This is a genomic window from Limosilactobacillus pontis DSM 8475 (genome assembly GCF_001435345.1).
Lineage (GTDB): Bacteria > Bacillota > Bacilli > Lactobacillales > Lactobacillaceae > Limosilactobacillus > Limosilactobacillus pontis.
Window position 1 is genome coordinate 1 of the sequence record NZ_AZGO01000003.1, and the last position, 57156, is coordinate 57156.

The 57156-nt window shown below is 53.9% G+C and carries 56 protein-coding genes, 3 pseudogenes, 1 riboswitch and 1 other annotated feature (1 of these 61 only partly in view); of the genes and pseudogenes, 29 read left to right on the forward strand and 30 right to left on the reverse strand.

The window, feature by feature from the left end; translation table 11 throughout:
- Positions 1-495: 495 nt before the first annotated feature.
- Complete coding sequence (locus tag FD34_RS00175; protein ID WP_057805577.1) at positions 496-1362, reverse strand: NAD(P)-dependent oxidoreductase; 867 nt, start codon at positions 1360-1362, stop codon at positions 496-498.
- 103 nt (positions 1363-1465) lie between these two features.
- On the opposite strand from FD34_RS00175, the gene FD34_RS00180 reads away from it, so the two are divergent.
- Positions 1466-1660: a hypothetical protein gene (locus FD34_RS00180; RefSeq protein ID WP_057805579.1), complete on the forward strand. Its 195-nt coding sequence runs from the start codon at positions 1466-1468 to the stop codon at positions 1658-1660.
- Positions 1661-1709: 49 nt separating this feature from the next.
- Here FD34_RS00180 and FD34_RS00185 read toward each other — a convergent pair whose 3' ends face one another.
- A complete protein-coding gene (locus FD34_RS00185; RefSeq protein ID WP_057805581.1) occupies positions 1710-2702 on the reverse strand; it encodes an asparaginase in 993 nt (330 codons plus the stop codon).
- A 155-nt stretch (positions 2703-2857) separates the two neighbouring features.
- Between FD34_RS00185 and FD34_RS00190 the strand changes: the two genes are divergently transcribed.
- A complete protein-coding gene (locus FD34_RS00190) occupies positions 2858-3352 on the forward strand; it encodes a prolyl-tRNA synthetase associated domain-containing protein (protein WP_083479742.1) in 495 nt (164 codons plus the stop codon).
- A gap of 47 nt (positions 3353-3399) precedes the next feature.
- Here the strand turns inward: FD34_RS00190 and FD34_RS00195 are convergent, their stop codons facing one another.
- From FD34_RS00195 to FD34_RS00215, 5 genes are all read right to left on the reverse strand, one after another.
- Positions 3400-3960, reverse strand: a complete 561-nt coding sequence (locus FD34_RS00195) for a PepSY domain-containing protein (protein ID WP_057805583.1) — start codon at positions 3958-3960, stop codon at positions 3400-3402.
- Between the two features lie 113 nt (positions 3961-4073).
- Complete coding sequence (locus FD34_RS00200) at positions 4074-5372, reverse strand: Fic family protein (protein WP_057805585.1); 1299 nt, start codon at positions 5370-5372, stop codon at positions 4074-4076.
- A gap of 272 nt (positions 5373-5644) precedes the next feature.
- Positions 5645-6943, reverse strand: coding sequence for an asparagine--tRNA ligase (gene asnS, locus FD34_RS00205; RefSeq protein WP_057805590.1), 1299 nt, complete (start codon positions 6941-6943; stop codon positions 5645-5647).
- A gap of 30 nt (positions 6944-6973) precedes the next feature.
- Positions 6974-7984: an aspartate--ammonia ligase gene (gene asnA, locus FD34_RS00210; protein ID WP_057805592.1), complete on the reverse strand. Its 1011-nt coding sequence runs from the start codon at positions 7982-7984 to the stop codon at positions 6974-6976.
- Between the two features lie 66 nt (positions 7985-8050).
- Positions 8051-8308: a binding site (T-box leader), on the reverse strand.
- A gap of 60 nt (positions 8309-8368) precedes the next feature.
- Entirely contained in the window at positions 8369-8920 is a 552-nt protein-coding gene (locus FD34_RS00215; RefSeq protein WP_057805594.1) for a folate family ECF transporter S component, read from the reverse strand.
- 54 nt (positions 8921-8974) lie between these two features.
- Positions 8975-9071, reverse strand: a riboswitch (THF riboswitch).
- A gap of 177 nt (positions 9072-9248) precedes the next feature.
- Here FD34_RS00215 and FD34_RS00220 point away from each other — a divergent pair.
- Positions 9249-10028, forward strand: coding sequence for an N-acetylmuramoyl-L-alanine amidase (locus FD34_RS00220; RefSeq protein ID WP_057805596.1), 780 nt, complete (start codon positions 9249-9251; stop codon positions 10026-10028).
- Between the two features lie 79 nt (positions 10029-10107).
- Here the strand turns inward: FD34_RS00220 and FD34_RS00225 are convergent, their stop codons facing one another.
- Together FD34_RS00225 and FD34_RS00230 are read right to left on the reverse strand one after the other, a co-directional pair.
- Entirely contained in the window at positions 10108-11214 is a 1107-nt protein-coding gene (locus tag FD34_RS00225; protein WP_057805597.1) for a glycerol dehydrogenase, read from the reverse strand.
- A gap of 93 nt (positions 11215-11307) precedes the next feature.
- Positions 11308-12237: a LacI family DNA-binding transcriptional regulator gene (locus tag FD34_RS00230; RefSeq protein ID WP_057805599.1), complete on the reverse strand. Its 930-nt coding sequence runs from the start codon at positions 12235-12237 to the stop codon at positions 11308-11310.
- An 89-nt stretch (positions 12238-12326) separates the two neighbouring features.
- Between FD34_RS00230 and FD34_RS00235 the strand changes: the two genes are divergently transcribed.
- Both FD34_RS00235 and FD34_RS00240 read left to right on the forward strand, forming a co-directional pair.
- On the forward strand, positions 12327-12932 hold the full coding sequence (locus FD34_RS00235; RefSeq protein WP_057805601.1) for an HAD family hydrolase: 606 nt from the start codon (positions 12327-12329) through the stop codon (positions 12930-12932).
- A 134-nt stretch (positions 12933-13066) separates the two neighbouring features.
- On the forward strand, positions 13067-14170 hold the full coding sequence (locus tag FD34_RS00240) for an ATP-binding protein (protein WP_057805604.1): 1104 nt from the start codon (positions 13067-13069) through the stop codon (positions 14168-14170).
- A gap of 58 nt (positions 14171-14228) precedes the next feature.
- On the opposite strand, the gene FD34_RS00245 is transcribed toward FD34_RS00240, so the two are convergent.
- A complete protein-coding gene (locus FD34_RS00245; protein ID WP_057805606.1) occupies positions 14229-16766 on the reverse strand; it encodes a M1 family metallopeptidase in 2538 nt (845 codons plus the stop codon).
- A gap of 137 nt (positions 16767-16903) precedes the next feature.
- On the opposite strand from FD34_RS00245, the pseudogene FD34_RS00250 reads away from it, so the two are divergent.
- Positions 16904-17829 (forward strand): annotated as a pseudogene (locus FD34_RS00250) (AEC family transporter).
- Between the two features lie 281 nt (positions 17830-18110).
- Here FD34_RS00250 and FD34_RS00255 read toward each other — a convergent pair.
- A pseudogene (locus FD34_RS00255) lies at positions 18111-20305 on the reverse strand (alpha-galactosidase).
- Between the two features lie 172 nt (positions 20306-20477).
- On the opposite strand from FD34_RS00255, the gene FD34_RS00260 reads away from it, so the two are divergent.
- From FD34_RS00260 to FD34_RS00270, 3 genes are all read left to right on the forward strand, one after another.
- Positions 20478-21506 (forward strand): LacI family DNA-binding transcriptional regulator, encoded by a 1029-nt coding sequence (locus FD34_RS00260; protein ID WP_057805608.1) that lies wholly within the window; start codon positions 20478-20480, stop codon positions 21504-21506.
- Between the two features lie 108 nt (positions 21507-21614).
- The gene (locus FD34_RS08690; protein WP_235805941.1) at positions 21615-21938 is read left to right on the forward strand and encodes a damage-inducible protein J; all 324 of its coding nucleotides are present in this window, start codon (positions 21615-21617) and stop codon (positions 21936-21938) included.
- Entirely contained in the window at positions 21928-22236 is a 309-nt protein-coding gene (locus FD34_RS00270) for a type II toxin-antitoxin system YafQ family toxin (protein ID WP_057805610.1), read from the forward strand. Before FD34_RS08690 ends, FD34_RS00270 begins: the two co-directional genes overlap by 11 nt.
- A gap of 124 nt (positions 22237-22360) precedes the next feature.
- On the opposite strand, the gene FD34_RS00275 is transcribed toward FD34_RS00270, so the two are convergent.
- The 3 genes from FD34_RS00275 to FD34_RS00285 form a co-directional block, all read right to left on the reverse strand.
- On the reverse strand, positions 22361-22975 hold the full coding sequence (locus FD34_RS00275) for a sugar O-acetyltransferase (RefSeq protein WP_057805612.1): 615 nt from the start codon (positions 22973-22975) through the stop codon (positions 22361-22363).
- A 115-nt stretch (positions 22976-23090) separates the two neighbouring features.
- Positions 23091-23732, reverse strand: a complete 642-nt coding sequence (locus FD34_RS00280; RefSeq protein WP_057805614.1) for an NAD(P)H-binding protein — start codon at positions 23730-23732, stop codon at positions 23091-23093.
- Between the two features lie 17 nt (positions 23733-23749).
- Positions 23750-24400 carry a nitroreductase gene (locus tag FD34_RS00285; RefSeq protein WP_057805616.1) on the reverse strand — a complete coding sequence of 217 codons (651 nt, stop codon included), beginning with the start codon at positions 24398-24400 and terminating at the stop codon, positions 23750-23752.
- Positions 24401-24554: 154 nt separating this feature from the next.
- Here FD34_RS00285 and FD34_RS00290 point away from each other — a divergent pair, with 154 nt between their 5' ends.
- From FD34_RS00290 to FD34_RS00315, 7 genes are all read left to right on the forward strand, one after another.
- Positions 24555-25877 (forward strand): C1 family peptidase, encoded by a 1323-nt coding sequence (locus FD34_RS00290; protein WP_057805618.1) that lies wholly within the window; start codon positions 24555-24557, stop codon positions 25875-25877.
- Positions 25878-25943: 66 nt separating this feature from the next.
- Positions 25944-27482, forward strand: coding sequence for a multicopper oxidase family protein (locus FD34_RS00295; RefSeq protein ID WP_057805620.1), 1539 nt, complete (start codon positions 25944-25946; stop codon positions 27480-27482).
- Positions 27483-27745: 263 nt separating this feature from the next.
- Positions 27746-27991 (forward strand): hypothetical protein, encoded by a 246-nt coding sequence (locus FD34_RS08695; protein ID WP_235805942.1) that lies wholly within the window; start codon positions 27746-27748, stop codon positions 27989-27991.
- A complete protein-coding gene (locus tag FD34_RS08700) occupies positions 27988-28392 on the forward strand; it encodes a hypothetical protein (RefSeq protein WP_235805943.1) in 405 nt (134 codons plus the stop codon). Before FD34_RS08695 ends, FD34_RS08700 begins: the two co-directional genes overlap by 4 nt.
- Before the next feature lies 1 nt (position 28393).
- Positions 28394-29371, forward strand: a complete 978-nt coding sequence (locus FD34_RS00305) for an SIR2 family NAD-dependent protein deacylase (protein WP_057805622.1) — start codon at positions 28394-28396, stop codon at positions 29369-29371.
- A gap of 247 nt (positions 29372-29618) precedes the next feature.
- Positions 29619-29801, forward strand: coding sequence for a hypothetical protein (locus FD34_RS00310; protein ID WP_057805626.1), 183 nt, complete (start codon positions 29619-29621; stop codon positions 29799-29801).
- 4 nt (positions 29802-29805) lie between these two features.
- Positions 29806-30054, forward strand: a complete 249-nt coding sequence (locus tag FD34_RS00315) for a GlsB/YeaQ/YmgE family stress response membrane protein (RefSeq protein ID WP_057805628.1) — start codon at positions 29806-29808, stop codon at positions 30052-30054.
- A gap of 48 nt (positions 30055-30102) precedes the next feature.
- Here the strand turns inward: FD34_RS00315 and FD34_RS00320 are convergent, their stop codons facing one another.
- Together FD34_RS00320 and FD34_RS00325 are read right to left on the reverse strand one after the other, a co-directional pair.
- Positions 30103-30531: an Rrf2 family transcriptional regulator gene (locus tag FD34_RS00320; protein WP_057805630.1), complete on the reverse strand. Its 429-nt coding sequence runs from the start codon at positions 30529-30531 to the stop codon at positions 30103-30105.
- Positions 30532-30678: 147 nt separating this feature from the next.
- Positions 30679-31110 (reverse strand): winged helix-turn-helix transcriptional regulator, encoded by a 432-nt coding sequence (locus FD34_RS00325; protein WP_057805631.1) that lies wholly within the window; start codon positions 31108-31110, stop codon positions 30679-30681.
- Between the two features lie 208 nt (positions 31111-31318).
- Between FD34_RS00325 and FD34_RS00330 the strand changes: the two genes are divergently transcribed.
- From FD34_RS00330 to FD34_RS00340, 4 genes are all read left to right on the forward strand, one after another.
- On the forward strand, positions 31319-31975 hold the full coding sequence (locus FD34_RS00330; RefSeq protein ID WP_057805633.1) for an NAD(P)H-binding protein: 657 nt from the start codon (positions 31319-31321) through the stop codon (positions 31973-31975).
- 158 nt (positions 31976-32133) lie between these two features.
- Positions 32134-33333 (forward strand): D-alanyl-D-alanine carboxypeptidase family protein, encoded by a 1200-nt coding sequence (locus tag FD34_RS00335; protein WP_235805944.1) that lies wholly within the window; start codon positions 32134-32136, stop codon positions 33331-33333.
- 175 nt (positions 33334-33508) lie between these two features.
- Positions 33509-33700, forward strand: coding sequence for a cysteine hydrolase family protein (locus FD34_RS08895; protein WP_338040391.1), 192 nt, complete (start codon positions 33509-33511; stop codon positions 33698-33700).
- A complete protein-coding gene (locus FD34_RS00340; protein WP_338040390.1) occupies positions 33646-33990 on the forward strand; it encodes an isochorismatase family protein in 345 nt (114 codons plus the stop codon). The genes FD34_RS08895 and FD34_RS00340 overlap by 55 nt, the downstream gene beginning before the upstream one ends.
- 251 nt (positions 33991-34241) lie before the next feature.
- Here the strand turns inward: FD34_RS00340 and FD34_RS00345 are convergent, their stop codons facing one another.
- The 3 genes from FD34_RS00345 to FD34_RS00355 are packed head-to-tail and all read right to left on the reverse strand — an operon-like array spanning position 34242 to position 36657.
- Positions 34242-35108 carry an alpha/beta hydrolase gene (locus FD34_RS00345; RefSeq protein WP_057805636.1) on the reverse strand — a complete coding sequence of 289 codons (867 nt, stop codon included), beginning with the start codon at positions 35106-35108 and terminating at the stop codon, positions 34242-34244.
- 37 nt (positions 35109-35145) lie between these two features.
- Positions 35146-36099 carry an alpha/beta hydrolase gene (locus FD34_RS00350; RefSeq protein ID WP_057805638.1) on the reverse strand — a complete coding sequence of 318 codons (954 nt, stop codon included), beginning with the start codon at positions 36097-36099 and terminating at the stop codon, positions 35146-35148.
- A 12-nt stretch (positions 36100-36111) separates the two neighbouring features.
- Positions 36112-36657 (reverse strand): DapH/DapD/GlmU-related protein, encoded by a 546-nt coding sequence (locus FD34_RS00355; protein WP_057805640.1) that lies wholly within the window; start codon positions 36655-36657, stop codon positions 36112-36114.
- A gap of 111 nt (positions 36658-36768) precedes the next feature.
- Here FD34_RS00355 and FD34_RS00360 point away from each other — a divergent pair, with 111 nt between their 5' ends.
- The 3 genes from FD34_RS00360 to FD34_RS00370 all read left to right on the forward strand — a co-directional run bounded on the left by FD34_RS00360 (position 36769) and on the right by FD34_RS00370 (position 38871).
- Entirely contained in the window at positions 36769-37650 is an 882-nt protein-coding gene (locus tag FD34_RS00360) for a LysR family transcriptional regulator (RefSeq protein ID WP_057805642.1), read from the forward strand.
- A 101-nt stretch (positions 37651-37751) separates the two neighbouring features.
- Positions 37752-38291, forward strand: a complete 540-nt coding sequence (locus FD34_RS00365) for a phenolic acid decarboxylase (protein WP_057805644.1) — start codon at positions 37752-37754, stop codon at positions 38289-38291.
- Between the two features lie 40 nt (positions 38292-38331).
- A complete protein-coding gene (locus FD34_RS00370; RefSeq protein WP_057805646.1) occupies positions 38332-38871 on the forward strand; it encodes a PadR family transcriptional regulator in 540 nt (179 codons plus the stop codon).
- 52 nt (positions 38872-38923) lie between these two features.
- Here the strand turns inward: FD34_RS00370 and FD34_RS00375 are convergent, their stop codons facing one another.
- Positions 38924-40252 carry a dihydrolipoyl dehydrogenase family protein gene (locus FD34_RS00375; protein ID WP_057805647.1) on the reverse strand — a complete coding sequence of 443 codons (1329 nt, stop codon included), beginning with the start codon at positions 40250-40252 and terminating at the stop codon, positions 38924-38926.
- A gap of 250 nt (positions 40253-40502) precedes the next feature.
- Between FD34_RS00375 and FD34_RS00380 the strand changes: the two genes are divergently transcribed.
- From FD34_RS00380 to FD34_RS00390, 3 genes are all read left to right on the forward strand, one after another.
- Positions 40503-40901, forward strand: a complete 399-nt coding sequence (locus FD34_RS00380; protein ID WP_057805649.1) for an iron-sulfur cluster biosynthesis family protein — start codon at positions 40503-40505, stop codon at positions 40899-40901.
- A gap of 80 nt (positions 40902-40981) precedes the next feature.
- Positions 40982-41683, forward strand: coding sequence for a dihydrofolate reductase family protein (locus FD34_RS00385; protein ID WP_057805655.1), 702 nt, complete (start codon positions 40982-40984; stop codon positions 41681-41683).
- Between the two features lie 89 nt (positions 41684-41772).
- Positions 41773-42012 carry a cytochrome b5 domain-containing protein gene (locus tag FD34_RS00390; RefSeq protein ID WP_057805663.1) on the forward strand — a complete coding sequence of 80 codons (240 nt, stop codon included), beginning with the start codon at positions 41773-41775 and terminating at the stop codon, positions 42010-42012.
- A 57-nt stretch (positions 42013-42069) separates the two neighbouring features.
- Here FD34_RS00390 and FD34_RS00395 read toward each other — a convergent pair whose 3' ends face one another.
- From FD34_RS00395 to FD34_RS00420, 6 genes are all read right to left on the reverse strand, one after another.
- On the reverse strand, positions 42070-43341 hold the full coding sequence (locus FD34_RS00395; protein ID WP_057805670.1) for an MFS transporter: 1272 nt from the start codon (positions 43339-43341) through the stop codon (positions 42070-42072).
- A gap of 5 nt (positions 43342-43346) precedes the next feature.
- Positions 43347-44777, reverse strand: a complete 1431-nt coding sequence (locus FD34_RS00400; RefSeq protein ID WP_057805681.1) for a glycoside hydrolase family 32 protein — start codon at positions 44775-44777, stop codon at positions 43347-43349.
- Between the two features lie 205 nt (positions 44778-44982).
- Positions 44983-46119, reverse strand: a complete 1137-nt coding sequence (locus tag FD34_RS00405) for a 5-methyltetrahydropteroyltriglutamate--homocysteine S-methyltransferase (RefSeq protein ID WP_057805682.1) — start codon at positions 46117-46119, stop codon at positions 44983-44985.
- 393 nt (positions 46120-46512) lie between these two features.
- Positions 46513-47178, reverse strand: coding sequence for an NAD(P)H-dependent oxidoreductase (locus FD34_RS00410; protein ID WP_057805683.1), 666 nt, complete (start codon positions 47176-47178; stop codon positions 46513-46515).
- An 82-nt stretch (positions 47179-47260) separates the two neighbouring features.
- Positions 47261-48691, reverse strand: coding sequence for a C69 family dipeptidase (locus tag FD34_RS00415; protein WP_057805685.1), 1431 nt, complete (start codon positions 48689-48691; stop codon positions 47261-47263).
- Positions 48692-48789: 98 nt separating this feature from the next.
- On the reverse strand, positions 48790-50151 hold the full coding sequence (locus tag FD34_RS00420; RefSeq protein ID WP_057805687.1) for an APC family permease: 1362 nt from the start codon (positions 50149-50151) through the stop codon (positions 48790-48792).
- A 264-nt stretch (positions 50152-50415) separates the two neighbouring features.
- On the opposite strand from FD34_RS00420, the gene FD34_RS00425 reads away from it, so the two are divergent.
- The 3 genes and pseudogenes from FD34_RS00425 to FD34_RS00435 all read left to right on the forward strand — a co-directional run bounded on the left by FD34_RS00425 (position 50416) and on the right by FD34_RS00435 (position 53263).
- A complete protein-coding gene (locus FD34_RS00425; protein ID WP_057805707.1) occupies positions 50416-51708 on the forward strand; it encodes an alkaline phosphatase family protein in 1293 nt (430 codons plus the stop codon).
- A gap of 9 nt (positions 51709-51717) precedes the next feature.
- Positions 51718-52968 (forward strand): annotated as a pseudogene (locus FD34_RS00430) (MFS transporter).
- The gene (locus FD34_RS00435) at positions 52955-53263 is read left to right on the forward strand and encodes an MGMT family protein (RefSeq protein ID WP_057805689.1); all 309 of its coding nucleotides are present in this window, start codon (positions 52955-52957) and stop codon (positions 53261-53263) included. The pseudogene FD34_RS00430 and the gene FD34_RS00435 overlap by 14 nt, the downstream one beginning before the upstream one ends.
- 51 nt (positions 53264-53314) lie before the next feature.
- Here FD34_RS00435 and FD34_RS00440 read toward each other — a convergent pair whose 3' ends face one another.
- The 4 genes from FD34_RS00440 to FD34_RS00455 all read right to left on the reverse strand — a co-directional run.
- Positions 53315-53671, reverse strand: coding sequence for a type II toxin-antitoxin system RelB/DinJ family antitoxin (locus FD34_RS00440; protein ID WP_057805691.1), 357 nt, complete (start codon positions 53669-53671; stop codon positions 53315-53317).
- 155 nt (positions 53672-53826) lie between these two features.
- A complete protein-coding gene (gene thrS, locus FD34_RS00445) occupies positions 53827-55632 on the reverse strand; it encodes a threonine--tRNA ligase (RefSeq protein WP_057805694.1) in 1806 nt (601 codons plus the stop codon).
- A gap of 329 nt (positions 55633-55961) precedes the next feature.
- Positions 55962-56624, reverse strand: a complete 663-nt coding sequence (locus tag FD34_RS00450) for a hypothetical protein (protein ID WP_057805696.1) — start codon at positions 56622-56624, stop codon at positions 55962-55964.
- A gap of 123 nt (positions 56625-56747) precedes the next feature.
- Positions 56748-57156: the 3' portion of an Nramp family divalent metal transporter gene (locus FD34_RS00455; protein ID WP_191980187.1), read on the reverse strand. 1199 nt of this gene lie beyond the right edge of the window; the window shows 409 of its 1608 coding nt (coding positions 1200-1608); the start codon falls outside the window, past its right edge; it ends in the stop codon at positions 56748-56750.

The following is a 57156-nucleotide window of genomic DNA, read 5'->3' on the forward strand; positions in this document are numbered from 1 at the left end:
TTGATGGGTTTTTCTGTCCACTTAAATGTTCAACTTAAATTTTACAATCTGCCATTATGATAGATGCTCCTTTTTATTAATCGTAATGATTACTATTTAGAAATCGACTAATATATTAAGCGTTTGGAGGAGAAAAGACAAGTCCTAATTTTAAAAAAACCGCGTTACCGAATGGCAAACGCGGAAAGAAGGTTAGTAACCTAGGTAGTAGGGGGAATCGGGACCCTGAACCTGCGTAATGTAGTGATCGAAGTAGGGGAGCGTATAGTCGACGTAATCGTAGTCACTAGGCAGGGCCAGGTGACATAAACTGATTAAGGAGTTTTCGGCTAGCAGAAGGGGACTGGTGCCGTCGGATGAAAACTCCTTTGCGGGCCCTAGCGCAGGCGTTAACCCGTGGTAAGAACAGTCCATTATAGCTGTTAGGGAGTTCCACGTGAAACTAAAATACCCCGTCACGCTAATGTGGCGCCACGGAAAAGTTTGAAGTTGTGTTTAGTGCCACCACAGCTTGATCAGGGCTTGAGTACCATCATTGCCGAGGCCCCGGTCGTCGACGAGTTCTCCGTAGAGCCGCTTGGCCTCGCTGGTGGCCGGGAGGTTAAGTCCCATTGCATCCGCCTCATCCAGGGCGATCCGGAGGCCCTTCAGAAAGTGCTTAGCAAAGAAGCCCGGGGTGTAGTCACCCTTAAGAATCCGTGGACCATAGGAGCCGAGACTGAAGTTTTCCGCGGCTCCGCCCTGCAGGGTTGCGATGACCTGCTTCAGGTCGAGGTGGGCGGCTTTAGCGTAAACCAGTGCTTCGGTCAGGCCGGTCATCATGCCAGCAATCATGATTTGGTTGGCCATCTTAGTGTGTTGGCCGCTGCCAGCGGGGCCGTAATAACTAACTGTCTTGCTGAACTGGTCAAAGAGGGAACGCAGGTGGTTGAGATCGGCAGCGTCACCGCCGACCATCACCGTCAGTGTCCCGTTTTTGGCGCCAATGTCATCCCCAGAGACCGGGGCGTCGAGGACGTGGACGCCGCGCTTGGCCCCAACGGCGTTGATCTGTTGGGCGAGGGACGGTTTACTGGTTGTCATGTCGACCAGGTACTGGCCAGTGGTGGCGTTAGCTAGGATGCCATCATAGCCAAAGTAGACCTGCTCGACGTCCTGCGGAAAACCAACCATTGTGAAGATGACGTCGGCCTGTTGGGTGAGCGCGGCCGGGGAGTCAGCCCACTGGGCCCCGTTGTCGAGGACTGCCTGGGCATGGGCCTTAGTCCGGTTGTAGACGACGACCGGGTTACCATGCTTTAGGAGGTTGTTAATGATTCCAGTTCCCATGACGCCGGTGCCGATAAAACCAATTTTGTTCATAATACATCGCTTCCTTTTCTTTCATTATAGCGGAAATTCCACGCTGGCGGTAAGGGCGGCTTGTGATATAATCAACCTTAAAACTGGGAAAGGAAGCAATCTTGTGAAGAGCTTTTTCAAAAACCAACGGCTGACGGCGGGGGTGGCCTTGGTAAGTCTCGTTTTGCTGGTCATCACCGCCCTGCCGAGTCTCCACACTCCCAAGTGGCTCCAGATCATCATCCTGGTGGTCTTTCTAGTCTGCGCGGTCGTGTTTACGGTCTCGTCCGGACTGGATCGGTACCGAAATCATCAATGAAAATAACGGCTCCTGGCCGCCTCATTGGCAGTCAGAAGCCGTTGTTTCGTTAATCGAGGGTGACCTCGCCCGCCACGTCGGTCGCAAAGAAATTGGCGATGGCCTGGACATTCATTCCTTGACCCAGCCCCCACATCAGTTTGGTGATCGCGCTTTCCGAGGTCATATCATGGGCACTGATTGCGCCCTCCACCAAGGCCTGACGTCCGACCTCGTACTTGGTCAAGTCACTGCGTTCGTAGAGACACTGGCTGGTGGCGACGACTGGGATGCCCTGCTTGATCAGCTCACCAACTGCGGCGGCAATGTTGCGGCGGATGTAGGTCATCCCGCCGAGTCCATAGGCTTCGATGACGATACCATGACAGTCGTGTTTGGCCAGGGCCCGGAGCAGGCGGGGGTCGAAACCAGGGAAGAGCTTAAACAGGAAGACATTGGTGTCAATCTTGGTGTTCAGGACACATTGCTCATCGGTCCGTGGGCGCTTTGTTTTGATGGTAAAACCGTCGGAGGTCACTTCGGCCACGGGTGGAACGTTGACGCTCTCAAAGGCATCGAAGGCGGTTGTCCGCACCTTGACGCTCCGGCAGCCCCGCATAATCTTCCGGTTGAAGGCCAGGTAGATGTTTGGCTGGAGGCTGGCGGCCGCCTCAAAGGCCAGCTGGAGGTTATCAGGGGCGTCACTCAGGATGACGTTCATCGGTACCTGACTCCCGGTGAAGACGACCGGGATATTGATGTGCTGGAGCATGAAGGTCATCATTGAGGCGGTGTAGGCCATCGTGTCTGTTCCATGTGAAACAACGATCCCGTCGTAGTCGTTCCGGTTCCGGTAGATGGCCTCGGCGATAATCTTCCATTCCTCGGGCTGGATGTTGGAGGAATCCAGCTGGAGGATGTCCTTAACAGTGACGTCATAGGGGACACTGCCGAGGGCCTGAATGAGCTGCTCACCACTCTCACCGGGGACGAGGCCCTGGTCGGAAACCACTGAGGCAATCGTGCCCCCAGTGGAGAGCAATAGTATTTTCTTTTGTGCCATGTTAAATCACCCGTTTTTGGTAAATATTGTAAGTGGCGGGCCGCCGAAAGGCAAGATCTCACTGGTGCGAATTTTGCCCGACGTGTTGTCAAAGGAAACCACAGCACCTAAAATAAATGTAAACGATTCATTGCATGAAATAAGGAGTGATCAGGATGCCAATGGGAACGTATCAACAGTTTAAGGACGAACTAAAGAAGCTGGAAATTGACGACTATGACGTGGTTGACCACCCGGCGGCCCACACCACTGAGGAGGCTGACAAGTACATCGCTGGTCGTGAGGGAGTTCGGACCAAGACGATGTTTCTGAAGGGGAAGAAAAAGAAGTTCTACATGGTGATCATGGATGACAAGAAGCGGATGGACTTCCACGAGTTCCAGGACTTGACTGGGGCTAAGCGAGTCTCGATGGCGCGGCCCGAAGACCTGGCGGAACAGCTGGGCCTGGCGCCCGGGATTGTTTCCCCGTTTGGCCTTCTAAATAATACTGACCATAACGTCCAGGTCTACTTTGATAAGGACATCGTCGACGAGCCAATTCAGACCTTCCACCCGAACGAAAATACTCACACGATCTTCATCAAGACACCGGACCTCTTCAAGTTCCTGAAGGAAGAGGGATACGAGCCGGAAATCATTGATCTGTAAATAGAAACTCGCTCAGCCAAAATGACTGAGCGAGTTTTTTTATCTAATTAGTGATCGACATTGCTGCTGATGATGTCTTGATTGAGGGCGTTAATCTTGACCTCGGTGGTCTGGCTGCTGTCAACCACTTCGACCTCCCAGATCTGCTTGCCTTCGTCATTCTCCAGGGTCCACTTCTGACCCTGACCCTGCTTAGCTTCCTTTTCCGCCAGCTTGTTAGCGGTCTTTCGGCTGATGGTCTTCTTCAGGTCCAGGGCGGAGTTGCCGTCGTCCTTATCGAGTTTGTTGGAATGGCTCCAGGTGATCTTCCCGGTCTTGGCATTGATTGCTGCGGTGTGCTCCTGCTCCTTATCGAACCCGTCGATCTGGTATTGGTAGCGGTTGCCCTTCGGTTCCAGGGTGATCTCTGAGATTTTAGCGTTCTTGAACTCCTTTTGGAACTTCTTGACGGCCTGCTTTTGGCTGATCTTGATGTCCTGGGTCTTGGCTTGGGCAGCGTTAACCGTTGGACTCGTGGCCAGGCTGACCCCACCGATGGCACTGGTGGTCAGAACGGTCACGGCCATCAGACGCACGAGGCGGGACTTCAGTGAATGTTGTTTTGTCATGTATAAACCTCCTGTGAGTTGTTCGTGTTCTTTAATACTAATTATAGCAGAAATATAACGAATTTAATGCAATCGGGTGGTTAAGAATCATGTAAGAAAAGGATAAGGAATAACTAAATAATAAGGATTTCATGCTGCTTCGGTTTCTTAGAAATGAGCTTAATGGCGCTAGCCTCCGTTAGAAAAGTGATGGCACGCCGTGTTTTGGCCATCGCAATTCCTTTCCTTTTATTTTTTTCAATTATTTCATTATCTTTGATTCCTAGTGAAGACTGGTATGAAAAGAGCTTAGACTGAGCCAAGTAGTATAAAACTTGGCCAACCAACTTGGCGGAGATATGTTTGGGAAAAGTCGTTTGATTTTGTGTGACCCAATCCTGAATCATCCCCTGGGCATCATCCAGCTCATCCTTTAACTGACGCAGGGTGATTAGGTTTTCCTGCTGCTGGCTAACGAGAATAGCGAGCAAGGACTGGATAAACAATGTCAGGTCGGCGTAGTTGTCGGCATTATCAGCTTCGATAAAATCCCGATAATACTGCTGAACGTGTGCATGGAAGGCGGTTGCGACCGAGAAACCAGTAAAGCGATCAAACTTACTAGAAAGATAGGACGAGAGGAGGTAACGTCCCATTCGCCCGTTACCATCGAGGAAGGGGTGAGTATTCTCAAAGAAAAAGTGGGTAATCAGGGCTTTAAACAATGCAGGCATGTGATCGTCGTTCATGAATTCAATCAAGGCGGTTAACGCATGCTGAATTTTATCTTCACTGGCGGGTGGACGGTGGACGCCCTTGGTTGCTGAGCCAATGGTTAGGACCTCACCATTAGGCAGCCGGTCACGGAAGATTTCTCCATTAGGTAGGCGATCTGGGGTAATCTCGCCCTTTAGAAGGGTATCATAAATCTTTCGAAAATCCTGCAGAGTGTTGATCTGGATTGGCTTACCATATTGAGTCTGTTGGTATAGTTTGATCGTTGATCCCAGGCGGCGTTTCGATACGCTATTCTTCCGATTGGCATTGAGGTTGTTTTCCTGAATTACCGTTCCAATTTCGATCTTACTAGTCTTAACCCCCTCGATTTCATTGGTGTAAAAGATTTCTGATACTAATAGTGAGTTTAGAAACTGACTAATGGCGATAGAGGGCAGGTGGCTTGCGATCTCCTCAATATGTTTAGAGTTCATTCGAAATTGCTCGGCAAGGCTTAAAATCTCCGGAAGGGGGAGGAAAAAGATCGGGTATTTGCTTGTTTGCTGCTCACTTCGGTAACTCAGCAGGGGGAAGAGGGGCGCTTTTTGGACGGTATAGGCGTTTAAGCGATGCTGATACTCATTTTCGGTGATAACTTTAGGGTCATCATTGCTCTGAACGATATATTTAAACTTTGATAGGGAAAAATACTTCATCTCTATTCCTCCAATTCTTACTATTTACCAAGTATTATATCATTGCTCAGAATGCATATTCTTTGAAAACGCGATTTTAAGCCGATAGGTATCATGAAAGTAACGCTAAAATCGCTAAAACCGTATTTTGGGGTAAATAGATAGCATTAAAATGATATGAAAATTGCGAAAATCGAGATTTTGCGAAATATTTAAAGATAAAATCCCTGCAAAACACTATTTTCAGCATTTTGCGGGGATTAGTTATTCAACGGATTTATTAAATTTAATCATTATGGGCGCAGGCGGTTGAGCATCCGTGGGAACGGAATGTTCTCCCGGATGTGGTCCTGCAGGGTGATCCAAGACAGGAACCGTTCCAGTCCCATTCCGAAACCGGAGTGCGGTACGGAACCGTACTTGCGCAGGTCGTCGTACCAGCCGTAGTCTTCCTTATTCAGGCCGTTCTCTTCCAGCTTGTTGGTGATGTATTCGTAGTCGTAGGAACGTTCGGAACCACCGATGATCTCACCATAACCCTCTGGTGCCAGAAGGTCGGCACAGATGACTTCGCGGTCATCCTCGGGGTTGGTTGGCATGTAGAAGGCCTTGATTGCCCGTGGGTAGTTCATGATGAAGACCGGCTTGTTGAATTGGTCGGCCAGGTAGGCTTCCTCTGGCGAACCGAAGTCGTCACCGTACTTGGAATCGAAGCCGCCTTCCTGGAGCATCTCGATGGCCTTCTTGTAGGTGATCCGTGGGTATGGCAGTTCGGTGAATGGCTTCAGGCTCTCCACGGAACGACCAACCATTTCCAGCTCGGTGGCACAGTGGTCAATCAGGTCTTGGACCAGGTAAGCAACGTATTGTTCCTGAATCTTCAGGCTTTCGTCCTGGTGCATCCAGGCCATTTCTGGCTCGATCATCCAGAATTCGGTCATGTGCCGGCGGGTCTTGGACTTTTCGGCCCGGAAGGTAGGGCCCATCGTGTAAACCCGACCGAGGGCCATGGCCCCGGCTTCGGCATAGAGCTGACCAGATTGGGACAGGTAGGCGTCGTCATCGAAGTACTTCACGTCGAAGAGTTCCGTCGTCCCTTCCGGTGCACTGGCCGTCAGTTCAGGGGCGTCGAACTGGGTGAAACCGTGCTTATCAAAGAATTCCATCGTGGCCAGCTTGACCCGGCTGCGGATCCGCATGAGTGCCCACGGTTTGCGGGAACGCAGCCAGAGATGACGGTGGTCGAGCAGGAAGCCGATCCCGTGTTCCTTGTTCCCAATCGGGTAGTCCTCACTGGCGCCGACGACTTCGATGTCCTTGATGTGGATTTCGTAGCCAAACTTGGACCGCTTGTCCTCGGCAATCTCACCGGTGACGTAGAAGCTGGTTTCCTGGTGCAGGTCGTGCTTGGCCAGGTCGAAGGTTGCTTCATCGACGTCGGCCTTTCGAATGATTCCCTGGAAGAAGCCGGTACCGTCCCGCAGTTGCAGGAAGGCGATCTTACCACTGGACCGCTTGTCCGTCAGCCAGACACCGATCTTGACGGTTTCGCCAACATGTTTAGGTGATTCACTAATCGTAATTGTTTCCACTGTTGAATACTCTCCCAACCTAATTTATTTTTACAGAATTTGAATGTGTGCTGTTTCGCACTTCTTCAGCATCTCTGCTGGCCAAACACTGGCCTGCACTTCGCCGACGTGGGCCTTACCCAAGAGGAGCATGCAGAGCCGGGATTGACCGATTCCTCCACCAATTGTATATGGTAATTCGCCGTTGAGCAACATTTTATGGAACGGCAGCTTGGCCCGGTCTTCAGCGCCGGCCTTCTTCAGCTGTTCACGCATTGATTCTTCGCTGACCCGGATCCCCATGCTGGAGATTTCCAGCTTGCACTGGAGTGGCTCGTACCAGAAGATGATATCACCGTTGAGTTGCCAGTCATCGTAGTCGGGTGCCCGGCCATCGTGCGGCTTACCAGAGCGCTTGAGCTTGTCCCCGATCTTCATGATGAAGACGGCGCCCATCTCCTTGGCGATCTTGTCCTCACGCTCCATCGGCGTCAGGTCTGGCCAGCGGTCTTCCAGCTCCTGGGTGGTGATGAAGTGAATATCGTCAGGCAACTGGTAAACAGCGTCCGGGTAGAGCTCCCAGAGTTCGCGTTCGATCCGCTTGATAACCTTGAAGATCTGACGAACGGTGGCCTTCAGCGTGGTTTCGGTCCGTTCCTCCTTGGCGATGATCTTCTCCCAGTCCCACTGGTCAACGTAGATGGAGTGGAAGTTGTCGACGTCCTCGTCCTTGCGAATGGCGTTCATGTTGGTGTAGAGGCCTTCGTGCATGCCGAAGCCGTACTTCTTAAGGGCCATCCGCTTCCACTTAGCGAGGGAGTGAACGACCTCAATCGTCTCGCCAGGTAGTGACTGCATGGTGAAGGAAACCGGTTTTTCGACCCCGTTCAGGTTATCGTTGAGCCCGGTACCCTTCTCAACAAACATTGGGGCCGACATCCGCTGGAGGTGCAGCTCATGACCGAATTCATCCTGGAAGTTCTCACGGATAAAGCGGATGGCTGCTTCGGTATCACGGATTGACAGCTTGGGATCGTAGTTCTTTGGAATAATTAAACTCATAAATAACACTCCTTTAATCAGAATCGGTATTTAGGAGCGAATAAAAAAGCCCTTCGTCCCCATCAACTAAGGGACGAAAGGCTTTATTCCGCGGTACCACCCAAGTTGTCCGAGTGAAAACTCAGACCACTCTTTTCGAACACGAACATGTTCTACCGGCGAGGTAACGTACCGGGGACGACTGAGCCTACTCTGGTCGGGACCATTTAGGTCAGCGGCATTGCGAGAAAGTGTTTTTCAATCGTCCAGGGTCGGCCGGCTTCCCACTACCGCTGGCTCACTTGACGAATGCGGCGATTTACTCTTCTTTCTCATCGCTTTTAAAATCTTTAATGATATTCTAACCTGGTTTTTAGAAATTGCAAGAACTTTTTACAAATTATTTTATCTGGTTGCGCCCAGGTTAATCCTGGCCACCTGCCGTAGGATGACAAAGACGATCAAAGCCTCGATTGGCCAGGTGATGACCTCCTTGGGCAGCCGGATCGTCAGCAGGGCCATGAACGTCCGGCCGGTACTCGATGAGCTGAGACTCATCAGGTAGATCCACAGGGTCGTGAAGAGGACGTTGGTCACGAGAATCTGGAAGAACTCGTAGACCAGGGCCCGCTGCCAGGTGACCTTCTGATTGTAGAGGAACATCCCGGCGATCACCCCGGAGACGAAGGCCGACAGGGTGAAGCCCGGGAAGAAGAGGGTGCCCGAGCTCAGGATGGTGTTGGAGATCAGGTCATTGATAACCATCGCCAGGCCACCGATCCAGGGCCCCAGAAAGTAGCCGATTAAAGTGGTGGCGATGAAGCCGAGACCAACCTTGACGACGGCCGGGTCACCGACCGAGAGCTTGCCGAGGACCACCTGTAGGGCGATCAGCATGGAAGCCAGGGTCATCTGCCGGGTAGTGAAACGGGGACCAGAAAAAGATAGAATTGACATTGTCAAAACCTCCCTAAGATTATTTTGTTAGGGACGACATTGACGCATGTCCAATGTGGTGAATGCGGAAAACCCAAGCGGCCAGTACGGCCTCCTTTCGACGTTCACATTCCGTTCCGTCGAACAATGACTCGGGAGTTCCTACCCCAACTGTCGGTAGTATACGATATAGCCGGATATTATTCAAGCTTTCTGCTCATTTTCACAGTAAAATCAGAACAATATACGTATAAGTACTAAAGAAAGTTCATGATATCACAAAGAATTTTGCTTTTGGGACCGACTTTCGTATGATAGGAGCAGTAGCTTTTTGAAAGGAGGGGGCGGCATGCAGAAGCGGCAACTAAGTCTGATCGGGGCCTGCGTGGCAGCGGCACTGGCAATTGTCCTGCTGGCAGTCCTGATGATCCCAGGTCGGGGAGTCCACTACGTCTCGGCGGCGACCCTCCAACGCCACTTCTTTCTCCACAACGGTTGGTACTACGATGGTCGTGACTGGGCCTTTGTCCAGGGCGGCCATAAGGTAACCGGGGTCCGGCAGATCAACGGGGTTACCTACCGTTTCGGGCGGGACGGCAAACAGGTCCTGCCCTACAAGATTAGCTACCAATACCAACTCAGCACGGAGCAGGGGACCAACCAGCCGGCCACCCCGAAATATATCATCCTTCATGACGTCGGTAGTCGGGCCGATGGGCAGCAGGCGGCCAGCTATATGCAACGCACGGCCAACAGCAGTCAGGCCTATACGAACTTCGTGGTCGGCAACGGTGGGGTAGTCTACCAAATGAAACGTCCGGGGACAGTGGCTTGGGGCGCCGGCACGACCGCTAACCAAAATGCCCCCGTCCAGATTGAACTCGGACACGCCACCAATGCGGCCGCGTTCCGGGCGGACTACCAGTCCTATGTGGCCCTGACCCGCGATATGGCCGGCAAGTACAACATCCCGCTGACCCTGGATCAGGGAAGCACGGGAACTAGCGGGGTTAAGAGCCACCGCTGGGTTAGTCAGCACATCTGGGGAGACCATCAGGACCCCTATGAGTATCTCACCCGATATGGTGTCAGCAAGGCCGACCTGGCCAATGATCTGGTCGGAAAATAACAACAAACGAAAGACCGTTAGTGTTCATGTTTGAGCACTAACGGTCTTTACTATTATGGTGAACTTGTTTGGTTATTAATTAACCCTTGTGAGCAGCCAGGTAGTCCTTGGTGTAGGCGTCAACGGCCCGGAAGGCTTGAGCAACGTCATCTGGTTCAACGGCGAACGGCAGTCGGCTGATGGTGTCATTCTCGGAGCAGGCCGCCTTAGCAGCGGACAACAGCTCTTCATCGGAAGCATCGGCCAGGTGGAGGTCGTCAAGGGTGGTTGGCAGACCGAGGGACAGGATCAGTTTGAAGTATTTGTCGTAACGTTCTTGGCTAGCACCTTCGAGCATCAGCTGTGTCAGGGTCCCGTAAGCAACCTTTTGACCATGAGTAAGGTCGTGGGTTTCCTCCAGGGTGGTCAGGCCATCGTGAATGGCGTGGGCACCGGACAGGCCACCACTTTCAAAGCCTAGCCCACTCATCAGGGTGTTGGCTTCGATGATTTTCTCCAGAGCGCTGGTAACGACGTGCTTCTTGACGTCGGCCACGGCCAGGTGAGCGTACTTGAAGAGGGTGTCCTCACACTTCTGGGCGATCGCGTTCCCCACCAGGGTCTGCTTCTCGTTCAGCATTGTGTCGGCACCAGCTTGGGCCACTGCCTGGGCTTCAACGTTGGTGGCCAAGGCGTCGGCGATCCCGGCGATCAGCAGTCCGGCTGGGGCACCAGCGATGACCTGGCTGTCGACCAGGACCAGGTCAGGGTTGTGGGAGTAGAAACGGTAGTGGTCGAAGCTGCCGTCATCGGTGTAGATCACCGACAGACGAGAACACGGAGCGTCCGTTGAGGCCAGGGTTGGCATGATAACCACTGGCAGGTTCAGGTTGTCGGCGACCGCCTTGGCGGAGTCACTGGTCTTACCGCCACCGAGGCCGTAGATGACCGTGACCTGGTCCCTTTTCCCGATCTCACTGATCCGGTCGATCTCGTTGGTGGAGGATTCACCGTTGAACTTGACTAGGTCGACGTCGTAACCATTGTCCTTCAGGTAGTTCTCCAGCTTTTCACCGACGATCTTGTAGACACTATCGTCCGTCAGCAGCAGTGGTTTCTTGCCAAATCCCTTCAGGTATGGGTCGCTCTTCAACAGTACACCCTTACCTTGAACATATGATGATGGTGAAGCAAATTCTTTAATCATAGCAACGAACCTCCAATATGTATATTTTGTAAGCGATAACCTTACAACTTTGATTATACTATCGGAAACCGTTGCCGTTCAAGTCCTTTTAACTTATTTTCGCCAAATTATGTCAAATTTAATTTTTTCTATGCTGGCCGGCTGGTCTGGTTGGGTCAACGATACCGCCTGCTGGCCGATCGTGTCGAGGTGTTGGTCGATGGAGGGGAAGCCCAGGAGCTGGCTGAGCAACTGATTCCCCTGGCCGATGACGACTACCTTTGGGCCAGCGACCTGACGCGCCCCGGCGGCACTGATGTCACTTTCCGTTAGGATTACCTGAAGATTAGGGGTCGTAGCTAAGAGTTCCGTGGTCAATCGTTGACTATCCGCAAATGAGCGGCAGTGATAGCGGACCAGGTCCGGGGACAGGGGGTGGCCAAAGACTTGCTGGTAGGCGGCGAGGGTTTCCGTGGTGGTCACGCTCTCCTTGGCGGGACGGATGAAGAGACAGCCGATACGGTTGAGGTGGCGGTGCCTCAGTGTTTGAAAGAGCTCAGTCAGGGCGGCCTGCCGATCAATGTGAACCGAGCGGGCAGTGGGATCGGGGATGGTCTCACAGAAGACGATCGGGTGCTTTTTCCCGTACGGGGTGATCTCCTGGTAGGGAAGAGTGTGGGAGGTAATGATCAGGCTGTCGATGAGTCGGTGTTCAAGTTCGTCGAGACAGCGGCGTTCCTTGACGGGCGAGTAAGCCGTGGGCAGGATGGTGACTTCCTGATCGGTGGTTGCGGCCATGGTGATGGCATTCACCAGGCTCTGAAAGTAGGGGTGGTCGAGGAAGGGGACCATTACCCCGATCCGGTTACTACTATTGGTGCTGAGGATGCGCGCAATGCCATTGTAGTGGTAGTCGAGGTCTCGCATGGCCGCGGCGATCTTTTCACCAAGGGCCTGACTGACATAGCCGTGCTTGGTAATGTACTTGGAAACGGTCGAGGGGGCGCACCCCACTAGTTTGGCAATATCGTAGATGGTGGTCATATTTTATCCTCCAATCCGCTTGACAGGAAACTGGTTTCCTAAATTATTCTAATTCTCAGCAATTATTTATACAAACGAGGAGAGTGTGGATGAAGAACTTTATCTTTGATATTGATGGCACCCTGATCGATACCTTCAACATGTACATGCCAGCATTAATGGAAATCCTCAAGGACCACGGTTACCGGTTTGCTGACCCGGCACGGTTGAAAAAGAACTTATACGGGATTGCGGCCGTTGATGCCTTGCAGCAGTTGAATATTCCAGCAGGTGAGATTGCCGTGATCAATCGAGAATGGCTTACGCGGGCCTATCAGCGGTTTGACCAGGTAAGGCTTCTTGCTGGGATCCCGGTAGTCATCGAGCAGTTGGCTGCGCGGCCGGATACCAAATTGGCGATTGTAACTTCTAAGACGCGAGCCGAATACCAGCAATATTTTCAAGACCAGTACCAGTTTGCCAAGAACTTCACGGTGGTGGTGACGGCTGATGACACTGCTGCCCATAAGCCGGCTCCAGAACCGCTTCTGCTGGCAATGCATCGTTTGGCTGTCGATCCGGCAACCACGGTCTACATCGGTGACATGCCGACTGACATGCAGGCGGCCCACGCAGCCGGAATTTGCTTTGCCGGGGCCATGTATGGGGCCGTGCATCCCGAACAGCTGGCGCCGGCCGACCTACTGATGATCTGATCGATTCAATTGAATATCCGTGCAATACCGCCCGGTCATGATAGATCGCCGGGCGATACTTTATTTGCGGGGAGTTATAAAAAGTTATAAAATAATTGAGAAGTTATAAAAAGTTATAAAAGAGGTGGACCATTATGGGAAATCCATTTAATCCCAGCTTTGGGACGGTACCCAGCATCTTCCTGGATCGGAACTCACTATCCAAGCGGGTTGTGACCGAGTTGAATAATGAAAACTCGCCATTTCAGACATCGCTGATTTACGGACAGCGTGGCGCTGGAAAGACCACCCTGATGACCGACGTTGCTAACGAACTCGGTAAGGAGCCACACTGGCAGGTAGTCAACCTGGTTCTGGATGATGACCTACTTGAATCACTGCTGGCTCAGCTTCGCGAAAAGCTAGTAGACCTGAAGCTTTTCAAGGACCTAGATCTTAAGATTGCCTTCAAGGGGATTCAGGTTGATACCAAGATGGGGCGGCCGGCCGTGTCGGCCAACTTTCAGACCGCTTTCCATCAGCTACTTGAAAAGTTCACCCAGAAGAAAATCAGGATCCTAATCACCATTGATGAGGTCAAGGCCACGCCGCAATTGCGAAAGTTGATCTCATGCTATCAGATTATGCTTCGTGACAACCTGGGTGTGTCCCTACTGATGGCGGGACTACCGGATAATGTCTCGGAGATTCAAAACGATGATGTGCTGACCTTCCTGCTGCGAGCTAATCGGATCACCCTTAATCCCCTTGATGCCGAGAGTATCAAGACCAGCTATGCGCGAATCTTCCGTGACGCTGGCTACGAGATTGCGATGCCAACCCTGCTTTACATGACTAAGCAGACGTTGGGCTTTGCCTACGCCTTTCAACTTCTTGGTTACCTAGTCTGGCAGGCGGCTAAAAGTCGGACTACCAAGCGGGTCACGTTGGAGACGGTTAAGGAGATTCAAGACCAATACGTCAGTGCCCTGTTCCGTAACGTCTACCGTAAGGTTTACCATGAGATGTCAATGCGGGAACGCGAATTTGTCCAAGCGATGGTTAAGACGGGTCAATCCCAGGTAAAGGCCCAGCAGATCGGCCAACTCATGGGAAAGCAGCCGGGCTATGTCTCCGTTTACCGGCGTAAGTTGATTGACGATCAGATCATCACGCCGGCGGGCTATGGTTACGTTCGCTTCATGCTGCCTTACTTTGACCAGTACGTTGAGGAACAATTATTAATGGATCAATTCTAACCAAAAATCACCCCCGGATTAGCACAGCTGCCGATCCGGGGGTGATTTCATTCACTTATTAATTAAGACTCTGGGCAATTTTAGCGTTGACGGCTGCCTGTTCCTTATCGACCAAGGCGACTTTGCTCTCGATGACCTTGATGTCCATCCTGATCTCCCGGGTCAGGCCAGGTGTGTTGATCTTCGGCGCGAAGAAGGCCCTGAATTCGGCCAGCCGAGCTGACGTGTGGAAGACACCGGCCGTGACGGTGATGAAGGTAGCAAACTCCATATCACCACCGACCGTGTCGTTGAGCCACTGCCAGTCGTCGCGCAGCCAATCCCAGGCCGCCCGCTGACCGGCATCGTTGGCGAGAACACCCCGGTACCAAGCCCGCAGATCCTGTGGCTTGATAACGCTGGTATCCTTGTAAAGGGCAACGAGCCGCTTGATCAGTGCCGGGTCGGTCGTGTTCGGCAGGGCACCACGGATGTCCTGCTTGAAGCTGGCGTCAGCGGTGTCCTGGTAGGCCTTGATCAGCTGGTCGAAGAGGGCCGGGCTGCCGTAGTTTTGGACCTCGTTCTTGAGGACCAGTCCCCGGATATCAGCCGTCAGTTCGTTTAACCAATCTTTACTATCACTGAAGATCTGGTGGGCTGCGGCCATTGCGTCGGCATTGTGGGCATACAGGGCGGCGTTCAGGACGTATGGCCGGGTCAGCTGGTCGTCGTTGCTCTCGCCGGACTTAGGCAGCCAGCCGAGCCGGGCCACCTGTTGCTTGCTCAACTGGTCGAAGAATGCCCTGAGCTGCTTTTCTTCTGAACTATTCGGTTGAACAAACATCTTCAGGCTGTTGGCAATACGGTAGAGCTCGGCGTTGACGATAGCCGATGGACTGTTGGCAAAGCGTTTCAGAAGTGGAATCAGGTCGGCATAGGAAACCTGCTGCCCCTCGGCGAGTAGGCGGAGGTCCTGGAGTAACTGCCGCTGGCTGATTGGATCCAGCTGGTCGGCATGATCGAGGATATCTTGGAGCAGGGTGTCGTCGTACTTGATGATGAAGTGGGAGTTATTGCCGACGTTGAGCCGGAATGGCTGGCCGTTTTGCTGGCGCAGGGCCTGGTAGTCACCGAGGACGACTTCCCGGTCGCTCATAATCTGTGGAGCCGCGGCGTAGTTACTGTTCAACGGGACTTGCCAGATCCGGCCCTTGTCCTCACCGGCCCCGATGAAGAACTGCTGTTGGCGCAGGACTAGTTGGCCCTGGTCATTGACCGTGGCCGAGACAACTGGGTAGCCCGGTTGCTCCAGCCACGAGTTCATGATCTTACCGATATCCAGTCCAGATGCTTCGCCGAGGGCCTGCCAGAGGTCGCTCCCCTTGGCATTGTGGTACTTGTGGGCGGCGAAGTAATTCTTCAGGCCCTTACGGAGAGCATCGTCGCCGAGCAGGGCCCGGACCATGACCAGCATCCGCGAACCCTTGGCATAGACGATGGCGCCGTCGAAGATTGAGTCGATCTCAGCCGGGTCGTTCACGTCCACGTGGACCGGTTGAACACCGTCTGTGGCGTCCCGCTGCAGGGCCATCGGTGCCTCAGAGGTCTGGAAGAGTTCCCAGATCTTCCAGTCGGGGTGGATAGCGTCGACGGAGACGTATTCCATCATGTTGGCGAAGCTCTCGTTGAGCCACAGGTCGTCCCACCAGTTCATCGTGACCAGGTCACCGAACCACTGGTGCGCCAGCTCGTGGGTGATGACGGTGGCGACTAGCTGTTTCATGTCCAGAGAGGTGTTGTCAGGGTCGAGCAGGAGGTAGGCTTCCCGGTAGGTGACCAGCCCCCAGTTCTCCATGGCTCCGGCTGAGAAGTCCGGCAGAGCCAACTGCCAGGAGTGTGGTAGCGGGTATGGCGTCTGATAGAAGTCTTCATAGAACTCGATGGCACGCTTAGCGATGTCGAGGGCGAAGTCGAGCTCCTTGGGCTGGTGAGCCTTGGTAGAGAAGACCCCGACCTTGACGCCGGACTTGGTCTCTGTCATCTTGTTCTGCAACTCTCCGAAGGCAAAGGCCACCAGGTAGGTCGACATCCGAACGGTTTCCTGGAAGTAGTGGACACCATCGGTCACGTGGTCCTCGGGCATGTTGGCGATGACGGTCTCACCGGGGTGTTCATCATATTTGATAGCCAGGGAGAAGGTCGCCTTGGCGGCCGGCTCGTCGACAGACGGAAAGGCCTGACGGGCCGCGGTGGTCTCGAACTGGGTACCGATGATCTGCTTCTGTTCACCGTTGACCTGGTAGTAGGACGGGTAGATCCCCATCATGGTGTCGGTCAGTGGGGCAGTGTAGTCGATCTTGATTGTGACATCACCAGCACTTGGCAGGGTGATCTCCACAGTCTCCGCATCGTCCTTGACGGTGTAAGGAAGCGGCTGGTTATCAGCTGAGATGGTGGTGAAGTGCAGGTACTTTTGGTTAAGCTGAATGACGGGTTGACTAGCGTGACCGGTGATGGTTGTGGTTCCCGAGATCAGCTTCTTGCCCCGGTCGATGTCGAGGTAGAGGTCGTAGTGGTTCGGTTGGAACGTGTCCAACAATCGTTTGTTTTCTGTCATTAAAATATTCACTTCTTATTGTTAGGATAGTTTAATTATACGGCGAAACTGGGGCGGGGCAAAGAAATTACGATTTGGCGGGCCGGCGTGTTGTAAAATGGGAGCATTGATAATTATTTGAAAGGAAGTGGGAACGGATGTCAATCAGTCAAATCTTTACCCAGGTGGTCGTGATCTTCTTACTAATGCTTCTTGGGGTGGTCATCCGAAAGCTGGGTTTCCTGCATTCCCAGTCGATTAATGACCTGACAAATATCATTCTTTATTTTTTGTCGCCAATCGTGATCATCAAGGCATTTGAACAGCCATTTTCGCGGGCCCGTTTTAACCAGTTCCTGGTCCTGGTGGTGGCGGTTTTCTTAACCTACTTCGTCTCGATCCTGCTCGCCAGTTTACTCTTTCGCCGGGTCCGCGACCAGAACATCCGGCGAATCGCGATCTACGGGAGTATTCTAACAATGGCTTCATGGGGATCCCCCTGGCTCAGGGGCTCTTCGGCAGTATCGGGGTCTTCTATGCCGTGGCCTCGATGATCGGATTTAACGTGATGTCGTGGACCCAGGGGATTGGGATCTTCCAGGACCGGACCCAACGGCGCTTCGGTGAGCAATTCAAGAAGATCATCTTAAACCCCAATATTATTGCCATCATCGTTGGCTTAATTATGTTTGTTACTTCATATCATTTGCCTAAACTACTATCCTCGTTTATTGACTACACCAGTCCAGCTTTCACCCCAATGGCAATGATTGTCATTGGCTGTAACCTGGCTAACCTGAGCCTCAAGGATGTCAAGCTACCTGGTTCACTGTGGGTCAGCCTGGTTGTCCGGAACCTGGTCTTCCCGATTCTGGGCGCCCTCATCCTGTTGGCAATGGGGGTTAGCGGGGTGCCAATGGTGACAACCGTGATTCTCAGTGCCTGCCCGGTGGCCGGGCTGGTGGTCCTCTTTACCCTACAGGCGGGTGGGTATGCTAAGCCGGCCACGATCCTGATGAGCATTTCGACCATTCTGAGTCTAGTGACGATCCCGATTGTCTACGGGATCGTCAGTCTGTGGTGATTGCCCGGGCGATTCAGTATATCCAAAATATCCTTAGATTTTATCGAGATGTACGCAGTTTTCCCCTTTAATTCATAGATTTGACTCAACTTTTCGACCATCGAGGTTGTTAGTCGTAGGTCGTTTAAGGTTTTGTAATTAAAAGTTTTCAGTGCAATCATCTCCTTATCGGTGCAATTTTAGCATTTTTTGCACCGATAAAAAACCGAATCGGTGCAAAAGAAAAGTTATCGGTGCAAAATTAGCTGATTTTGCACCGGTAACTGATTTAAAGCACTGATTTACTTGGCTTTGAAGTAATGGATTTCTGACAGGTAGTCACCCTTATCCGTCGGGTCGGATAACAGGCCGACATTCATCAGCTCGTCACCGCCATAAGTCGTCTTGGTAGTGTCATCCTGGTAGTTCTTGCTTGGATCGAGGGCCACCATCTTGGTGTTGTAGATCTCGAACCGGTTGGTGTGGTGGGTCCGGAAGGTGAAGAGCAGGGCCTCGGACTTGTCGGGGCTAACGAACTCCCAGGCCACCTTGCTGCCACCCTCAAACGGGCTCTCTAGCCGGTAGAAGTCGCCGTACTGAATCAGGTGGCGATGAGCCTTGTAGAACTTGATCTGTTGCTTGACCAGTTTCTTTTCATCAGCGGTCAGGTCGGCCAGGTCGAGCTCGTAACCGAAGACGCCGCTCATCGCTACAGCACCCCGGGTTTCAAAGCTGATGTCCCGCCCGGTCTGCTGATTTGGTGAGACGGAGACGTGGGCGGTCATTGCCGAGGTCGGGTAGACCAGGGAGGTCCCGTACTGGATCTTCATCCGGTCGGCCGCGTCAGTATCATCGGACTGCCAGCTCTGTGGCATGTAGTAGAGAATTCCGGCATCAAACCGGCCGCCACCACCGGAGCAGCCCTCAAAGAGGATCTGTGGGTAGCGCTTGGTTAGCCGATCGAGGAGGTCGTAGAGACCGAGGACGTAGCGGTGGCCGATCTCACCCTCGTGTTCCGGCGTGGTGGCGACGGAGAAGACCTCGGTCAGGTTCCGGTTGAAGTCCCACTTGATATAGTCGATGTCGACCTTGTCCAGGACCTGGCACATCTGGTCAAAGATGTTGTCGACGATTTCCTTGCGGCTGAAGTCGAGGACGAGCTGGTTGCGAGAGAGGGTCATCCCCCGGCCTGGTTCGTGAATTGCCCAGTCGGGGTGCTTCTTATAGAGCTCGGAGTCCATGGAGATCATCTCGGGCTCGAACCAGAGGCCAAACTTCATCCCGGCGGCGTGAGTCTGATCTGCAACCTGCTTGAGGTTGACCTTCTTGCTGTTGACGAACCAATCACCCAGCGAAGAGTTGTCGTCGTTCCGGTGACCAAACCAACCATCGTCAAGGACGAACATCTCGATCCCCAGCGGTTTAGCTTCCTTGACGACCTCGTCGAGCTTCTTGTCGTCGAAGTCGAAGAAGGTGGCCTCCCAGTTGTTAATGACGATTGGCCGGTCAGCGTACTGGTACTTGCCGCGGGCCACCCGGTTGGTCAGCAGGTGATGGAAGGCCTGGGACATCCCGTTGAGGCCCTTGGTGGAGAAGACGGTGATCGCCTCGGGGGTCTGGAATTTCTCCCCGGCCTCCAGGCGCCAGGAGAAGTTGAATTCGTTGATCCCGGCGAGTAGGCGAATCTGGTCGATCTGGTCCTTCTCAATTTGGAACTGGTGGTTGCCAGAGTAGACCAGCAGGACACCGAGTGCGTTGCCCTGGAACTCGTCGGTGGACTTGTCGACAATGGCGGCGAACGGATTCATGTGGTGGGAGCTGGAGTTACGCCGGCTGGACAGCTCGAAGATCCCCTGGTCGAGGCTGGTCCGCCGCATCTGCCGTTCGTGGGCGTACTGGCCGGGCAGGTAGACGAGGTCGTAGTCTTGGTCGTTCTTCGGCAGGTCGAGCTGGATGGAGGCGACCTTCTCGATGTCAATTGGGTAGTCACTCGTGTTGACGACGCGGACGTTGCGGGTGATGACGGGGTAGTCCCGGTAGATCGTGTAGGACATATCACCAGGGCGACGTCGAGTACCGTGTCCTTCAGCGTGACCTCCAGGGTTTCGGCCTCGTCGTCGGCCTTGACATAGGAAGCTGGCAGGCCAGCCAGGGCCGGCTTGCCGGCAATGATCTTGTAGGAATCATAGCGGAAGTCGGTCAGCCGCGCCCCGTCCTTGCTACGGATAGTGATGGCCGGGACCCGATAGTCCCCGGTGTTGTTGCCGGAATATTCCTGGAGGAGGTCATCCTTGGAGTAGGTCCGGTCCATTGACTTGGGTAAGTTGCCGGAGAAGCCCCGGTCGACCCGCGGGTAGTAGCGTTCGCCGTGGTATTCCCGGATGGCGGGACCGTAGTAGAGGTGGCTGAGCAGGCCGCCCTCCTCGATGGCGAAGAGGTAGGAGACCTGCTTATTCTTCAGGTGGAAGACTTTGGTTTTTTCATCGAAATTAATCATTGCACGAATGGCTCCCTTCTTTGTTCAGCTCAAATTATAAAGCGGTTTCATCTAGGACCGTAGATTTTATCGGGTAAAGTGGTCAGATAAGATTGAACGTACGGACTATGGTATCGGGATACTAAACGTTTACTATTTTCTGCTATAATCGAGAAAAAAGGAGGGATTAACAATGGCAAGCATCCGACAGATCGCCCGGCTGACCGGGTATTCTCTGGCCACGGTATCCCGGGTTCTCAACCACGATGACCGCCTGGCGGTGAAGGCCACGACCCGGGAGAAGATCATTCAGACGGCCGCCGCCTTGCACTATGAGACCCATGAGCATCATGGCGAGCGGGTCCGGGCGATGAACCTGCAGCGTAGCCGGATCCTGGTGCTCCTGACGCACCAGGACAGCGGGCCAACGTCCTATTTCACCGAGATCAACCGGGGGATCAAGATGGCGGCCCAGGAGCACGGCCTGCCGATCAGTGCCTGGCTGATGTTTCCCCAGCCGGACTTTGACTACCGTCGGGCCGCAGACTACCACGCGCTAATCCTCGTCGGCACCTTCAGTCAGCACTTTCTGACCCGGCTCTACCATTACAATCAGAACCTGATAATCATTGACGACTACCGCTACTCGGACCGCTACGACCTGGTGCGCAACAACTACGAGGCGGTGATGCACCAGGCACTTGATCAGCTCTATCGGCAGGGGCACCGTCATATCTTCTTCATCGGTGGAGCGATCAACCCGGTGGCGGCACGGGGGAGTGAACAGACCGGGATCGCCGACATCCGGACCCGGGTGTATGAGAACTGGATGCAGGTCCACCACCTAACCGCCCATACCTACGTGACGCGGTGGATCGAAGCGGACGGGCACCACGCGATGACCGCCATTCTTGACCGGCGGCTGCCAATCGATGCCCTGGTGATCGCCAGCGACCGGTTGGCGGTCGGGGTGTATCAGGCCCTGCACGAGCGCGGGGTGTCGGTGCCGGACAACCTGGCTGTGGTCAGCTTTGACGATTCTGCCCAGGCTGCCCAGCTGACCCCACCACTGTCGTCCATCCGCCCGCACAGCTACGAGATGGGCCGGGCCGCTGTTCGTCTGGCGATCGAGCGCTTGATCGACCGCCGGACTGTGGCGGAGCAGGTGATCCTGCCGTCCCGCCTCGTGGAGCGGGCCAGCAGCGCGCCGCAGTCAAAGTGAGGCTATTCAGTGAGTGATCATTGACGTTTGTTATAATGGATCCGACCTTTAATAAGTGATATCATATGAGTATCAATAAGATACCGATGTGAAAGAGGAGGCGTTAGCATGGCAACGATTAAACCAAAAGCTAAAACTAGTTCGACCATTCGTCTCGACCCAGAATTGCGTAAAGAACTTTCAGAAGGATTAGCTAATGTTGGTATGACCGTCAACGGCTATTTCACGATGGCTGCTAAACAATTCATTATTCAGGGGAAAGTACCATTTGAAATCAAGAATGTGCCCAAGGTCGAGCACGTAACCTTTAATGATGAAACCCGAAAAGCAATTGTTCGTGCGTATGCCGAAGAAGAGGGAATTATTTCAGATACCGCGAAGACCTTTGATGATGCCGATGATGCAATGAAGGAACTTTTCAATGATAAATAATAATTGGAGGGTTTGCTTTGACCGGCAATTCCAGCTTGACGTTAACAAATGGAAAAATCAGGTTGACGATTTACAGGGTGAATTACGAGATATTGATGACTATATTATAGAATATGGGGAAATCCCAAGCGAATATGATCCACACGAACTAGTGGATCCAACTCTCCCGTATACTGGTACGATGGATTTCCATCTTTTCGACAGTAAAGTTGATTTGCTGGTAATCTATACCGAAATCAATAAACACCGTGTTTTTCGCTTTATGCGCCTTGGTAGTCATAACGAACTTTTTCATTGATAGCTTTAGAAACTATTTGTGGGGAACCGATTCCGTAGTAGAAAATGATCTAATTGGTACCATAATATGACAAACAAAAAAGCCTTAGAATTATCGTTAACCGGTAGTCCTAAGGCTTTTGCAATTATTTTGAAATTTCCGACAGCAGTTTAGGATCGATCTTCATCCGGCCGTGGTAGTACTTGCGGTCGTGGTTGCTGATCGGCCGGACCACCTTGGCGGGGACCCCAACCGCGACCACGTTGGCCGGCAGGTCCTTGGTGACGACCGCCCCGGCGCCGACCACGGTGTTGTCACCGATCGTGACGCCCGGCACGACGGTCACGTTGGCACCCAGCCAGCAGTTCTTGCCGATGTGGATCGGCAGGTTGTACTGGTAACCGCGCTGGCGCAGCTCCGGCAGGACCGGGTGGCCGGCCGAGGCCAGGGTGACGTTGGGCCCGATCATCGTGTGGTCGCCGATGTAGATGTAGGTGTCGTCGACCGCGGTCAGGTTAAAATTGGCGTAGACATAGTCGCCGAGCATAACGTGCTGGCCGCCAAAGTTGGCACGGAAGGGTGGTTCAAGGTAGCAGCCCTTGCCGACCCTGCCGAGCATCTCTTTCAACAGGCGCTGACGCTTGTCGTCCTCGGTTGGCAGGGTCCGGTTGTACTCGTACATCTTCAGCTGAGCCTGCTTTTGGACCTTGAGGATGGCCGGGTCCTCTGGATTATAGATCTGTTGGTCATGAAGTCCCATGATAAATACCCCATTTCGTTATTATTTAGGTATCATTGTAAACGATTTCTTCGGGGGCGCTGTCAAGGGACGGCAATAAAAATGGTGGCCAGGAATTCCTGACCACCGCTTTTAGTTAGACGTTCTTAACAGCATCCGCAATCGGTGTTTCGCCACTGCGCATCATGATAACCTTGCCGATGGTGTTGTCGGCGTCAAGCACGTCGGCCAATACCTGGGCGACGTCCGGAATCGGGTTGGTGGTGTCGTTACCCGAACCGAAGCTAACCTTGCCGATGCCGGCCGCCTCGGTCAGGGATGCCGGCTGGACGATCGTGTAGCCCAAGTTGGTACTCTTGATCAGGTAGTTGTCGGCGAAGAACTTGGCGATGTTGTAGTCGGTGATCGCTGCTAGAGCCGGGTATTCAGCCCACTTTTCCGGCTGGAGGGCGTACATCGAGCTCAGCATGATGTAGCGCTTGATCCCGGCCCGTTCAGCGGCCTGCATGGTCTTGACCGCGCCCATGGCATCGGTCTGGAGGAGGTCCTTACCCCGGGAGCCGGCGACGAAGTAAACCGCGTCGCAACCCGCCATCAGGCTGGCAAGCTTGGCGACGTCACCGTGCAGGTCGAGGGCAACGGGGGTGACCCCGTTCAGCTGGACGATCTTCTCAGGGTGGCGAGATCCGGCCACGACCTCGTTACCCGCGGCAATCAGGTCCTTGATTAGTTCGGTGGCCACACGTCCGGAGCCACCGGCGATGAATACTTTACTCATAAAAATTCCTCCTTAGTTTAATCCTTAATGGTTAGAATTGAATTCTCCGGTGCCCGAGCGGAGCGGAAGTCGTTGATCCTCTTGGCCGGATCGCGGTAGCCAAGGGCGATTCCCATCACCAGTTGGGTATTGGCGGGGATGCCCATGATCTCCCGCACCGCGTCAGGGTAGCGGACGATCTCGTAGGCCGGCATGGAGTCGATTCGCTGGTCGGCTGCCGCCAGCATCAGGGTCTGACCAAACGCGCCGAGATCATAGATGGACCACCCCGTTGCACCCTTGGGCAGGGTGAGGTAGACCAGAGCCGCAGCGTCATAAAGCCGGGTCTGTGAATCGGTCATCTGCTGGATATCGGTTCCCAGGTATTGCTGGAGGGCAGTGCTCCAGTCGGCCATGTTTTCCTGTGCCTGCTGATTCCACTGCGTCCGGTGGGCGACGGGCAGATCACTGTTGCCCTTGACTCCCTGCTGGGTGGCGGCCAGGTGGTGGGCTTTAATCTTCTTCAGGCTATCGCCGGTCGCAACATAGACCTTCCAAGGCTGTGAGTTGGCCCAGGATGGGGTTCGTGCGGCGGTTCTTATCAGGTCCCGCAAAGTGGCCGCATCGATCTGCCGGTTGGTAAAGTAGCGGACCGATTGACGATAGTTGACAGCTTGCTTGAATTCCATGGTGAATTCCTCCCTCAGGTGATTTCATTTCCATTCTAGCTTACAAATGATAAGTAGGAAAAAAACACTTTGGCCGACGGTGAAGCGTAAAGTGAGTTATGATTGATAGTGTAATAGTCATGCCTACGTATTTTTATCAAGGAAGGGATATTCAATGACGGAAGAACGCCATCTAACAAGTAAAATGGTTGAAAAATACCAGGAAGAATTTCACACGCGCCGGGACGCTGACGTGATTGCCCGGGCCGTCCAGAAGAACGGGATCAAGAACGCCAGCGAGGATCCGGCGGCCAGCCAACGCCTCCACCGGGCCTTCTCCTACGAGATCAAGACCGGGAAGCCGTCCAACCAGCGTCACAGTGGCCGTTGCTGGTCATTTGCGACCCTGAACACGCTCCGTCACAAGTTCGCCACGAAGTACAACTTCAAGGACTTCGAGCTCTCCCAGAACTACCTCTTCTTCTGGGACCGGATCGAGCGGGCCAACATGTACTTCCAAAAGATCATCGCAACGGCCAAGAAGCCGCTTCATGACCGGACCGTCGACTTCTACCTCAGCTTTGCCTTAAATGACGGTGGTCAGTGGGCCAACGCTGCCTCGATCATCGAGAAGTACGGGGTCGTTCCGGAGTATGTGATGCCGGATACCCACAACACCAGGGACACCAGCGATGTGGCCGAGGTCATGAACTACCTGATGCGTAAGGATGCCCTCGAGTTGCGGCGGATGGTCAATGACGGTGCAGACAAGGCCGAGCTGGCCAAGGCCCAGGAGCGGATGATGGCCGATGTCTACAAGGTGGCCGCCTACTCCTTTGGTGAACCACCGACGAAGTTTGACCTGGAATACCGGGATGACGACAAGAAGTTCCACCAGGTGTTGGGCCTGACCCCGCTTAAGTTCTATCGGGAATACTTTGATACTAACCTGAATGACTACGTGGTGGTCACCAACGCCCCTGATCACGAGTACAACAAGGTCTATGCGATGCCGACCCAGGACAGCGTGGCCAATGGGATCCCGATCAAGTTTGTCAACGTGCCATTCAAGTACCTGCAGGAGGCTGCCATGAAGCAGCTGAAGGCCGGTGAGACTGTCTGGGTTGGTAACGACGTCCTCCAGCAGATGGACCGCAAGCGGGGCCTGATGGACGCCAAGCTCTTCCGGCGGGCCGAGTTGCTCGACGTCGACTTTGTGATGGACAAGAAAGACCGGCTGGAATCCAAGCAGGCAATGGTTTCCCACGCCATGACCTTGACCGGCTTCGACCTGGCCAAGGGCGAACCAACCCGGTGGAAGATCGAAAATAGCTGGGGCAAGGATAACGGGGCTAACGGTTACTTTGTCATGACCCAGGATTGGTTCAAGGAATACACCTACGAGGCGGTCATCAACAAGAAGTATCTCGATGACGACCTTAAGAAGCTAGCTGCGTCACCAGCAGTTGACCTGACGGCCTGGGACTCATTACAATAAGCGTGACGAAGGCGGTGCAGGGGACCTCTCCGGCATGGCCTTTATTTATTTGAAGGAGGAATCGTAATGGCAGAAGAAAAAGTTATCAATGACTACTTCTATGACGAAGCGGCTTACGATTACCATGATGGTGGTTATGTCCCACTGGAGGAACCGCAGACCCCTCAGCAGCCCCTGAACATCCCGGGCCTGCTGAAGCCGGATAAGGAGACGGCCACGGACATATACTACACGATCGTGGCGCAGACGGGGGAGGTCCAGCTCCTGCCAGGTAAGAAGACGAAGACCTGGGGCTACAATGGTCCGTTATTGGGCAAGACGGTGGTCTTCAAACGCGGGAAGACCATCCACGTTCACCTGGTCAACCACCTGCCCGAGGTGACGACCTTCCACTGGCACGGTCTCGCCATCCCCGGTCCGATCGAGGACGGGGGGTGTCACGCCCCAGTATATCCTGGTGAGAGTCGGGACGTCACCTTCAAGATCGACCAGCCAGCCGCCTTTGTCTGGCTCCACGCCCACCCGTGTCCGTCAACGGCGGAGCAGGTTTGGCATGGCCTGGCCGGGGGTGCCATCGTCCAGGACGACCATGAGGCCAGCCTGCCTCTGCCGCGTAACTACGGGGTCGATGATATTCCGATCATCCTCCAGGACCGGCGCTTCCACGAGGATAACCAGTGGGACTACCGGACCGACTATGATCCAGACGGGGTCGCGGGCCCGACACCGATGATCAACGGGACGATTAATCCCTACTTCGACGTCACCACCCAGAAGGTCCGGCTCCGTTTCCTCGACGGGGCCAACCGGCGTGAGTTCCGCCTCCACTTCAGCGACGACCTGGAGTTTACCCAGATCGCCGGTGACCTGAGTCTCCTGCCGCATCCGGTCAAGATGACGAAGCTGTTGATTACCTGTGCCGAGCGCCAGGAGATCATCGTTGACTTCGGCAAGTACAAGCCGGGTGATGTGGTTACTCTTTACTCCGACGATGTCCCGTTGGTTCGCTTCCGGATCCACGAGTTCAAGCCGGACCACACCGAAATTCCACAAGATCTTTTTGAAACCCCAGACCCGGCGGCCGATCCTGACCTGCCTGTCCACCATGTCACCCTGGATGGGATGGATGAGTCCGTGGCAATGAACGGCAAGAAGTTCAAGATGGACCGGATCGACTACAAGATGCCCCTGCACAAGGTTCAGATCTGGGACATCGAGAACACCAACCCGGCGCCCGGAATGATCCATCCTTACCACATGCACGGTACCGCCTTTGAGGTGATCTCCCGTGATGGTCACGCCCCATATCCGAACGAGCTTGGGCTGAAGGATACCGTGGCGGTCAACCCGGGTGAACACGTCCGGATCAAGGTCTGGTTCAACGTGGCCGGGGTCTTCATGTATCACTGCCACATCATCGAGCACGAGGACGGCGGAATGATGGCCCAATTGCAGGTTGTTGACCCGGCCGATCCCGACAAGCAGTACCACCTGATGAACCACATGACGCTGATGAAGGCCTTCGCTGAGGAACGGCACGTGCCGATGGACCAGCTCTGGCTCGGTGGGATGGAATCCTACAAGAAGATGGGGATGGAGATGTAGTTCATTTCTTGAGTGACTGGTAGCCACCCATGGTATACCGGTTGAGAAGGTGAACCTGGTAAAGCCATTCCGCATTCTTAGCTGACAAAAAATCACGACACTTTCTGAGATCTGTTGAGGAGTAGACAACTTTAATGGTTGTGTACTTCTCTTTTTTATGGCTTACATTACCCTAGGGTTACAAAGTTAACGACACGGTGTCTATGAATAAACACGTTGTTTGGGAGGTAAGCTAATTGACTAAAATTCAGGAAGCACAACGGATGTTACGAACAGCGGATGCAGTGCTGATCAGTGCCAGCAATGGGCTTTCCATCAGTGAGGGCTATAACATTTTTGCTAACAATGCTGCTTTTCAGCGTTACTTTGGTAAGTTTACCCAGCAGTATGGGATTACCAGTATCCTGCAGGGCGCCCAGGCCCTCCTGCCAGCGCCGGCTCACCGTGAATTTATCCACCAGCTGCATAAATATATGATTACGATGGCAGTCCGCAGTTCCAGCAGTTGAAACAGCTAGTTGCGGGGGAAGATTACTTTGTGGTTACGTCTAATGCTGATCAGCACTTTCAACAAAATGGCTTTGACCCCCACCGGATTTGGGAAGTAGAGGGTGACTTCTTTGACTTGAAGATGCGTAGTCCCGAGTGGGAAGCCCAACAGCGCGCCTGTCAAGACTTCCTTCAGCAGTATGCGGATCGCCGGCTTGTTCAGTTAGAACTGGGAATTGGCGCCGCTAATCAATTAATCAAGGCACCGCTGATGCAGATGGTAGCAGTCCACCCCAAGTGGCGCTACATTACGTTGAACCTTCCGGATGAAATCAACGTTTTGCCAGTAATTCAGTCCCAGGCGATTGAATTGCCAGGCGATCTCAAGCAGACATTGGCACAGTTAGTAAAGGAGAACTAAAATGACGCAATCATTATATGAGCAGCTAGTTATGCAGACGCAGATGAATTACTCACAATATTACGGTGTATACGCGAGTGGCAAGACGCCATTTAAGCTGACTGAGCGCCAGCCCTTACCGTATGACCAGCAGATTAAGGTCTTTGCTGAAAAGGTGAAGGAAGCCGACCACATCATTGTGGGTGGGGCCTCCGGATTGTCCGCCGCTGGTGGTGATGATTTTTACTATGCGGCAACCCCGTCCTACCAGCAGGCCTTTAAGCGTTTCTATGAAAAGTATCATTTCACCGGCGCCTTTGCCGGGATGCGGCATCGCTGGAGTAGCCGGGGAGAATTCTGGGGTTACCTGGCGACCTTCCTGCACACCACTCTCCATGCCCCAATTCGGGAGCCCTACAAGGACCTTCAGGCGATTCTCCGGGATAAGGACTACTTTATTCTGACCACCAATCAGGATACTCAAGCAATTAAGGCATTCCTAGAAGAAAAGGTTGCCCAGATTCAGGGTGATCATCGTTTCTTCCAGTGCAGTCAGCAGTGTACGGATGACGTCTGGGATGCTACTGAAAAGATTGATGAGATGTATGACTACCTTGAAGAGCATGACACAACAACTATCCCAGATGCGATGATTCCCCGCTGCCCGCATTGCGGTGCAGAGGCTTTCCCGTGGGTCCGTGGCTATGGTAATTTCCTGGAAGGGAGCCGGTACCAAGAGCAGTACCAGAAAATCTCTGACGACCTTGAACACCATCTTCATGACCAACATCTCTTATTCCTTGAGCTCGGCGTTGGTCAGATGACGCCAATGTTTATTCAGGAGCCATTCTGGGCCCTCACCAACAACCTTCCCGGGGCTTACGACGTGATGGTTAACCGGGACTATCAGTTTCTCCCACAACAAATTGAGGATAAGGGAGTTGCAATCAAGGGCGATATTGCAAAGGTCTTAAAGGATGTACGCCAACAATTGAATTAGTACTTTAAAGCGGAGTGACCACGTGGCCAGTCCGCTTTTGTCATTCACTTACCTTGTAATCGTCTCTTTTATTATTAAGATTAAATAACAAGGTTAAGTTAACTATAAGACAACGTTTGAAAGATTGTTATCCTGATGAAGCCTGCTAGAATTAAAGATAAGCAATATCACTAGTCAAGGATGAAGGGAGGATCGTTATCCGCAGTTGTCAGTTACTAAGCATTTAACGATAGAAAGGCTGATGCGCATGGTTAGCGATAAGCACGGATTAAAAGACCGCGTGGCCGGAACCTTCAGGGAACTGAAGGGTAAGGCGACGAACGACAAGACAGAGGAAATGGTCGGCAAACTTCGTAAGGCCAAGGGCAAGATCAAGGACAAGGCCCGGGACCTGAAGGACGACCTGGACAAGAAGGAAAAGGAGGCTTAGTACTATGCATTGGTTATGGGTATTAATCGTTGGTGGGATTATCGGTTTAATCGCCGGTGCCATTACCCACCGGGGCGGCTCCATGGGCGTTATTAGCAACGTGATTGCCGGTTTAGTCGGTTCATCAGTTGGTGAGGCAATTTTAGGATCCTGGGGCCCGCAAGTTGCCGGAATGGCGATTGTGCCATCGGCAATCGGGGCCGTAATCCTGGTACTGATCGTTTCGATGATCTTCGGGATTCGTCGGACCTGAACAGAATCAGTAAAAAATAACACCAGAAGGCAGCAACGCTTTCTGGTGTTATTTTGCTTGGTTATATTGTTTGATCTGTTGGACGACGTCGGCGAGGGTGATTGCTTGCATTCGCTTATAGGCCGCTACCTGGATCTCCTGGTAGAAGCCACCGAGGACCGGCTGGATCGCTCCGCCAACCGGGCACTGAAGATTGGTAGCCGGGTCGACGTGGAGGAGGTCGTGGTCCATCTGAAGGGCCCGGTAGATGTCCAGCAGGGTAATCGTCTTCGCTGCCTTGGCCAGAGTTGGCTGGGCCCGGCCAGCCTGAGTAACCAGTAGACCGGCCTGACGGAGGTCGGCCATCAGCTTCCGGACAGCGCTGGGGTTGGCCTCAATACTATTAGCAATCGCCTTGCTTGACCGGTCCCCGTCGTGATAGACGACCAGGTAGGCTAGCAGGTGAATGGCATCACTGAATTTGTAGGAATATCTCATAATGCCTTTATTTTAGTCATTTCCCTAGGGTGATACAAGCGTATTTTATCCATCTGGTGTTGGTTTCACGTGGAACAAACGCTTGACCAACACTAAAGTCGAAAAATACCACCCGATAAATCTGCAGATTTATCGGGTGGTATTTACTTACTTTCTGACGATCTCCTGGCACCAGTGGTGGAGGTGTTGCTTGGTGATGACGCAAAGGCCGTCGTCACCGGTCTGCTTCATCGCGTCAGTGCACATGATCGCGACACCGGGAGTCTTAGCGGCCTTCTCCTCGCCCCAGTAGTTAAGGTAGCGGAGGGCAGCGTAGAGATTTTCACCTTCGTCGGTTAGCCGGTATTCGACGTGCGGTGGAACGGTGTTGAAACTCTTTCGGGCGACGATCCCGGCATCGGTTAATTCCCTCAGCTGGTCACTGAGAACTTTATGGGAGGTACCCAGCTGCTTAACCAATTCTCCAGTTCGGCGGGGATGGCCCGCTAGCAGATAGAGAATGACCGACTTCCACTTGCCGCCAATGATTGAGAGGGCGTAGTCGGCACCGGTGTTAAACATTTTTTTATGTGGGTTCATCTTGCGACTCCTTTCCTGATCTTGCTACCACCATCATACCGCTTCCCGGCATTTCCGCAAAAAAGTTTAGTCGCCCACATCCGGTGGGGGCCAAGCAAACCTTACCTGCGGGTAACTAGCTTACCAGGAAGTGTTTACTTTTAATAAGTAACGAGCCCACCTATACTAGAAAACGTAAGGAAACAATCAATTATGAGGAGGAATCATCATGACAAAGCAAATCTTAATTCTCGGTGCCACCGGGCAGATTGCCGGGCACGCTATCAAGGCCCTACTACAGGATAGTGACGACCACCTCCTGCTTTTCACCCGGCACCCACAGCACCTCACCGTCGTTGATGAAGACCGGGAGACCGTGATCAAGGGTGACACGCTGAAGATGGACGAACTTGACGCGGCCGTGGCTCAGGCCGACGCGGTTTACGCCAACCTGCGAAACCCATCCATCGCGCAACAGGCTCAAAATATCGTTCGGGCGATGGATAAGCACGGGGTCAAGCAGCTGGTCTGGATTTCCTCGATCGGGATCTACGATGAGGTACCCGGCAAGTTCGGCGAGTGGAACAACGCCGAGCTCGGTGGGGGCCAGTCCGATAGCTACCTGGGTACCTACCGGCAGGCGGCCGACGTGGTCACCAATTCCGATCTCGATTACACGATCATCCGGCCGGCCTGGCTGACCGATAAGGACGAGGTTGACTACGAGACGACCGCGCGGGGCGAGGCCTTCAAGGGGACTGAGGTTTCCCGGAAGTCGATCGGGAACTTCGTGGCCAAGATCCTCGAGAACCCGGCTAAGTACGCACGTAAGGACTTCGGGGTTGATAAGCCGGGGACCGCTGGGGATAAGCCCGCCTGGTATTAATTTCAATGAATTTTTCGGCCATCTCGTTTCAATGCGGTGGCCTTTTTGTTTGATAACGTATTTACCAAAGGCAATTAACCGGCTAAAATAAGGGCACTGAAAATACTAAAGTACTGGTGATTTCATTGAGAAAAATATTCGTTATATTAATTAGCTGTTTGACAATATTTTCTTTGGGGGGGGTAATACCCCTGACTCATGCGGCAAGTGTAATTGATGCCCGGGCAGCCATGATGGTTGATGCTGATACCGGGCAGGTTATCTACGAACAAGGTGCAGATAAGCAACTACCGGTGGCCTCAGTTAGCAAGCTCCTGACTATCGCAGTTGTTCATGACGAGTTGCAGAAGAATATTATCACGGCTGACTCCCGAGTGTCGGTTACCCCAGCGATTGCCGCTATTTCTAATGATCCTGCCTATTCCAGTATTGATCTGGCGGCAGGGCGGTCCTATCCGGTGATTGAGCTGTTGAATGCAGCAATGGTCAAGTCCGCCGACGGAGCAACCCTTGCCCTGGCGACTGCTGCCGGTAATTCACCGGATGAATTCGTCCTCGCTATGGAGAAGAAAGCACGAGAAGTTGGTCTGAGAAAGACGAGTATTGTTAATCCGACTGGGTTGACCAACAGTGAGATGAAGAGTTTTCGTTCACCCAACATTGCGGATAATGTCGAAAATGCCATGAGTGCCCGAGATATTGCCATCCTGACCCGTTACTTACTCCGGACCTATCCTGCCCTTCTTCAGGTATCTGACCAGAAGAAGGCAAATTTCCTCATCACGAAAGGGAATGTCAAACGGATTGCCAACCTTAATGAGATGCTACCGGGAGGGCGATACACGGTCCCGGGAGTTACCATTACCGGATTGAAGACCGGGACGTCGGATAATGCAGGAGCTTGCTTTGTCAGTACTGGTAAATACCACGGTCACCAAATTATTACGGTGGTTCTTCATGCTGGCGGGCACAACCCCGATAATCGATTTATTCAGACGCAGCGGTTATATGCAATGCTAAAACATGACTATCGTCTGGAGCGTGTCCGACTACCTCAAGCCGTCCGACAGGCTGTGGTGACCAATGGTGCTAAACGGACCGTTGCTACCTGTCCGACAACGGTAACTATCTGGGGGACCGGGCGTTTAACCTCCTACACTGCCTCCCAGGAGCTCAATCCGCGGCTAATTGGCGACCAGGGGCGGTTGCGTGCCCCAATTCGGAATCACCAGCGCGTCGGGCAGCTTTATTTGACTAGTCCTCATCTGAAGACTGTTTCCGGGGTCCCGCTGATCTATCCGCTGCGCAGTACCGAGGTGGTACCACGGGGTAATTTTTTGCAGTGGTTGTTTAATTAGCGGACTGATGAAAATTAAATTGATTTTATTTTCATCCTGATTTTCAGAAAAGATTGAAATTAATTTTCAACTTTTCCCAATTTAACGATTTCATCGAAATGAATTTAATTTATGGCTGTTGAGATAACCCTAAAACCATCGCAGTTGTGACTATAAAATTAAGGGGGTGAATAAGATGACTAAGGCACTGATTATCATTGATATGCAGAATGGGGTGGTTAATCCAGCTGGTAAGGTGATTTATAACCAGACCGGGTTGGTACACTTGATTAACGAGCGGATTGACAGCTACCGATCATCTTTGTCCAGCATGTGGATGAAGACCTGGTACCGGATTCGTCGGCTTGGCAGCTGGTTCCCAGCTTAAGCGTTCTGCCAACGGATCTGCGCATTCAGAAGGAGCACCCTAACGCCTTTTATCGGACCAATCTGCAAGCCATCTTAACCCAGCGACGAGTCGACCAGCTGGAGATCTGTGGCGCCCAGACCGAGTACTGTGTTGATGCGACCATCAAGATGGCCCATGGCCTGGGCTACCAGGTAGTGATGAAGCATGGCGCTGCCAGCACGTTTGATAATTCGTTCATGACCGCCCAAGAGAAGAACGCCTTTTTTGCGAGAATCTGGCAGGACCGCTTCCTGAAATTGATTGACTAAAAAACGTGAGCATGACGGCCGTCACGGCTGCCTGCTCACGTTATTTTTAGATCTGGTACTTGTCGGCTGCCGGCTTGAACTGGATTGTCTGGTGCCTGGGCCTGCCCGCTGACCACGGTCCCAATGATTGTCGCCGCGAGAATCAATAGTAATTTAGGTAGGTGCTGCACTGGTGACCGCCTCCTTTTCAATTATATTTTAGTAAAAAATAACCGCCAGCCGGATGATCGGTTGACAGTTATCTTAGTTGTTTACTTGCGCCACAGGAAATTGATCAGCTCGCGGTTGACCTGGGCGTTATTGTGGAGCTTGCTGTGCTGGGCGTTGGCCCCCGTGATCTCGACTTCCCGGTAGGACTTGGCCCGGCCGTTGATGATGTACTTCAGCGACTTGGCGGAGTTGACGGGGACGTCCCCGTCGGAGTGCGATCCGTCCTCCTTGTCACCGTAGATGTTTAAGACCCGGGTATTGGTCGGAAAGGTCTGGCGTAGGGTCAGTAACGGCTTGATGGTTGCGTCCTGTCGCTCGGGGTCCCCGGTCTGCTGGTTGACTGGGCTCTTGGCAGTCTTCTGACCGACCAGACCGTTGTAGTGGCCGGCAATGGCGACGAGGTGGTCGACCCGGGGCAGCTTGCGGTTACCGGTGTTGTCATTGATATAGTTGATGATCTCCAGGTTCCCCATCGAGTGGCCAACCAGGTTGATCGCCCGGTAGTGATGCTGGCGTTCGAGGGCCAGGACGACGTTTTTGACGTAGGTGGCACCATGCTTGTAGCCAGTTGGGTAGTCGTTTTCGTAGCCACTAAGCTTGTTGTCGGCCAGGTTGACCTCGACGATCGGGTTGATCGCGTGGGCGGGGATGGTCTTGTTGAAGGTGACCTTCCCCTGGCGGCTGACGTTGGCCCGGACGATGGTGTTGGTGACCCCGGCGCGCTTGGCGGCGTTGGCCATCTTCTCCTCGGCGTGGGCGCTGCTGCCCCAGCCGTGGACGAAGATGGTTGGGATATTGGAATGAACGAACTGCTTGGCGGCCTGGGCCCGGTGCCAGGCGTTGAATGAAATGATCGCGATGACGGCGATGATCAGGGCGCCCACGATCGAAACGGTACGACGGTGCATGCTGTCACTTCCTTTTTCCTAGTATTCTAACCCCAAATTACAGGTTCTGCTTGAAGAAACCTTCCAGCTTGTCAAATGTGATCTTGTCGACCCGGTCGTAGAGGTCGATGTGCTCACAGTCCTTGACGATGAACTTCTCCTTGGGTTCCTTAGCCAGATCATAGGCCCGCTCGGAGAAGGCGCGGGAGTGGGCCCGGTCACCGTAGATGAAGAGGATCGGTCGTGGGGTGATCTCGTCAATGTAGTCCAGGGCGGAGAATTGCATCATGGCCATGTTCGAGGTAGTTGTGAAGTTTCCGCGGGCGTTTGGGTGGAAGCCCCGGGGTACGGCATAGAAGCGCAGCCATTCCTTGCTGATCGGGTCGACATCCGGCAGGGCGTCGACGTCCGGATACGGCTTAGTGGGGAAGGATGGCTTATATTCCGGCTGACCGTTGGCGTAGTCGTTCCACCGTTGTTCGGCCAGCTGCTTTTTCATCTTGTCAATCTGTTCCTTGGACAGGTTCATCATCCCCCGAACGTCGGTGATGTCGTACATCGAGGCCGTGGCGATGGCCTTGATCCGCGGGTCGACAGCTGCGGCGGCCAGGGAGAAACCACCGGAACCGCAGATCCCGATGACGCCGATCTTCTCCCGGTCAACGAAGGGTACTTGGATGCCGAGGTAGTCGACCGCGGCGCTGAACGATTCCGCGAATAGACCTGGTGACGAAACGTGGCGGGGTTCCCCGGCAGATTCACCCATATTAGCCTGGTCGAAGGTAAGAACCACGATGCCGCGCTGGGCGAGCTCGTTAGCGTAGACGACCGGGCCCTGTTCCTTTACCCCGCCGTATGGGGCACCGACGATCAGGGCTGGCAGCTGCTGGTGTTTGTCGATGTCCTTGGCGTAGTACAGGTCACCAGCGAGGGTGGTGTTGTAACGGTTGTGGAACTTAATGTGGTCGCGGTGGACCTGCTTACTTAATTCTGTGATGTATCCGTATGCCATAGTTGATTCCTCCTAATGATTGTTGTGCTTAATGGTCTTGATAACCCGGGCGGGGACCCCGGCCACGACGGTGTTGGCGGGGACGTTTCTGGTGACGACCGCACCGGCTGCGACGACGGCATTTTCACCGACTGTGACCCCGGGCAGGATGGTGGTGTTGGCCCCAATCCATGCGTTGTGCCGGATATAGACTGGCTTAAGCTCGTTTCCCCGACGCTGAGCGGGGTCGAGCGGGTGGTTGACGGTGATCAGGGTAGCGTTGGGTCCGATCAGGACGTCATCGGCCAGGTGAATTCCACCGAGGTCGGTGAATGTTGCCCCGTTATTAATGAAGACCCGTTTGCCGAAGTGAATGTTCCGGCCGTAGTCGGTATAGAAGGGCAGGCGGACCTCTACCGATGGATCTACGGCCCGCTGAGTCAGTTGGGCGAGCGTCGTCCGGACATCGGCTGCTGAGTGGACACCAGTGTTGAGCTCCTGGACCAGCTGTTGGTTATGGGCAATGATCTCCGCCAGCTCAGCGATGTGCTGGGGATCAAGGTATTTGCTTGCTGTCATGTTGGACCTCCTAATTGAGTTGTTGATTTTATTGTAATGGGTTAGAATTAAAATGTGAAATACTTATGATAAATGCTTAGCCATAATAAAAAGTTATATTAGGAGGAAAATATGGACGTCCGAGTACTACGTTACTTTATTGAAATTGTGCGTGAGGGAAATATATCAAGTGCTGCCCACCGCCTTCATATCTCCCAGCCAGCGCTATCACGGCAGATCATGGACCTCGAGACCACCCTCGGTGTAACCCTGTTTGAACGGGGGCACCGCCAGATCAAGCTGACCCAGGAGGGCTATTACCTCTATGAGCGGGCCCAGGAGATCACGGCTCTGGTCGATAAGACCACCTACCACTTGCAGGCCAATGAGGTGGTTAGCGGTACCCTTGATATCGGGGCCGGGGAGAGCCGCGCGCTGTCTCCACTGATGGATGTCGTTGCCCAGATCCTTCGCGACTACCCAGAGGTAAAGGTCAACTTGGTGAGCGGGGATGCAACGATGATCCGTCGTCAGGTCGACCAGGGAAGTCTTGAGTTTGGGGTGGTGATGGGCCACGAGAACCTGTTGAACTATGATTCGTTGACCCTACCAGCCGTCAATCGGTGGGGGATCCTGTTATGTGCCGATGCACCCCTGGCGGCCAAGGAAGCGATTGAACCGCAAGACTTGCTGGGGCACCCCTTGTTGGCGTCGGCCCAGTCCCGGCTCCAGGATACCTTCCGCGATTGGGCCGGGGACCTGATCAACCAGTATAACTTTGTTGGCAACTACAACCTTATTTATAATGCTGAGCTCCTGGTTAAGACCGGCGCCTGCCTGGCCCTGGCCTACGACGGGATTGCCAACCTCTATGACCAGGACTTGGTCTTTCGGCCCCTGACCCCGGCGGTGACGGATACCAACATCCTAATCTGGAATAAGGACCGCCACCTCCCCAACGTCGGTCAGCTCTTCCTTCAGCTACTCCGAGAGCGGATCAGCACGGATAAATAAGGAATTTCTCACCGTCTACAATATACCGGTGGGAATTTTTCTTGACTTTTATGTCGATAACGACATAAAATGGAAACATCGACGAAAGGAATGATTAAACTATGACCGAAAAACAATTCGAGACCCTCGACGACTTCTTAGGGACCCACTTCATTTACACCTATGACAACGGCTGGGAGTATGAATGGTACGCCAAGAATGACCACACCGTTGACTACCGGATTCACGGCGGGATGGTTGCCGGCCGCTGGGTCAAGGATCAGGAGGCTAACATTGTGATGTTGACGCCGGGCATCTACAAGGTGGCCTGGACGGAACCAACGGGTACTGACGTGGCGCTGGACTTCGTGCCGAACGAGAAGAAACTCAACGGGACGATCTTCTTCCCAGCTTGGGTCAAGCAACACCCCGAGATCACCGTCACCTTTCAGAATGAGCACATCGACCGGATGCACGAAGCGCGGGAGAAGTACGATACCTACCCGAAGATGGTTGTGCCAGAATTTGCCCACATCACCTACATTGGAGATGCCGGTCAAAACAATGAGGATGTCATCGCCGAGGCCCCATATGATGGCATCACTGATGATATCCGGGCCGGCAAGTACTTTGATGAGAATTACCGGCGGATCAAGAAGTAATCAACTATAATAGGGGTAGCAAACGAGTTGGAGGAACACCATGCCAAAACGACGAATACTACCCTTTATCATCCTCGGGATCGTCAGTAACCGTCCCCAAATTACGGGACGCGAGATCACGGCCGAGTTTAGCACCGAAATTGGGGACTTCTGGAAGGCCTCGCACAGTCAGATTTATCCGGAACTACGGCGGATGGTTGATGACCAGTGGTTGACGACCACCACGAGTCCGCAGAACGCCAAGGAGAAGTATTACCTGATCACCGCGACCGGACAGGAGATTCTGGATGAGTGGTTGGGCCGGGCGGTCGATGAGTTGCCCATCCACCAGGACCTCTTCTCGCTGAAACTATTCTTCATCAAAGACCCATTCGATCCGCGGATCCGTCAGCTGATTGCTACGCAGACGGCCCTCTTGCAGCAGAGTCTGACCCACTTACGTCAGCGCCAGCGAACGGTCTTTCCTGATGACCAGGCGATCACCCGCCACTACAGTCACTATCTGATTCTGGCTCGGGCCATCTCTCGGACCGCGGGCCAGCTTGCCTGGCTGAAGAATGTTGGGGATAATTTAAAATAAATGAATCGGCTCACTCTCGTACTGACGGGGATGAGCCGATTTGTTGTTTAAATTACTTCTTAAGGAGGCCAGCTACCTTGTCGGCAAGGGCCGGATAGATTGGCAGGACATGGCGTTCCCAGTCGGTCCGGCTAATCTTCAGGCCGATGACGGGAACTAGGTTATTGATATCATTGGCAGCACTGGCCCCAATCTCACTGGCCCCTACTAGGTGGTCAGTCGAATCATAGACCAGGGTCAGCTTGGCCTCCTGCTCGTTCAGACCGGCGTAGAGGCTGCCGCCACTGAGGTTGCGTTCCTCAATATGGTATTCACCGCCGGCCTGGTCGGGGCTGATCCCCACCTGAGCGATCTCCGGAAAGGCGAAGACGGCGGTGCCGATGGTTGGGTAGTGGACCGGTGCGGTTGCTCCCTTTTCAAACTGGTGGTAGAGGTAGTTGGCCTCTAGCTCTGCTACCGGGGTCAGCTTTGGCAACTTTTGACTGGTGATGTCACCGATCGCATAGACCCCAGGGACGTTGGTCTGGAGGTGGTCGTCAACGTCGACGCCGTGCTTAGAGAAGGTGATTCCCGCGGCCGGCAGGTCGAGCTTTTCGGTATTTGGCACCCGGCCGCTAGCGTCGACCACGTAATCGGTGGCCAGCTGGGTGCCCTGGTTGGTGGTGACGAGGTACTTGCCCTCGTGGGGTTCGATCTTGGTGGCACTGGTGTGGAAATGGAACTTAACTCCTTGTTGTTCCATAGCGTCGACCATCGCCTGAGCATACTTAGCATAGAAGCCACGGAGAATCCGGTCGGAACGGATCAGAATCTCGACCTTAGTACCCGCCGCGGCGAGGAAAGTGGCCAGCTCAATGCCAACGTAGCCCCCGCCGATGAAGACGGCCTGGTCCGGCCGGTGGGCGAGGAAAAGGACGTCACTGCTGTCGTGCCCGTACTGGCTGCCGGGAATGGCGAGCCGGTGGGGCCGGTGACCGGTAGCGATGATGATCTTGTCACCGTGATAACGGTGGCCGGCCACCTCGATCGTGTGGCTGTCGACGAATTGACCATAACCAACTGCTACGTCACACATCTTCTCGTAGATTGCCTTTGTCTCTGCTGGCCAGGAATCAAACCGCGCCTTCTTGGTGACCATCAACTGGTCCCAGTCGAGTTGGGCTGGTTGGGCGATGCCGCGGCCGACCAACTGCTGGCTGGCCCGGGCTGTGTGGACAGCGCCGGAGAGGAAGATCTTGGGTTCACAGCCCACGTTCGGGCAGGTGCCGCCGAACAGACCGCCCTCGACTGCCAGTAGGGACTTACCGGTATTGGCGAGTAGTTGGGCAAGCCGGTAGCCGGCGGGGCCGGTCCCAAGGATGATGTAATCGTAGTTCTTCATTGCTATGACCTCCGTTTCACGTATCGGTTTTGTTGCTACCCCCATCATAACGTGGTTGGGACGGTGAGGGAACAAAAGTGCCTGTGTTGTGAAAAGTATAAACGGGAAAACAAAAGTATAAAATGAGTGAAAACAGTAATATCAACAATGGACAATTATTTCCATGCTGCTTCTGTCTGAGCAGATCAATTGGTTTTCTTCAAAAAGCGTGTAGACTGAGGATATTAAGAGCTAACGAGGGGGTACCACCATGAAACACCTAACCTTTACTGATGACGCCAAGAAGCGAATCGCCAAGTACCTGAGTCCTGACAAGACGATCGTGCTGGACTTCGACGATGGGGTCGGTCCGTTCTCGGCAGTCGGCAACTGCAGCCTCGACGCCAACTACCGGCTGATCTTTGTTAAGAAGGGGATGGACCTACACGACTTCGATGAAAAGATTGAATCCAATATCGGTGACATCTACATCAAGAGTGAGATGTACGCCAACATCCAGTTTGAGGACCAGATGGAGGTGCGCTTCAACCCGAAGTATTTCACCCTGCCGCTGATGAGTCCGACTAAGGGTGTCCTGACTGAAAACCTGGAAGTGGTCGACCTCACCGACCCCGTTTCAACTGAATACACCGGCACCCATGACTGCTAACGAAACTGCCCGATGATGAACGACGATTGGTTCATCGCCGGGCAGTTGGTTTAAAATAAGGAAAAAGGAGTGATCGAACAATGGAACGCGCACAGGTAATCATCCACATGTATGAGTCCATCGACGGCAAGATCGATGGTGACTGGGACGGTCTGCCGGGGGACAAGGCCTCCGGGGACTACTATGACGACATCCTCTTCAAGATCAGCAACACCAACGCTAATGGTACCAACACAATCGTGATGTATGCGGCGCCGGGAGATCCCGACCTCAGTCAGTATGATCCGGCGGGGATCGACTACCAGGACTGGATACCGGCCGGGATTTCAGCGGCTACCTGGGACGTCAGCTTTGACCGCCGCGGCCGGGCTGGTTGGGAGAAGAACTACTTCGACTATGCCGGTAAAAAGAGTCGGGCGATCGAGGTGGTCACCAAGCTGGCCGATCGGCGTTACCTGGCCTTCCTGCGGGCCATGGAGATTCCGTACCTGATCTGTGGGGATGACCAGATCGACTTTGCCAGTGCCCTGGTCAAGCTCAGGCAATATTTCGGTATCAAGAAGGTTGCCCTGGGCGGTGGCGCCCTGATAAACGGTGCCTTCCTGAAGGCCGGCCTGGTTGACGAGATTTCCCTGGTGATGGCCCCCTACATCAGCGGTGACACGAGCAAGAAGGGGACCTTTGACACCCGCCAGGTCTTCGTCAACCAGCGCTTCAAGGTTGTCCAGACCAAGCTACTGGGCGACGGCGGGATCCACCTGCTTTTCGCCAAGGACAATTGATAATTTTCGCTTAACGCCGGTTGACGAACGCTTCTAGGTTCGTGCAACTGTGCTATACTGCAAGTAGTAAACTTGAGGAGGTCATGATGATGGCAGAGAAGACATTTACGAAGGATGAATTGGCAAAGTACAACGGTCAAGACGGTCAGCCAGCCTACGTGGCCATCAAAGGCGTGGTCTACGACGTCTCCGGTAAGGCAGCCTGGCAGGGTGGCAAGCACCACGGCAACCTGGCCGGCCAGGATCTGACCGACGTGCTGTACAACAAGTCGCCCCATGGTGACCGGGTTTTGCAGGGCCTGCCGGTGGTCGGTAAGCTTACCGATTAGGGTATCAAGGAATAAAAAAGCCAGTTACGGAGAAATTCGCAACTGGCTTTTTGCATCTTAATCCCGACTTAGCGGCTGACCGTTGACGTCCACGTTATCCTTCTTCAGGATGAAGGTAGCGTAGATCCCGGCGATCAGTGTGATCCCAGAGATGACCAGGAAGGTGTGGCTGTAACCGATGTGGTCCCGCAGGTCACCGAGCGGCGTGGAGAAGATGATCTGCCCGACCTGGGCGGCAATCTGGTAGCCGACCATGTAAAGGGTGGCAGAGACCTTGGTATCAAAGTGCAGGGTGAAGTAACGGAAGAGGCCGAGGGCGAAGCAGGCCGTTTCCGGGGCGTGCAGCAGCTTGATGCAGGAGACGCCGAGCGGGTTAGTGACCAGGCCACAGCCCCCGATCCGGATAACCATGATCGTGATCCCGACCAAGAGGGTCTTGCGGACCCCGATCTTCTTCATCAGCCATGGGACACAGGCCATCATGATGGCTTCCAAGAAGACCTCGACGGAGTTCAGCACCCCGTACATCTGCTGGCCAAGGGTCTTGGTGGCAAAGAATTGGGTGAAGAACTGCGGGAACATCTGCTGGTCGAAGACGGTGTAGAAGGTCCAGGAGAAGATGATGTAGATGATGATCTGCCAGAGAGCCTTCATCTTGAATACCCCGAAGATTTCCTTGAGGGAGGCGGTGGAGCTTTCCTTGGCGTTTTCGAGTTTGTTTTCGTAGAGGTCGATCATCTCTTGGTTCTTCTCGGGGTGGACGAATACCAGCAGCAAGAAGAGCAGGAGGGCGATGGCCGATGAGAGCCAGAAGACCAGGTTTGGACTGATCGTGAAGAGAAAACCGGCGAGTAAGGCGGAAACCGCGTACCCGAAGGACCCCCATGACCGGGCCTGGCCGTATTCAAAGCGGTAGCGCCGGCTGATTCGTTCCGTGACCGCTTCGAAGGTTGGTGAGGCGGCCAGGAAGGCAAAGGACAGGTAGAGGGAACCGAGGAAGGTCCCAAGGTAGAAGTTACTGTGGAGGAGTGGGGCGTAGAGCCAGGTGAAGAATGGGCCGAGCAGCATTTCCATTACGGCACAGAAGATCAGGAGGTGCCGCTTGAGGCCGAGCCGGTCCTGGATAGCTCCGTAGACGAACATCAGGACCAGGGTGATAGCGGAGTTAAAGGAGTAGATTGTCCCAACCTGTTCACCGGAGAAGTGCAGGGTGTTAGTCAGCCAGATCTGGAAGAATGACCACCAGATTCCCCAGGCGGTGAAGAAGAGGAGGATGTTTAACGAATCGAACCGGTAGAAGGGGTTCTTGAATAAGCTTTTCTTTTCCATGTCGATTATCCTTTCATGTCAAGAGTGTAAGCTTTGATGGCGGTAGCGGTTGGTCGGCTGGCGGCCAGGGTGGTCGTGACCGGCTGATCGTCAGTGTAATAGCGTTCGGTGAAGGTAGCCGCCCCGTCGTTGATGAAGATCTCAACCGAGCTGGTGTCAACAAAGATCCGGGCCCGCAGCTGGCCGACGTGGCCGATCGTGGCGTAGCGGTCACTGGCCTGGCCGTGCTGGTGGACTGTGATCTCACCAGATCCTTGGTCATAGCTGAGGCTGATCAGGACCTGGTCGGTATTGGCCAGCTGCCAACTGACCTGACCATCATAACCAGTCAGGTCGAAGGTCAGGTCCCATTCGGTGTGCTGGGGGTCAGTCACGGTGAACCGGTGTGGTGAATGAATAATTGCTGAAGTATTAAGGACCTCACCAGTCCGTAACTGGGTTGTCTCCTGAGCGGGGATGGCACCAAGCCGGTCACCGTGCATTACCAGTTCACGTGGCAGAGTCAGGGCCCCAGCCCAACCATCTGCCTGTTCCGGCATCGGGTTGTCAAAGGAACTGAACCAACCGAACTGAATCCGGCGGCCATCCGGGGTCAAAAAGGATTGGGGTGCGTAGAAGTTATGCCCGTAGTCCAGTAAGTGGAGGTCGTAATGGCTGAAGTGGGCCTGATTATAGTCTAGTTGACCGATGAAGTACGCTGCCTGGCTCAGGTTGAGGAAGCGATGCCGCTGGGGCTGGATCCCCATCGGCAAGCAGGCGATGATGTCTTGACCGTTGAGACGGAAGAGATCGGGGCACTCCCACATTGAACCCTCCAACTCGATGCTTCGCGATTCGGTGATCGGCCCGCGGTACTGCCAGTTCAGCAGGTCGTCAGATTGGTAGAGGAGGATCCGGGCACGGTTATTGGCCTGCTCCCGACTGCCGAGGACCAGGTAGTACTGACCGTCGTGTTCCCAGACCTTGGGATCTCGGAAGTCCTGACTGTTGTCCTTCGGCGCTTCGATCACGGGGTTACCCGTGTACTTGGTAAAGTGGATTCCGTCATCACTGTAGGCCACGTTCTGGTTCTCCCAGAAGTGGTCCTGATTATCATCGTCGTAGTAGTGGTGGCCGGTGTAGATTAGGTAGAGCCGGTTTCCCCGGACGATTGCTGACCCGGAGAAACAGCCGCCGGAGTCTTCGGGGTCACCAGGAACCAGGGCAACTGGTAAATTTTCCCAATGGACTAAATCTTTACTACGGACGTGACCCCAGTGCATCGGGCCCCATTCGGCGGAATAGGGGTGAAACTGGTAAAAAACGTGGTAGTAGCCCTTGAAGAAGCAGAGACCGTTGGGATCGTTTAACCAACCCGCCGGTGTCTGGATATGGTAGTGTTCGCGGTAACGAGTGTTAGTGACTTTTACCACCCGTGATTCGTTGACTTGACGCAATGCAACCGACTCCCTTCGTTTCTTGAAAACGTTTACGGTGAAGATTGTAAGCGCCTTTAGTAAAAATGTCAATCGTTTATCAAAATTAATGTTAAACGATTAGCAAAAGCATCGGACAGATGCACGCAAAAGGGCCGTGACGCGGGATTCCTCCCGGTCACGGCCCGATTCATTAATAGCCTTTGATCCTAGAATGTTGGTTGGCTTAGCCCCAGACCTCGTGGGCGATCTCCTTCACCAGGGCAACCTTGGCCCACTGTTGGTCTTCTGTCAGAATGTTTCCTTCCTCAGTAGAAGCAAAACCACACTGGGGGCTCAGGCAGAGGTGATCGAGCGGGTGATACTTGGCCGCCTCGTGGATCCGGTCGATGATCGTTTGTTTATCCTCCAGTTCACCGGTCTTGGAGGTTACCAGACCGAGAACCACGTACTTTTCGTCCGGTACCTTGGCCAGCGGTTCGAAGCCCCCGGCACGGTCGGAATCATATTCCAGGTAGAAGGCCTTGACGTTCTCCTGAGCGAAGAGGGTGTCGGCGACGGAACCGTAGCCACCCGCCGCGGCCCAGGTAGAGTGGTAGTTCCCCCGGCAAACGTGGGTGTTGACGGTGAGGTCATCCGGCAGATCCGCGATGGCGGCATTGTTGACCTTGAGGAAGCGCTCCTGGAGGGCGACCAACTGGGAGGTGTCGGCGTGGGGGTCCTTCTTCTTGAGGTTGGCGAAGTTGTTCACCGAAATCCCCCAAGTACAGTCGTCGAACTGAAGGGTTCGACAACCGGCGGCGTAGAGGTCCTCGATGACCTGGTGGTAGGCGGCCGCGACGTCATGGTCGAAGTCGGCCACGTCCGGATAGAATTTCTTGAGGTTGACTTGGTTTTCTGGACGGAGAAACTCCTCTAGAAACTGGGCTGGGGCAGGAATCGTCTGCTTGACCTGGGTGCCGGTGCTGACGTGGTCCCGGACAAACTTGAAGGCGTTGACGAAGGGGTGGTTCTCACCGCTGAGCTTGCCGGTCAGCTGGACAGAGTCGTTGCGAGTCTCCTCATCGTGGAAGAAGTAGCCGTGTTCGAGGTTAACGTGTTCGGTCCCCTGCAGGCCCCAGAAGAAGTCGAGGTGCCAGTAGCTACGCCGGAATTCACCGTCAGTCACCGCCTTAAGCCCCGCAGCCTCCTCCTTATGAATCAGGTCGACGATCAGGCGATCTTCAACGGCGGTGAGGTCGTCCTTGCTGCTCTGTCCCGCGGCAAATCGCTGGCGGGCCGTCTTCAATTCCTGGGGACGGAGAAATGAGCCAACAACGTCATAGCGAAACGGGGAAACGGTCCGTGGTGTGAATGTAGTCATAAAACATCGATCCTTTCTTTTCGGTGGTGAGTTCAAGCATCGGGGCAAATAAAAAATCCCGGGAAGAGACATTACTGCTTCTTCTCGGGACGTCATTTCAAAGGCTGAAAATTAACGTGTTACCACCCTAATTCGACCGGGCCTCACAGCCCAGTCCTCAATGGGTACACCCGTAGGTAAACCCAGGCGTTTTATCGGTCGCCACTCGTGACCGGCTTGCCAGGGGCTCACCGATCTACTTTGCTCCAAGACCATCTTCGCAGGTTTAGGGGACACCGGTTCTCATCCACCCGGCTCTCTGTAGGGCCCTCCGTCTGTTACTCATCTTTTCTTAGCAATCTTTAATTTATTGTTGAAATAATATTAGAGCTTTCTAATCTAAAAGTCAAGCCTCTAATTCAATTCCTCATAAATTTGATCGAGGGGTTGACGAACCTTAGGCTTAATCGGTTGGTCGCGGTAGCCGAAACTGACCATAACCGAGGCCCGCCAATGCTTTGGATCGATGATGCCGTGAGTAGTTAGGTAGTCGTCCATCTTCTGGTAGTTGAAGCCCTCCAGTGGGCAGGAGTCGATGTCAAGTTCTGCCGCGGCGGTCATCATGTTGGCCATGGCGATGTAGGTCTGCTTGCTGGCCCAGTCGAAGCGTTCGCGGTCGTTATTGATCGCCATGTCACGCTCCTGAAAGTGTTTGAAACTCTGGGAAGCCTTAGAATCTGGTGAGAATTGGTGGTGGTGGAGACCCTCGACCAGGCCGCGCACGTAGTCACTGTCGTAGGTCACGTCGGTCCGGGCCAGGATCAAGAGGAGCTTGTCGGCTCCGTTCAGGCTGTTGGCCACGCCCCAGGCAAAGGGGCGGATGTCTTCCTTGACTTGCGGCGAGTTGATCAGGATGAACTTCCAGGGTTCGTAGCCAAACGAACTCGGCGACAGGCGGCCGGCCTCCAGAATCGTCTGCCAGTCGGCGGGGTCAATATGCTTATGCGGATCATACTTTTTGGTGGCGTAGCGCCGGTTGGCGGTGTCTACGATCTGCTGACGAATTGCTTCCTTGTTCATATTAAATCACTCACTTTCTGTAAGAATGATACCACTTTGATAATAAAAAGGGCCGTCCCGGCTTGGGCGGTCCCTGAATATTTTAGAGGTTGGGATCCATTTTGAAGGTCAGCTTGGAGAACTCCGCTCCCTGGGTCATCAGATCGAAGAGGAGCCGCTTGGCCTTCTTATTGTAGTGCTTAGCGATCTTGTGGTTCTGGCCGGTCAGGTAGGTGGTCAGCTGGGCACCATCCAGCTGGCTGGCCTTGGCATCAACCGCCGCAATCTTGCGCCGGGCCCACTCGTTGAGGTCCTTTTGGAAGGCCTCGTCCTGGTCGTAGAACTCACGGTAGTGGCTCTCCACAACCATAGCGAGGGCCTCGTTCAGCCAGTATGCGTTCGTAAGTTTCATATTAGCCGGGAACTTCCGGTATGAGACGTCGGTATCGTCGACATTGGCGAAGAACGGTGTGTAGGCACAGAAACTCGGTAGGCCGAATTCGATCCACTGGATGGCCGCCTGCTCCGGCTTGACGTTGTTGCGCACCTGCAGAATGTGGGACTGAGCCGTCCGCGACAGGGCGATCGGCCGGTAGACCTTCTTGTCGTGTTCACTGCTGTCGCCCAGCGGGTCAAACTTGGTCTCGTTGAAGTGGGACTTGAGCAGGTACTGGATGTCCTCGACTGCAATCTTGCGTTCCGGCTGGCGGATGAATGGCATGTCGGGGGACTCTGGTGTCTGATCAGCGGCCGCAACTGGGCTCAGGTAGCGCTGGGCGAACCAGACCCGCGGGGTATTGTAGTGGTGGTCCAGCTTGGTGTTGGTACCGAAGATGTGGCGGAAGTTCCACTGGTCATCGTCCGGGTTGAGCTGGTGGTCGTTGACAAATTCACGGATGCCGTCGGACCACATGTAGTTATCTGGATCGTTGAAGTCGATCTGCTCGATGGCAATCTGGTTGGCAGCCACCGCGTAGCAATCGTCGGGGATCCGGACTGCCACCCAGTGGTGACCGGTGGCGATCTCCATGTACCAGACCTCGTCTTGATCATTGAACTGGACCCCGTTCCCCTCGGCAGAACCGTACTCGGCGACCAGTTGTCCCAGGCGTTCAACGCCTTCCCGGGCGGAGTGGATGTAGGGGAGGACTAGGGTGGTCATCGAATCCTCGGCCAGGCCGTTCTTAATGTAGGGGTCGTAGGCGAGAACCCGGTCGTTAGCGTAAACACTCTCGGTGGCACTCTCACCAACGTTGGCCGCGTTGAAGCCGTCTTCTTCGTTGGGACCGGCGCTCTGGTCAATAGATGGGGTAGCGGTATAGCGCATCCCACTCTCCGGCAGGGGAACGGTTAGCTTATTGTAGGCGGAGACGTAGGTTTCGTGTCGGTCGTGGACGGCGGGCTGGACTAAGAAGCGCTTGGGCTCGATGGCGATGACCCGGTCTTCGTTTCGGGAGATGAAGGTGGAACCATCTAGCGAGGCCTTCTTACCGACCATGATTGACGTGCATGCAGAGTTTCTGAATCGTGACATTTAACCAGTTCCTTTCAAAATGTAAATTAGTATGCTGACTCCATTCTACACCCGGAGACAAATTAAAAGGGACCGCACGTGGCGATCCCAGACAATCCTTATTCTTCTGTAAAATTAAATTCGTCGGCGTGGCGGAGGGAGTAGGAAAAGTAGATGAGTAGTCCCACCCCGATCCAGGCCAGGTAGGTCAGCCAAGCCGTCAGGGAGATACTGACCAGGAGAACGATGCAAATGACGATCGATAGGACGGGGATTGTCTTACCAAACGGCACCTTGAATGGCCGTTTCAGCTCCGGATAACGGTAACGGAGGATGATTACGATCAGTGAGATCAGGGCAAAGACCATTAGGGACCCGATGTTGGCGATCAGGGCCAGGTAGTGAAGATCAAACTCGCCGGCGAGGATGGCCGCGAGGATTCCAACCAGCCAGATTGCCCGGTTGGGACTGTGAGTCTTGGCATTGACCCGGGCCAGTCCCTGGGGCAGGAAGGCACTTCGGCTCATTGACTTGAGAATATTAGATCCGGCATAGATAAAGGCGAAGACCACCGCCATGATTCCGAGGACGGCCCCCAGGGAGACCACCTCGGCGACGTAGGTGTGACCCTTGACAATCAGAACATAAGACATCGCCTCGGAGACGTTCAGCTTGGTGTAGGAAACGCCCCCGGTCATGACCAGGCTGACTAGGATGTAGAGGGTGGTCGAAATTACCAGGCACAGGATTATTGCCCGGGGAATATTTTTGTCGACATCCTTGGCATCCTCGGCGGAGGTGGCGAGGGCATCGAAGCCGAGGAAGGAGAAAAAGACGGCCGAGGCCCCAGTGAAGATCCCCTTGAAGCCGTACGGGAGGAAGGGGTGCCAGTTACTTGGCTGGACGTGTTGGACACTGACAACGATGAAGAGGAGGATGATGAAGATCTTGACCCCGACCAGGAAGTTGTTGATTAGCTTACTCTCACTGGTTCCCCGGGTGAGAATGATGGTCATCAGCAGGATCATTAAAACGGCCGGCAGGTTGACGATCCCCCCTGCCGACGGGTTCATCAGGAGCTGGTGGGGGAGCTTGACGCCTAGCACCTCCAAAAAGGACTGGACGTAGCCGGTCCAGCCGTTGGCGACGGTCGCCGTGGTGGTGATATAGACCCCGATCAGTGTCCAGCCGGCCAGGAAGGCGACAAATTTACCGATGGAGACCCAGGCGTAGAAGAAGGCACTGCCGGAATTGGGCAGGCTGGTGGTTAACTCGGAGTAGCAGAGTCCGATCAGGCCACTGGCCAGGGCGGCGATCAGAAAGGAAAAGACGATTGCCGGTCCGGAATCCTCGGCGGCAACGATCCCGGTCAGAACCAGGATCCCGGTTCCGATGATCGCCCCGATCCCGAGGACGGCCAGATCAAAGAGGCCGAGGGTCTTCTCGTGTTCGGTTTTTTTGAGCTGCGGATTATTTTTCATGAGAGAAATGCTCCTTTGCGTTCAGATTAATCCGGTGTTGGGTTCGCTGGTGGGAGTATCCGTGACGATGGGGTGGGCTTTTTTGCCAGCGTGCTCACCCGTCGTGCATATTATTTCGTTTAGATTGGACAAATTGCATAATGTAACCCTTCTATTATAGTAATTCTTTTGCCAAAATAATAGTAAAATTGCAAAATACCAATGGTGGCAGGTGTTAAAATTATTAATAGTTGTTACTAAAAGTAAACGAAAGTAGATGAAATGATGCCTAGAAATAAACTAGTTGTTATCTCCCTGGATTCTCTTGGCTTCCGGGACCTGGATGAGCTGGCCTACCTGGTGCCGCACATCAGTCAAATGATGAAGCGGGGGACCTGGGTCAAGCGGGTCCGTGGGATCTTCCCGACACTGACCTACCCGTCCCATACCTCGATCATCACGGGGCAGTATCCGGCAGTTCACGGGATCGTCAACAACACCAAGCTCCAACCCCAACGGCTTTCACCCGACTGGTATTGGTACCGTAAGGATGTCCAGGCAACGCCCCTATACGACGTTGCCCACGACGCCGGGTTGACGACGGCGGCCTTCCTCTGGCCGGTCACCGCGGGCAGCCAGATCGACTACAACTTGGCCGAGATCTTCCCCAACCGGATTTGGACCAACCAGGTGCTGGTCTCCCTGAAGGCCAGTTCACCACTCTTCCTCCTACAGATGAACCATCGTTACGGCTACCTGCGGCACGGGATCAAGCAACCCTGGTTGGATGACTTTATCACGGCCTGCGCGGTTGATACCCTGAAAAATAAGCAGCCCGACCTGACCCTGGTCCACCTGGTCGACATGGATAGTATGCGTCACCGGTACGGGGTCCGGTCTGCCCAGGCCCAACACGCCCTCCAGCGACTTGACCGGCGGGTTGCTCAGCTTGTCCAGGCCACCATGGATGCTGGGACCTATGACCACACCAATTTTGTCCTGCTTGGTGACCACTACCAGATCAACGTGCAGAGGATGATCCACCTCAACATGCTCTTTGTAAAGCAGGGGTGGTTAACACCGCTGGCCGGGAAGACAACCTACCGTAATGACTGGCGGGTGACGGCCAAGACCTGTGACGGTGAGACCTACATCTATACCCGGGGCTACGTCAAGACCGGGCGGCTCAAACAGCTGATCGCCGGTGTCGAAGGGGTTGAACACATCTATGACGGTGCTGAAGCTGTCAAGCTGGGGGCCGACCCACGGTGCACCTTCCTAGTCGAGGCTAAGCCGGGGTACTACTTCACCGACGAGGTCAACCGGCCCGCGGTAGTCGAGGATGTTGACCCGGACTCACTGGGGACCCATGACCGCTACCAGGGGGTTCATGGCTATGGGCCAAGCCAGCCAGGCTACTTCACCACGGCGGTATTTGCCGGTCCGGACATCAACCAAGGGACGACCGTCGCCGGTGCCCACCTGGTCGATGAGGGACCAACCTTTGCCCAATTGCTGGGCTTACACTATCCAGCCCCGACGGCCGGGCAGCCGATTCCCGGCGTTGTTAGAAAGTGAGGCGGGGTCGTGCGAATCAATAAGCAACAATGGCAATGGATATTCTACGACTGGGCCAACTCCGGCTACGGAATCCTAGTTGTGACCGCGGTCCTGCCCGTCTACTTTAAGGCCGTGGCCGAGCAGGCGGGGATCAGTGCGGCTAACTCGACGGCCTATTGGGGCCTATGCTAACAGTTTCGGCACCCTGGTGGTCTCGCTGCTGGCCCCACTCCTGGGTGCCTTGGCTGATTACCCCAACGCCAAGCGCCGGTGGTTGAACGTCTTCACCTGGCCAGCAATCATCCTGACTCTTGGCCTGGCCCTCCTGCCGGCCCAGCAGTGGCAATGGTTGCTCTTTCTGTACGTCCTGACGATCATCGGCTACTCGGGCGGCAACCTCTTCTACGATAGCTTCTTGACCGACGTGGCCCCGGATGGCCAGATGGACCTGGTTTCTTCGGCCGGCTACGGGATGGGTTACCTTGGTGGCGTGATTGCCTTCATCGTCTTCCTGGCGGCCCAGCTGACTCATGGTTTCAACGGGCGCCTGTCAGCCTATGGGATCGCTAAGTTCAGCTTCATTATCGCCGCTATCTGGTGGGTGATCTTCGGCTGGCCACTGCTGGCCCACGGCCGCCAGCGTTACAGCGTCGATGCGGTGGCTAACCCGTTGCAGGATAGCTTTCATCGCTTGGCCCAGACCTTCCACCATATCCGCCGTTATCGGCAGATCACCTGGTTTTTGGTTGCCTACTTCTTCTACATCGACGGGGTCGACACGATCTTCACGATGGCCACCGCGATCGGTAAGGACATGGGGGTCGAAACGACGATGCTGATGATGGTTCTGCTAGTCGTCCAGCTGATTGCCTTCCCGTTCTCCTTGCTCTATGGCTGGCTGGCGAAGAAGACCTCCAACCGGACCGCCATCCTGGTGGGTATCATCGTCTACGTCATTATCTGTCTCGATGCCCTGCGCCTGACCACGCTAACCGATTTCTGGATTCTGGCCATCCTGGTGGGGACCAGTCAGGGCGGCCTACAGGCGTTAAGCCGGTCCTACTTTGGTCAGCTAATCCCCAAGGACTCCAGCAGTGAGTTCTTCGGCTTCTACAATATCCTGGGGAAGTTCTCCGCGATTCTGGGGCCGGTGGTTGTCGGCCTGGTGACCCAGTGGACGGGACACTCGACGATTGGGGCGGCCTCACTGAGCAGATCGGTCTGATCATCTTCCTATTGCTACCTCGGTTGGGGAGGGCTAGCGATGACCAAGATTGATGAGAACTTCATGATTGATGTGCTAAACATTGTCGACATTATCCCCCTGGGCCGGGTGGCCACCTACGGACAGATTGCCCGGTTGATCGGGCGGCCTCGCAACGCCCGCCTGGTGGGGAAGGCTCTCGGCAAGTCCGGCGCCTACGGGAAACACCCCTGTCACCGGGTCGTAACCGCTACTGGGCGCCTGGTTCCGGGCTGGATCGACCAGGGACCGATGCTGGCGGCCGAGGGGATTCCCTTCAAGGACGCCAGTCACGTTGACATCAAGCGGTGCCAGTGGCAGGGTATTTAAAACACAAAAGGATCTAGATCACACGGGTGCGTGGTCCAGATCCTTTTTACATTAGTCGTGGGTATTGTTAAGGATTCCCTGACCGATACCGCCGGGTTGCTCCTTCTTCTGGCGGCTCGTGGCTTTTAAGACACTGCCGCCGATTCCGGTGGCGCCGTTGTCCGGCCCGGCCAGTGCGGACAGCAGCTTGTTCAGCCGGCTCACCACCTCAGGGTTACCCGCCCGGTACTGCTGGGCAACTTCGTCCACGTCTTGCGTTCCCGTGATTGCGAACGGAATCCGTCTATCCTGCTGGACCCGCTTGAGGTAAATCTTAATCCCCGTGGTGAGGTCCAGCCCCATCTCAGCGAAAATCTTGCTAACATCGTCCTTCAATTGGTCGTCGACCTTAATGTTAATCTGTGCCATAAAAGTCACTCCTTTCACTCCTAATATTACCACAATTAAAAGATAACGTATATAAAATAGTATATAACTAATATGCAAAATAGTGTTAAATGTATAAGAAGCCCCTGACAGCCATTACGGCCATCAGGGGCTTCTTAAAGGGAATCCTTTAGTAATTACTTTTCACGAGAGTAGGAAGCGATGTCGGCAAGGATTTCATCCATGAAGGCATCCTGGCTCATTTCGTTTTGTTCCTTCTCACCGTACTTCCGGACGGAGACGCCATTGCTCTTCAGCTCGTCGTCACCGACAACCAGGGTGTATGGAACCTTCTGGGTCTGGGCTTCACGAATTTTGTAACCCATCTTTTCGTTCCGGTGGTCAACCACGACGCGGATGTTGGCGGCCTTCATCTTCTTAGCAAGTTCATCGGCGTATTCACCGTGAGCATCCTCGCTGACCGGGATGATGTGAACCTGTTCAGGGGCTAACCAGGTTGGGAAGGCACCCTTGTAGATTTCAGTCAGGTAGGCCACAAACCGTTCCATGGTGCCGACAACCCCACGGTGGATCATGACTGGCATGTGTTCCTTACCGTCCTTACCAACGTAAGTCAGGCCGAAACGATCTGGTAGCATGAAGTCCAGTTGGATGGTGGACATGGTTTCGTCGTTGCCCAGGGCCGTCTTAGTTTGGATATCCAGCTTTGGACCGTAGAATGCGGCCTCACCCTCGGCCTCGTAGTAGTCGAGGTTCAGGTCATCCATGGCAGCCTTCAGCAGGGTCTGGGACTTCTCCCACATCTCATCGTTGGCGTAGTACTTCTTAGTGTTCTTTGGGTCACGCAGGGAAAGCCGGAAGCTGTAGTCGGTGATGTCGAAGTCCTTGTAGACGGACATGATCAGCTTCAGGATCTTGGCGAATTCAGACCGGATTTGTTCGAGGGCCACGAAGGTGTGACCGTCGTTTAAGGTCATTTCACGAACCCGTTGCAGACCGGAGAGGGCACCAGACTTTTCGTAACGGTGCATCATCCCAAGTTCAGCAATCCGCAGTGGCAGGTCACGGTAAGAACGGATGTGGTGCTTGTAAACTTGGATGTGGCTTGGGCAGTTCATTGGCCGCAGTTCCAGCATTTCACCGTCACCCATGTCCATTGGTGGGAACATGTCGTCACGGTAGTGTTCCCAGTGACCAGAAGTCTTGTAGGCATCCAGGTTCATCAGGACTGGGGTGTAGACGTGCTTGTAGTCGTCGGCAACTTCACGGTCGATGATGTAACGTTCGATCGTCCGCCGAATCGTGGCCCCCTTTGGCATCCAGTATGGCAGCCCGGCACCAACTTTTGGATCAACGAAGAAAAGATCGAGTTGGTTACCGATTACCCGGTGATCACGCTCGCGGGCTTCCTGACGCTTCTTCAGATCTTCGGCCAGGGCGTCCTTCTTGTAGAAGACGGTCCCGTAGATCCGCTGGAGCATTGGGTTGGATGACATGCCCTTCCAGTAGGCACCGGCAACGGACAGGAGCTTGAGGTTCTTGACCACGTCACCGTAAACCAGGATGTCCTGGTCGGCAATGGCCATGGAGTCACCAAGCTTGTACATGGCAACCTTGCCGTCCTTGGCGTTTTCGTTGATCAGTTCAGTGGAGAACTGGTCGTCCTTGACAGCAGCCATGGCGTCGTCAACGGCCATTTCGGCAAACTCAACCTTGACGTCGTCCTTGGCCATCCCCTTGATGACATCCTCCAAGGCCGGTAATTCGTCGGCGGAAACTTGTTGGTTGTCCTTGTCGGAATCAACGTGGAAACCGTCTTCGTCCGCAACGACTTCACCGAGGCGAATTCCCTTAAATTCTTGTTGTAAGGCGGCCTTGAGCATCAAGGCGGACAACTTACGGAGTGCTTGTAAACCTTCTTCTGAGTCCCGGTCGATCTTCTTAACGGATCCATCAGGTGACATAACTGCGACTTGAGCCATAATGATCTCTCCCTTATAAAAATTAAAAACGTCCCTAGCGCCTACCGACTTGGTAAGCACTAGGGACGTTAATTATCATGAATTAGCGTGGTTCCACCCATGTTCAGGAATACGAAATTCCTCTCAATGGTGTGGTAACGGGCACGACCCGACCGGCCTTATCTCGGCCAGTAATGCTAGAAGGTGGTATCGAGGTGACGAATCGCTCCAACGGTACTTCCAGCCATGGCACCGACTCCCTGGTAGGAGGTCATCACTTGACATATCCTTCGATTGCCTATGATTATAACACGACTAACTGCCTTGGCAACCCCCTTTTTAAATTAATTTTATTTATGGGAGTTTGCTTGGGGCTGTGGCTGACTAGCTGGTTGGTTGCTGCTACCAGTACTCTGACTTGGGGCGGTGCTGGAGTGTTCCTGTTGCTGGTTGTTATTGGACTGGCTGTTGGCAGCTGGTTGCTGACTGCTGCTCTGGGCCGGCTGGCTAGAGGCCGTGTGCTGGTTATTGTTAGCCGGCACCGTTGATTGCCGGTGGGCTGGTTGGTTACTGTGGTTGCTACTTGGCACCGTGTAGGAGTAAGTATCACTGGTATCGGTGTTGTCACTGTCGTTGCTGGAACGGTGGTGTTTGTGACGCTTGTGACTGGAACTGTGACGCTTCTTCTTTGAACTGGTTGAAACGGTGGTGGTGTTGTCATCACTCGTGTTGACCGGGTTCTGCTGCTTAACCATGAAGACGATGATCATCACCAAGAGGACCGCCAACAGGATTCCCAACAGGAGCTTAAATGTTCGGTGGTTCTGGTGCTTCTGGCCAGGATGGTATGCTTTGTCCTTTTTCGGGCGTGGTCGCTTGCTATTCTGTTCCTGGCGCTTGAGATTATCGAAGATGGAGGACTTCCGCTTCTTCTTTTTATCACCCGGTTTGGGAGTGTCGTATAATTCGACCCGGGTCAGGGGCTTTTTATCCTTGTCTTGGTTGTTGTTCAACGTGTTCACCTCATTTAGAACGGTACTGTATTAGTCCCTATTATAGCATGATCTAATCACTTTAAACGATGGAAAGGGAATTGGCAAGCGCCAATTCCCTTTCACGGTTAGGTAGTAAATATGTTAGTCCTTAGCAGAGTCTTGCATCTTTTCTTCCTGTTGGCCAAAGCCCTTGCCTTCTGCAGCAAAGCGCTTATCACCACGGTAGAGTTCAATGCAGCTCCAGGCCAATAGAAGCAGAATGACGACGATCGTCAGGTAGGCCAAGGCATCGGACGCACCCTTAGACCAGATACCAAAGCCTTCGTAGGTTGCTGGCAGGTTGTAGAGGTTCAGGAAGGTCAATGCGATGACGGAAAGCCAACCGCAGGCCTTGACCCACATCCGGTTCTTGAATTCACCCATCTCGACTTCACTGTTGGTCATCATCAGCAGTGGTAGCATGGAGAACGGCAGGGCGAAGGCCAGGAAGACCTGTGAGTCTTCCATCAGGAGGTTCAGGGCGGTGTGTTGCTGGATTGTGGATTCACCG

Coding starts and splice junctions, on each gene's coding strand:
- FD34_RS00175 (WP_057805577.1), bottom strand. CDS start 1,362: ATGAACAAAATTGGTTTTATCGGCACCGGCGTCATGGGAACTGGAATC.
- FD34_RS00185 (WP_057805581.1), bottom strand. CDS start 2,702: ATGGCACAAAAGAAAATACTATTGCTCTCCACTGGGGGCACGATTGCC.
- FD34_RS00190 (WP_083479742.1), top strand. CDS start 2,858: ATGCCAATGGGAACGTATCAACAGTTTAAGGACGAACTAAAGAAGCTG.
- FD34_RS00195 (WP_057805583.1), bottom strand. CDS start 3,960: ATGACAAAACAACATTCACTGAAGTCCCGCCTCGTGCGTCTGATGGCC.
- FD34_RS00200 (WP_057805585.1), bottom strand. CDS start 5,372: ATGAAGTATTTTTCCCTATCAAAGTTTAAATATATCGTTCAGAGCAAT.
- asnA (WP_057805592.1), bottom strand. CDS start 7,984: ATGAGTTTAATTATTCCAAAGAACTACGATCCCAAGCTGTCAATCCGT.
- FD34_RS00215 (WP_057805594.1), bottom strand. CDS start 8,920: ATGTCAATTCTATCTTTTTCTGGTCCCCGTTTCACTACCCGGCAGATG.
- FD34_RS00220 (WP_057805596.1), top strand. CDS start 9,249: ATGCAGAAGCGGCAACTAAGTCTGATCGGGGCCTGCGTGGCAGCGGCA.
- FD34_RS00225 (WP_057805597.1), bottom strand. CDS start 11,214: ATGATTAAAGAATTTGCTTCACCATCATCATATGTTCAAGGTAAGGGT.
- FD34_RS00230 (WP_057805599.1), bottom strand. CDS start 12,237: ATGACCACCATCTACGATATTGCCAAACTAGTGGGGTGCGCCCCCTCG.
- FD34_RS00235 (WP_057805601.1), top strand. CDS start 12,327: ATGAAGAACTTTATCTTTGATATTGATGGCACCCTGATCGATACCTTC.
- FD34_RS00240 (WP_057805604.1), top strand. CDS start 13,067: ATGGGAAATCCATTTAATCCCAGCTTTGGGACGGTACCCAGCATCTTC.
- FD34_RS00245 (WP_057805606.1), bottom strand. CDS start 16,766: ATGACAGAAAACAAACGATTGTTGGACACGTTCCAACCGAACCACTAC.
- FD34_RS00260 (WP_057805608.1), top strand. CDS start 20,478: ATGGCAAGCATCCGACAGATCGCCCGGCTGACCGGGTATTCTCTGGCC.
- FD34_RS08690 (WP_235805941.1), top strand. CDS start 21,615: ATGGCAACGATTAAACCAAAAGCTAAAACTAGTTCGACCATTCGTCTC.
- FD34_RS00270 (WP_057805610.1), top strand. CDS start 21,928: ATGATAAATAATAATTGGAGGGTTTGCTTTGACCGGCAATTCCAGCTT.
- FD34_RS00275 (WP_057805612.1), bottom strand. CDS start 22,975: ATGGGACTTCATGACCAACAGATCTATAATCCAGAGGACCCGGCCATC.
- FD34_RS00280 (WP_057805614.1), bottom strand. CDS start 23,732: ATGAGTAAAGTATTCATCGCCGGTGGCTCCGGACGTGTGGCCACCGAA.
- FD34_RS00285 (WP_057805616.1), bottom strand. CDS start 24,400: ATGGAATTCAAGCAAGCTGTCAACTATCGTCAATCGGTCCGCTACTTT.
- FD34_RS00290 (WP_057805618.1), top strand. CDS start 24,555: ATGACGGAAGAACGCCATCTAACAAGTAAAATGGTTGAAAAATACCAG.
- FD34_RS00295 (WP_057805620.1), top strand. CDS start 25,944: ATGGCAGAAGAAAAAGTTATCAATGACTACTTCTATGACGAAGCGGCT.
- FD34_RS08695 (WP_235805942.1), top strand. CDS start 27,746: ATGTTACGAACAGCGGATGCAGTGCTGATCAGTGCCAGCAATGGGCTT.
- FD34_RS00305 (WP_057805622.1), top strand. CDS start 28,394: ATGACGCAATCATTATATGAGCAGCTAGTTATGCAGACGCAGATGAAT.
- FD34_RS00310 (WP_057805626.1), top strand. CDS start 29,619: ATGGTTAGCGATAAGCACGGATTAAAAGACCGCGTGGCCGGAACCTTC.
- FD34_RS00315 (WP_057805628.1), top strand. CDS start 29,806: ATGCATTGGTTATGGGTATTAATCGTTGGTGGGATTATCGGTTTAATC.
- FD34_RS00320 (WP_057805630.1), bottom strand. CDS start 30,531: ATGAGATATTCCTACAAATTCAGTGATGCCATTCACCTGCTAGCCTAC.
- FD34_RS00325 (WP_057805631.1), bottom strand. CDS start 31,110: ATGAACCCACATAAAAAAATGTTTAACACCGGTGCCGACTACGCCCTC.
- FD34_RS00330 (WP_057805633.1), top strand. CDS start 31,319: ATGACAAAGCAAATCTTAATTCTCGGTGCCACCGGGCAGATTGCCGGG.
- FD34_RS08895 (WP_338040391.1), top strand. CDS start 33,509: ATGACTAAGGCACTGATTATCATTGATATGCAGAATGGGGTGGTTAAT.
- FD34_RS00345 (WP_057805636.1), bottom strand. CDS start 35,108: ATGCACCGTCGTACCGTTTCGATCGTGGGCGCCCTGATCATCGCCGTC.
- FD34_RS00350 (WP_057805638.1), bottom strand. CDS start 36,099: ATGGCATACGGATACATCACAGAATTAAGTAAGCAGGTCCACCGCGAC.
- FD34_RS00355 (WP_057805640.1), bottom strand. CDS start 36,657: ATGACAGCAAGCAAATACCTTGATCCCCAGCACATCGCTGAGCTGGCG.
- FD34_RS00360 (WP_057805642.1), top strand. CDS start 36,769: ATGGACGTCCGAGTACTACGTTACTTTATTGAAATTGTGCGTGAGGGA.
- FD34_RS00365 (WP_057805644.1), top strand. CDS start 37,752: ATGACCGAAAAACAATTCGAGACCCTCGACGACTTCTTAGGGACCCAC.
- FD34_RS00370 (WP_057805646.1), top strand. CDS start 38,332: ATGCCAAAACGACGAATACTACCCTTTATCATCCTCGGGATCGTCAGT.
- FD34_RS00375 (WP_057805647.1), bottom strand. CDS start 40,252: ATGAAGAACTACGATTACATCATCCTTGGGACCGGCCCCGCCGGCTAC.
- FD34_RS00380 (WP_057805649.1), top strand. CDS start 40,503: ATGAAACACCTAACCTTTACTGATGACGCCAAGAAGCGAATCGCCAAG.
- FD34_RS00385 (WP_057805655.1), top strand. CDS start 40,982: ATGGAACGCGCACAGGTAATCATCCACATGTATGAGTCCATCGACGGC.
- FD34_RS00390 (WP_057805663.1), top strand. CDS start 41,773: ATGGCAGAGAAGACATTTACGAAGGATGAATTGGCAAAGTACAACGGT.
- FD34_RS00395 (WP_057805670.1), bottom strand. CDS start 43,341: ATGGAAAAGAAAAGCTTATTCAAGAACCCCTTCTACCGGTTCGATTCG.
- FD34_RS00405 (WP_057805682.1), bottom strand. CDS start 46,119: ATGACTACATTCACACCACGGACCGTTTCCCCGTTTCGCTATGACGTT.
- FD34_RS00410 (WP_057805683.1), bottom strand. CDS start 47,178: ATGAACAAGGAAGCAATTCGTCAGCAGATCGTAGACACCGCCAACCGG.
- FD34_RS00415 (WP_057805685.1), bottom strand. CDS start 48,691: ATGTCACGATTCAGAAACTCTGCATGCACGTCAATCATGGTCGGTAAG.
- FD34_RS00420 (WP_057805687.1), bottom strand. CDS start 50,151: ATGAAAAATAATCCGCAGCTCAAAAAAACCGAACACGAGAAGACCCTC.
- FD34_RS00425 (WP_057805707.1), top strand. CDS start 50,416: ATGCCTAGAAATAAACTAGTTGTTATCTCCCTGGATTCTCTTGGCTTC.
- FD34_RS00435 (WP_057805689.1), top strand. CDS start 52,955: ATGACCAAGATTGATGAGAACTTCATGATTGATGTGCTAAACATTGTC.
- FD34_RS00440 (WP_057805691.1), bottom strand. CDS start 53,671: ATGGCACAGATTAACATTAAGGTCGACGACCAATTGAAGGACGATGTT.
- thrS (WP_057805694.1), bottom strand. CDS start 55,632: ATGGCTCAAGTCGCAGTTATGTCACCTGATGGATCCGTTAAGAAGATC.